Consider the following 56,988-nt stretch of genomic DNA (forward strand, 5'->3'; position numbering starts at 1 on the left):
CCAAAAGACATCGCAGGCCCTCCGTCCCAGACAGGTCGAAAGGCCTTGAATCACATCCATAAACTCCGGGGAATCACTTTCGGGCATCCCATAGCTTACGGGGAGAGGGTTGGGGTGAGGGGCTGCATCCGCAATCACGGTGAGAACTGGACTCGCGGAGAGTCCCCCTCACCCGTACTGCCGCCATTAGACGATCTTGATCGACATATCCGGGAGGCCCTCGAGCTTGCACAACAGCACGTCGCCCTTCACGACCGGCCCGACATTCTCCGGCGTTCCGGAATAGATGATGTCGCCGGCCTTCAACTCGAACGCTTCCGAGAGCTTTGCGATCTGCTCGGCAACGCTCCAGATCATCTTGCTGAGATCCGAGCTCTGCTTCACGGTGCCGTTGATCGCGAGCGAAATGGCGCCCCTCTCGAAATGGCCGGTCTTGCTCGCGGGATGGATCGGACCGAGCACCGCCGCATGGTCAAAGCTCTTGCCGATCTCCCACGGCTTCTTCTCCGCGGCCATGCCGTTCTGGAGATCGCGCCGGGTCATGTCGAGGCCGAGCGCGTAACCATAGACGTGGTCGAGCGCCTTCTCGGCCGGGATGTTGGCGCCGCCGGATTTCAATGCGGCGACCAGCTCGACCTCGTGGTGGTAGTTCTTGGTCAGCGACGGATAGGGATGATCGGCGACCTCACCGATCGCGACGTTCTGGATCGCGTCCGTCGGCTTCTGGAAGAAGAATGGCGGCTCGCGATTCGGATCCGAGCCGCGCTCGATCGCATGCGCGGCGTAGTTGCGACCGATACAATAGATGCGGCGGACCTGGAACACCTGAGTCTCGCCAACGATCGGGATCGCGACCATCGGCACCGGGAAGATCGGCTTGGGTGCGGCCTGCGCTGCGGCCGGCGCCGTATCGGCAAGGCCGGCCGCGGTCATCGCGGCTGCGGCGGTGAGCACGTCACGTCGAGAAGTTTTCGTCATGATTCTGTTCCCTGGCTTATCCGCTGGTTTGCAGCGGCGCTATTCTTGGGGCGAAAGGGTCAATGGGCTAATGGATCAGGCCGCATCTGCACTTTGTAGACCTTAGGTGAAGCCTCCTTGCCGCCTTCCCCATGGAAGCTCGCCCGCGTTCCGGTCGTGCTCCACAGGCCACGACCTTTCCAACCGGTATCGGGGTCGTCGATCCGCCCGTCGACATTCTTGGTAAAGAAGCCGAGCGGGTATGGATTGCGCAGATTCACCAGCTCGCCGTTGACAAGGGCCAGCAGGGACTCGCTGCCATTGGCGCTCGCGATCGGCACGTTCGCGCCGAGGCCGAACGTGTTGTAGCGGTCCACCCAGACATAATAGGCATGATTGGCGCTGCCGCTGGCGTCGAGCCCCCTGAACTGCGGCCCGGGCATGCGCCAGGTCTTCCATCCCTCGGGACACTGCTTGCCCTCCGCCGTGGTCGGGCCGTTCAGCGGGCCCTTGCAGAGCTTGCGATCGAAGCTTGCGAGATGACCACTGGACAAGACCGTCCACACCACACCATCAAGCCCGATGTCGAGACCGCGCGGGCCGAACGTGCCCTCCGGCGGCTGATAGACTTCGGCGAGCGCGGTATTGGCGGGATCTGGTCCCGGCACCACGCGCACGATGTAGCCGGGCTGATCGATGCGGGAGAAGCCTCGATCCATCGCCTGGCCCCAGATCGTGTCGTCGACCGGACTCGGCATGATGCCGTAGAAGGACGCGGCGATGCGCTTGTCCTTGGCCGGATCGACGGGATCCTTGTGCTCGACATAGGCATCGCGCTTGCCGTTGCCGTTGGTGTCGATGATCAGCGGCGTCCAGCCCTGCGATTTTACGTTGTCGAGAGTCTCGCGATACTGCTTGGTGTTGAGCCAGCCGACAATGCCGCCGCCGAGGCCCGGACCACCGGAGCTGGTCCACAGCGTTTGGTTGGCATCGTCGTCGAAGTAGAGATGATGGGTCGTGAAGCAGGTGTTGATCAGGTCCCATTTGCCGGTCGCGGGATCGTAGCGCGACAATTGGCGCAGCGAGGTCGCCTGCGGCGCCACCTTCGCCGACGGCAGATCCGAGCCCTGCTTGCAGTAGTCAGGGTTGGCCGGCGGGCGCAGCCGCGCCGTGAACCAGACCTTGCCCTGCTCGTCCATCATGACGTTGTGGATACTGGTGTGGCCATCCCAGATCGGTTCGTCGCCCCAATAGGCCGACGGTCCGCGCGGCGCGTCGGTCGAGGATGGCGTGTTAGGATCGAGATAGGGATGCTTGATGGTCCCGGCGACATTCCTGACCGGGTCGAGCGTCGGCACGAGATCCGAACTCTCCTCCGACGATCCGTAGATCAGGCCGTTGGCGTTGACCCGCGGGTTACGCTTGTCGGTCGAGATCGCATCGTGCTGATAGTGCGTCGGCGTCGCCCAATCCCACATCGTGAAGACGACGTTGCGCTCGATGCCCTTGGGCCGCTCGGGCTTGGCGAACGGTAACTCGCCGGCTGCGATACGATCGGTCCATTTCGAGAACAGGTCATAGACCTTTTCCGGACCCATGCTGGCCAGCACCGTCGCCATGTATTCCTGGGCCTGTCCGGCCTGGGTGCGGACGGCCCATGCCGTGTGGGAATCGTACCCATCGGTGAACACCTTCGGGATCTCGCGGATGCCGCGCGTGCCGAGCGCGTGGCAGGACTGGCACATGTTCTTGACCGTATCGACCCACTGGGCCTGCGACTTCATGGTATCCGGCATCTTGTTGCCCTTGTCGCCGGTGCCGGGAAACTCCTCAGGTCTGGGGACGTCGAGCATCGAATACCAATACATGCCCGGATAGTTCTGAGCGTCCTCCTTCGGTGAGGCGGCAGCGGCCTTGAAATCCAGCACCTTGCCTGGACGTGCATCCTGTTGCGCGGTGTCCTGCAAGCCATAGCCGCGCACCCAGACCTTGTAGCTGGCTGCGGGAAGATTCGGGATGACGAAACGGCCCTGATCGTCGGTCACCACCACCTTGGCGTATTTGGTCGGGAGATCCCGCGTCTCGGCGATCACCCAGACGCCCGCCTCGACGCCGTTCTCGCTGGTCACCTGCCCACCGATATCGTTGGCGGAGATCTCGACAATTGCCGCCACGGCGGCACCGGCGTGCAGCAGCGCCATCGCGCCGAGACAGCCGGCAAGCATTCGCTTCAAGCCCATCATTCCTCCCATGCGTTATGTTGCGTCGCGACAATTCGGGCGATGATTTCGTTTGAGCCGCCGGCCGGGAACGGCACGATGATCTTGACGCGCTGGAACGGATAATCCTGCGCCGCAGGCCAGCATGGCCACGCTCGCGGACATGAAGGAGCGAAAGATGATCCCGCCCATGTGTTTTTCCCGATGCTTACCTTGTTGTTGGCCTTGCATCACGCGCTGAGCAATGGCCTCAACTTTCCGACGTCGTCAAGCCGTTCGAGATTGCCGATCTGGTCGATCAGCTTCTCGGCCCTGTCACTGCCCAGCACCGGCGCAATCAGATCCCGCGCCTTCGCTGCGACGGCTTCCGTGCTCAGCGGGTTCTCCTTGGTGCCCGGCGGATATCTCGTGAAGTGCTCGACCTTCTTGCCATCGGTCAATGTCACCTCGACGACAGCGCCGCGCGGCGCGACCGGATCCATCAGCGTCTTGTCACCGGCCAGCGTCACCTTGGCACGCTGCTCCAGGATATTCGGATCACGCATCAGCGCGACATCGTGGCTGTCGTTGAACGACACCCCGCCCTTGACCAGCGCGACCGCCACGAGGTGCTGGCAATTGACATCAGGCATCGCGCTTTCGCCCACGATCCCCATCGCATCGGTCGGCAACCTGACCAGGATGCTACGGACGCTATCCGGCGTGAGGCCATACTGCTTGCGCAGCGTCAGCATCGCATCCAGCGGCGACTGGATGGGATAGCCGACCGAGAATGTCTTGATCGCGGTTTCCGTGACATAGAAGAGCTTGCCGAGATCCTTCACCATCTCCTCCGGCTTCGGATCGGTCGAGAGTGCGATGAAGAGATTATGGGTGCCGTCGAGCACGTCGTCGACGCCGGTCAGGCCGCTGAGCACCATGTCAACAGCCATGACGCCATTGCGGGCTCCCATGCCGGCGAAGTCAAAAGCCTTCTCGATGTGATCGTGGTCCTTGACCCAGCTCCATAGGCCGGAGACCTGTTGCGACGAATAGGAGATCGCATAGCGCATCCCCTTCTCGTCAAGCCGCGCCAGTGATGCAGCCGCACCGAGCGCGCCGAAGGTCGATGACGTTCCTTCGGCGCTCCGGTGGGCGCCACGCACGAGATCGGGGCCCAGTGCCATCAGCAGGCGGCAGGTCAAATCGTAGCCCAGCGCGACGGCCCGAATGACATCCTGTCCGCTGCGATGTTCCCGCTCGCCGATAGCGAGCGCGGCCGGCACGACCGAGCATCCCGGATGCGCCTTGGTGACAGGCTCGAAATCGTCGGTCTCGTCGGCATGGGCGCACATCGCATTGGCCAGCGCTGCGTTGACCGCCGTGGAGCGGAAGTCGGAGCCGACCACGGAGGCCTGGGCGTCACCGCCGAGTGTGCGCACATATTTCAACGCCATCTCGCCCGGCTTCATCCGCGAGCCCGAGATCATCGCGCCAAGCGTGTCGAGGATGCGGTGCTTGCATTCGCGCAGCACCTGCTCGGGCAACTCCTGATCGCGTGCGGCGACCATGTAGCGGGCGAGCCGCTCCGTCACGCCTGGGCCGGCTGCGACGGCCATGCGGCCGCCGGTGGCTGCCAGAGCGGCAACCGACCCGGCGGACCGCAGGAAATGGCGGCGCGATGGCATGCTTCCCTCCTTCGCGATCAGACCGCGACCGACATCTTGGCGATCTCCGCTGCACTCGGCAGGTTCTCGATATTCCAGCAGGCGTCCATCACGCGCCGGATCGTCGCAGCGGGAATGATGCCGTCGGCAAGATCGGAGAACTTGGTTTCGAGCTGCTTGTCGGTCATCGGCACCTCGACGCTGCCGATCGCGTGCTCGATGTAGCGGTTCAGCTTGCGGCCCTCCTTGAGCACGATGGTGAGATCGACCTGCTCCGGCTTGATGCCTGATGTTATGATCGGATTGACCTTGCCGCGGAGCGCAACGATGGTCGGGTCGGTCACCGCGCGGTCGCTGAACTGCTTCTCGCCGCCAGCGCCCTCGACAATGGCCACCGCCACCGCATGGTAGATGCTGAACTTGCCTTCGAGGCCCTGGCTTGGCGTCCTCTTGCCGGTCAGCTCCAGTACCAGCGGGTGGACCTTGAGATCGACCCGCTCGATCTGGTCGGCGGTCAGCCTGTTCTCGTTGCGGAGCTGGATCGCCGCATCGATCGCGGGATGAATGACGATACCGCAGGCGAACGGCTTGTAGGTGTTGAGCGCCGCCTCATAACGCTTGCCGAGGTCACCCAGGATCTCGTTGTAGTCCTGCTTGGTGCTGATCGCGTTGGCCCAGCCACGCTTGGCCTCGATCATCGCATCGGACGAGGTGAAGTTCCTCGATGCCAGGATCGCGGCGAAGATGCCGCTGGAAGCCGCGCGGCCCGGATTGAAGCTCTTGTTCATCGAGCCGAAGGATTCGCGCAAGCCCACCGGCTGCGACGCCGCAAGACCCAGCGCCCATCTCATCTGCTGCTCGTTCAATTTCAGCAGCTTGCCGACGGCCGCGGCCGAGCCGAACACGCCGGCCGTGCCGGTGATGTGCCAGCCGACATCGTAATGGTTCGGGTAGACCGAGTTACCGATCCGGCACTCGGTCTCGACGCCGAGCACCAGTGCGTTCAAGAACTCCTTGCCGGAGATCGGCTGCATTTCCGACAGCGCGAGGATCGCCGAGGCTACGGGACCGGCCGGATGGATGATCGTCTTCAGATGCGTGTCGTCGTAGTCGAAGATGTGGCTCGACACGCCGTTGATGAAGGCGGCGTTCATGATGTCGAACCGCTCGCGCCGCCCAAACAGGGAAGCCTGCTGCGGCCCGGAGAACGGGCCGAGCGCGGACACCGCGATATCGACCGTCTCGTGATGCGAGCCGCCGATGGCGACGCCGACCCAGTTCAGGAGCGTGCGGATGCCCTCTTTCCGGACATTGGCCGGCAGGTCGTCATAGCTTGCGGTGACGAGATAATGCGCGAGCGCGCGCGTGACGTCCTTCGGCGGCGCCGCGGCAGGAGCCGCAGGCGAGGCTTGCGCAAAGGCCGTGTTGGTGGCGACAGTTGCGAAGGGCAGCGCGGCTGCCGCCTGGAGCAGGGTTCTGCGATCAGTGTGCATAGGCGGCCTCCTTGACCTTGATCGACACCAGCTTGGCGGCCAGACGTACCGCGCTCTCCAGCGCGCCGGTGTTGGCGACGCCTTGGCCTGCGATATCGAACGCGGTGCCGTGTGACGGCGTGGTGAAGACGGTCTCGAGCCCGGCGGTGACGGTGACGCCGCGGTTGAAACCGCGCAGCTTGGTCGCGATCTGGCCCTGGTCGTGATACATCGCGACCACGCTGTCGAACTCGCCGGCGAAGGCGCGGATATAGACGGTGTCGGCGGGATAAGGTCCGGTGCAGGCGATGCCGGTCTGGGCGGCGGCTTCGACCGTCGGGCGGATCATCTCGATCTCGTCGCGGCCGAACAGGCCGTTCTCACCGGCATGCGGATTGAGCGCCGCAACCGCGATACGCGGCTTGGCGACGCCGGCCCGGCGCATCATGCGGTCGACCAGCTCGATCGCATCGGTGATGCTCTCCGGATTGATGCCGTCGAGCGCCTCACGCAGCGACTGATGCCCGGTGACGCGCGACATCCACTGGCCATCGAGCACGTTCATCTCGGAGAAATAGGTCTTGTGCCCGAGCAGGCTCGCGAACATCTTGTGCTCGTCGGGAAACTTCCAGCCGCCGTCGAACATCGCGCGCTTGTTCAGCGGCGCGAAGGTGATGGCGTCGACCTCGCCGTCCCTGGAGAAATCGATCGCGCGCGACAGCGTCTCGCCGGTCAACCGGCCGGACTCGGCGCTGGCCTTGCCGAGCGGGATTTTGGCAGGATCGGTGTTGCCGAGATCGACAAGCTGCACCGTGCCGCGGCCCCATTTGGCGGCCTTGGGCGAGGCAATCCGCTCGACCTTCAGCTTCATGCCGGCATGATCCATGCCCATGTCGAGCACGCGGGCATCGCCGACCACGACGAGGCGCGCGACGTCGGCGAGGCGGTCGTCGGAGAGGATGCGCGCGACCTGTTCGGGACCGATGCCGGTGCAGTCACCAGGGGTCAGCGCGATGACGGGAAGTTCGTTGGTGCTGGTAGCCATATTGGAGACCTTGGATCCTTACTTCGCTTGCTGGATTTGTGCGGCGGACTGAGCCCAGTCCTCGCGATTGAATTCGCCGTCCCATTTGGCGACCACGATCGCGGCGACCGCGTTGCCGATGGTGTTGGTGATGGCGCGCGCCAGCGACATGAAACGGTCGATGCCGAGCAGCAGTGCCAGTCCTTCCGCCGGCAGCCCTGCGGCGACGACGGTCGCAGCAAGTGCCGCGAACGCGCCGCCGGTGACGCCGGCCGCGCCCTTGCTGGTGAACAGCATCACCACGAACAGGCTGAGCTGCTGCGCGGCCGACAGCTCGACGCCATAGACTTGGGCGACGAAGATGGTCGAGAGCGGCAATGTCAGCGCGACACCGTCGAGATTGAAGGAATAGCCGGAGGGAATGACGAGGCCCGCGACAGCACGCCCTACGCCCGCCTTCGGCAACTTTTCCATCATGCCGGGGATGGCGGTCTCCGACGACGAAGTGCCGAGCACCACGAGCAGCTCGGTGCGCAGCAGGCGCAAGAGGTCCATCAGGCGAATGCCGACCAGGCGGCAGATGGTGCCGAGGATGACGAAGATGAAGAACGCCATCATCGCCCAGGCAGTGCCGACCAGAAGCGCCAGCGCATAGAGCGTCGCGGCACCGAACTTCGCCACCGTGAACGCCATGGCGCCGAACGCACCGATCGGCGCCAGCGCCACCACGACATGGACGACACTGAAGACGAGCTCGGTCACCCGCTCCAGGCCGGTCCGCAACGGACCGGCCTTGTCGCCGAGCAGCAACAGGCCGATGCCGCAGAGCAGCGCCAGCACCAGTACCTGAAGCACGTCGCCGGCCGCGAACGCACCGACAAAGCTCTCCGGCACCATGTGCTGGATGTAGGCCGACAATGATCCGACATGAGCCTGCTGATAGCGCGCGACCGTCTCGGCCTGCTGCGCGGTGGCATGCGCCACGCCGGCACCGGGCTGGATCCAGCGCACCACGACGAAGCTGATCATGAGGCAAATCGTCGTCACCACCTCGAAATAGGCGAAAGCCCTGAGCCCGATGCGGCCGACCGCCTTCATGTCGCCGACCTGCGCGATGCCGGTGACCACGACCAGGAAGATCAGCGGCGCGATCGTCATCTTGATCAAGGATATGAAGACATCGCCGAGCGGCTTGAGCTCCACCGCAAAATTCGGAAACAGAGCGCCGAGCAGAGCGCCGAGCGCAGCACCGGCAACCACCAGGACATACTGCTCGCGCCAGAGCGGCTTGCGGCGGCGGCCGGACGTGGAGCTCGATATGGGTTCAGACAGCGGCGTCGCGGCAATCTGCAATGTATTTTCCTCCAACGTCGTTGGCGCCATGCGTTGAGGGCGCTTCGTTCTTGTCTTTCGATGGCGTTTACATTGGACCAGCGGCGTGTCAGGCGCTAATGCCGTATCGGTATGATTTGAGGACAAAACGTTATTATGGACCTGGTCTGGCTGGAGGACTTCCTTGCCATCGCCGAGGAGGGCGGGTTCTCCCGCGCCGCCGAGCGACGGCACGTGACCCAGCCGGCGCTGAGCCGCCGCATCAAGTCGCTCGAGGACTGGCTGGGGACGCAGCTGTTCGAACGCTCGACCCACACCATCACGCTGACGGCCGCCGGCGAGAGCTTTCGTCCCGTCGCGGAGGACGTGCTGCGCCGGATCCTGGTCGGTCGCGAGGAAGCGCTCGAGGTCGCACGGCTGAAGGCCGAGACCATCACCTTCGTCGCCACGCATTCGCTGTCGCAGACCTTCTTCCCGGAATGGATCCGCAACTCGGACGGCGCGCGCGACGGCTCGGCCGTGCAGCTCGTCGCTTCGAATTTCGCCGGCTGCGAGAAGCTGCTGCTGGACGCGCAGGCCCACTTCATGCTGGCGCATTACCATCCGTCATTGGTGAGCCGGCTCGACATGGACCGCTTCCAGCGCATCGATCTCGCAACCGACGTGCTGATCCCGATCAGCGCGCCGGCGGCAAAGCCGGGCCGCGGCGGACGGCGCAGCAAGAGCACGCAGCCGCGCTACGCCCTGCCCGGCGCATCCGGCGCGCCGCTGGCCTATCTCGCCTATCACCCGGGCTCGGGTGTGGGACGGCTTGTCACATCGTTCCTGGCGGCAAAGGATCCGGTGGCCTGGCTCGTTCCCGGTTTCGCCGCGCCAGTCATGCTGCTGATCGACATGGCGCGCGAGGGACGCGGCGTGACATGGGCGCCGATGAGCCTCGTCCGCGCCGATCTCGACACCGGCCGCCTGCTGCGTGCGGGCGGCGGCGAATGGGACATTCCGATCAACGTGTCGCTGTTTCGCACCCGCGCCCGCATGACCCGGGCGGCCGAGAATTTCTGGAATTCGGTGCGCAAGGGCCGGCCGGGCGTGAAATCCGCCGCATCTGCGTCTCGGGCCAAGTGAGCCCTAGCAGGTGAGCCCTGGCAAGCGAGCCCTGGCAAGTGAGCCCTAGCATGGAACTTGCATAAATTCTGGGCGACAGGGACGCCGCATGAACCTCATCAGTCTCGATATCCGCATGCTCCGGTCGCTGATCTCGGTGGTCGAGACCGGCAGCATCACCGAGACCGCGCGCCGGCTGGGCCGCACCCAGCCGGCGATCACGCTGCAATTGCAGCGGCTGGAGGAGCTCACCGGCAAGCAATTGTTCGAGCATGTGGGCCGGCGGCTGATGCTGACCGACGACGGCACGACGGTTCTCACCTACGCCAAGTCCATCCTGCGGCTGCATGACGAGTTGATTTCGCAGCTGGCGTCACAGGAGATCGAGGGCCAGGTCGTGCTCGGCACGCCCGACCTCTACGCGGCCTTCATGCTGCCGTCGATCCTCAGCGTATTTCGCAAATCGTTTCCGCGCGTCCAGGTCGAGCTCAATTGCGCGCTGTCGACGCCGCTGGTCGGTCTCGTCAAGCGCGGCGACGTCGACATAGCACTCGTCACCCGCATGAACGATTTCACCGGCGGGCAGGTGGTGCGGCGCGAGCAGCTTGTCTGGATGACCGGCGAGCAATCCGCCGCGCATCAGGAGCGCCCGATCCCGCTCGCGCTGCTGCCACCGGGCAACATCTATCGCGACTACGCCATCGATACGCTGGAGCGCGCCAATTTGCGTTGGCGCATCGCCTGCGTCAGCGAAAGCGTCGGCGGCCTGCAGGCTGCAGCCTTTGCCGGCATGGCCGTCACGGTGCTCGGCCGCAGCGCACTGGTGCCCGCGATGCGCGAGATCGGCCCGAACGAGGGCCTGCCCCCGCTGCCGAAGATCGAGCTCCTGCTCTACAAGTCGAGCGGCGCCACCTCGAAGGCGGCGACTGCGCTGCACGACTATCTCGCGCATTATCTGCGCCTCGACGAAGAGCTCAGCGGCCGCGGTGCTCCGATCGAGTTGTCTTGAACCGCCACGCGAAGTTCGCAAGCGCAGCAATATCACGAACGTCTTGACAGCGACTTTCAGCTGCATATTTTTTGCGCCGAGAGATCTAGAGATCTCTCTCTCACCCTCGAAATTCAAGGACCCAATGCGACCGTCGGAGACGATGATGCTCAACGAATCTCTGCCTCAAATTCGCGTGCACAGGAATAACATCCACCGTTATCGGCGACTGCTGAAGACCAGGCTGACAGAGATAGAACGCCAGTACATCGAGAGACGCCTGGCAGAAGAGCAGTCAGCCCTTGATAGCCTCGCCGCCGCCGCCTTTCCGGTTTCCATCTTCGCCTCGAAGGCACCGATCGATACAGGAGCGGCGCAATGAAAGTCGCCCGGGACCTGCTCATTCGAGGCAGCGAGAAGGTGATCGGGCACGACGAACTCCTTCCTGCCAGCGCGAAGACCGAGCATGAGCGCGAACTCTATCGGCAACGGATAGAGCGCGAGCGGCGGTTGATCAGGGATTTCCAGGGCGAGCTCGATCGCCGGACGGCATGAGCTGTCCGGTGGTGAGGCTCCGCCGTCGGCGGTTGCTGAAGGTCAGGTCTCCGGCAATCGACTTAGCGAACGAGGCGGGCATCATGCGCCGTGCCGCTCTGCGGCGGCCCAAGGCCGCCGCAGACGCATCGGGACACCGCCGCCACGCGGCGGGTCGTCGTCGTCATTGTCGCTGTCGAGCCGGCGCAGGGCCGCGAGAATATCGGCGAGCCGGACGGTGTGGCTCATGCCGGGGACTTCGCGCAAGGCGGGACAGGATTCGACCGCGCACATATCGGACGCCCAGGACGACAGGATGATCCGTTTCTCCGGCGCAGATAGCTCTTCTGCGTTCAGGACATCAGCGGGCGAGCCGTAGTGCGCCGCCGGGTGAAACAGTAGGTTGAGATTGTCCGAATTCGTGTTCACGTTGGTCATCGGTTGTGCCTCCCTTTACGCTCCTTTCGAAGGGATGGTGGGTTGATGATGGGATGGCGGCGGGCACCGCCGCCATCTGCGTTCAAGCTAATGCGTGTTGATCGCGATACGCTTGATGCCTTCCCGCGCCTTCTCGGATTTGGGCAACGAGACGGTTAGGACGCCGTTCTTGAACGACGCCTCGGCCTTGTCTTCCTCGACGTCTTCGAGCGGGACTTGCCGCTCGAAGGCGCCGTAGTAACGCTCGGTGAAGTACCTGCCTTCGCCGTTGCGCTCGGCCTTCTTCTCGCCGCGGAGAGTGAGGACGCCGTGGGCGATTTCGACCTCGACGTCCTTCTCCGTCAGTCCCGGAAGTTCGGCCGTGACGGTCAGCATATTGTCGGTCTCGCTGAGTTCGACCTTGGGCCAGCCGAAACGGCCTTCCATAATAGGCGACAGGTTGCTCCCGGCAAAACCGCGAAACACGTCGTCAAACAGACGGTTCATCTCGCGATGAAGCGTCAGGAACGGATCGAAGCTGTCGCGGACCGGCGCAAGCTCCTGGCTCTTTGACCAGGGAATGAGATCACGAAAAGCCATGGTTCTCTCTCCTTCATGCATCCGGAACGCGGCGCAAACATCTGGACGCCGCGTTCCGCCAATCCCTCGATCGGCCGCTCAGGCTGCTTTCTTCTGCTCGATCTGAGATGCGGGAGAGGCCGCGCCCGCGATCTGGATTCGGCGCGGCTTCATTGCTTCCGGGACCTCACGGACCAGGTCGACGATCAAGAGGCCGTCCTGGAACGACGCCTGCTTCACCTGGACATAGTCGGCGAGGTTGAACACGCGCCGGAATGGACGCGCGGCAATGCCGTGATAGAGATATTCGCGCGTAGCATCGTCGGGCTTGCGACCCTCGATTGCGAGCGCGTTCTGTTCGGCCGTCACTGTGATGTCGTTGACGCCGAAGCCGGCCACGGCGAGGCTGATCCGGTAATGGTCTTCGCCGGATCGCTCGATGTTATAAGGGGGGTAATTGTCCTCGGTCGCCTGGCGCAGCGTGCTGTCGACGAGATCGGCCAGGTGATCGAAGCCGATGGTGGAGCGCCACAGCGGCGCGAAGTCGAATGTGGTCCTCATAACCAAGTCCTCCAAAGAGCAAGATGGATACGAAGGAACGCAGGACAGGGTTTTCAGACGGGGTCCGAAGACACCGGCCCAGCGCCCGCGCCGGGCCCTCTCGGGCGCCCGGCACACCGCTCTCGCGGCAAAAAATGACTTAGAAGAAGGGATATCGGTTTCAAGAGGGCGGTCGAAAAAATTTCGAGCGCGCGGGGGGACGTGCTGGCAAGACGACGGCCGGTCAGTTCCAGGCCGGATTTGCCTCAAGCCTTCGCGTGGGCACGGTCCGGTTCGCGCAAGGCCAGCGGGGGCCAGAACTTAGCCCAAGGCTGCGCCGCTTCGAACGCCGCCGCAATGCGGAAGATGGTTGGCTCGTCGAGCCATGGCGCAACGATCTGGAGCCCGATCGGCAAACCGTCGCGATCGAAGCCGCAGGGTAGCGTCGCCGCCGGAAGACCAGCAAGATTGATCGGCCAGGTAAAGGGCGACCAGCCGAGATGCGGATCGACCTTGCTGCCGTCGATCGTGTCGACGCCGATCCGGCCGGCCTCGAATGCGGTCACCGCGACCGTCGGCGTCACCAGCGCATCGACGCGCTCGAACAATTTCAGGAACGCATTGCGGGCCTGGCCGCGCCGGTAGCTGGCTTCGATATAATCCGTGCCGCTGTAGTGGCGGCCGGCGCTGACGACATCGCGATAGTCCGCCTCTGAGCTGGCGAGATCGGCTGTGGTCTTGGTCGCCACCGCGGCCGCCTGCTCGGTGAAGGCGATCGGCTTCAGCGTGTGCTCGAGAATGCCGGGATCGAGGCCCGGACCATCCATGGTGACCTGCGCGCCGCAGGAATCGAGAATGGCGAGCGCCTTGCCGAATGCCGCGCGGACGTCAGCGCTGATCGGGGCGTAGCCGAGATCGGCGCTCGCACCGATGCGGAGGCCGTTCAATGAGGCCGCGTTCGTATCGAAGCAGCGCGGCGACACCGGCAGGCTCGCGGGATCGCGTGGATCGTAAGCAGCGATGATCTCCAGCACTAGCGCGGCATCCGCGACCGTCCGCGTGATCGGGCCGGTGTGCGCGAGCGAGGCCCAGGACGGCGGCGAGAAGCCGGGCGAGCGCGGCACCAGGCCGAAGGTCGGCTTCAGCCCGAACACGCCGCAGAACGATGACGGTACGCGGATCGAGCCGACGCCGTCGGTGCCGATCGCGATCGGGCCGCAACCGGCGGCGACGCCAGCCGCCGCGCCGCCGCTCGACCCACCGCTGGTGCGGCCGGGATTCCAGGGGTTGCGCGTGGTGCCGGTGACGGGGCTGTCCGCCGTCAGCTTGTAGCCGGACTCGCAAGTCGTGGTCTTGCAGGTGATGATCGCGCCGGACGCCTTCAGCGCCGACACCACGGCGGCATCGACATCGGGCACGAACGCCTTGTTCATCGGTGAGCCGGCATAGGCCGGCACGCCCGCGACAAACACGAGATCCTTGATCGTGACAGGCACGCCGGCGAGCGATCCCTTCGCCTCGCCCGCGCGCATCTCCCTGGTGAGACGGTCGGCCTCCGCCCTCGCCTGCTCGTACATCGGTGTCACCACCGCATTGCAGGCTTCATTCGTGGCTTCGAGCGCGGCAATGGTGTCGTCGACGACATCGCGCGGGGTGAACGCCTTGCGGCGGTAGCCGGCCATGATCTCGTTAGCAGAAAGCGCGCCAAGGCCAGTCGGCGCCGGCGGGAAGGCCGCTCGGCCGGAACCATCAGTCATCATCAACCCTAAAGAGTTAGCTGAGCGCCGCGTCGACGGCGCGCTTGGCCATCACCGTGACGAGATGCGCACGGTAATCGGCTTCGGCGTGGATATCGGAGGTGAGACCGTCGTTGTCGATCTTGATCGCCGCAATTGCGGACGGATCAAAATTCTCCGACAGCGCCACCTCCATCGGCGGCACGCGGAACGCGCCGGGACCCGCGCCGGTTACGGCGACGCGGACACCATCGGCGAATTTCGCGACGAATACGCCGACCAGCGCATAACGCGACGCCGGCGCCTTGAACTTCGAGTAACCTGCCTTGAGCGGCACGGGAAAACGGATCGCAGTGATGATCTCGCCTACTTCGAGCGCAGTCTCGAACAGGCCGAGGAAGAACTTGTCGGCTGCGATCTCGCGCGTGCTGGAGACGATGGTGGCGCCGAGACCGAGCACGCCGGCCGGATAATCCGCCGCAGGATCATTGTTGGCGACCGAGCCGCCAATTGTGCCGCGGTTGCGTACGGCGGGATCGCCGATCATCGACGCCAGTGCCGCGAGCCCGGGGATTTTCGTCTGCACGAGCTTCGAGGCAGCCACCACGGCATGCGGCGTCATCGCACCGATGGTGATGCTGGCGCCGTCGTCGGTGATGCCTTTGAGAGATCCGAGCTTCGACAGATCGACCAATGCGACGGGGCTCGCCAGCCGCTGCTTTATCGTCGGAATCAGCGTCATGCCGCCGGCGACGAGCTTGCTGTCTTCGATCGAGATCAAGAGCTTGGCCGCGTCTGGAATTTCGCTCGGCTGGTGATAGGCAAATGGTTTCATTGTTGTCCTCCCTATTCCGCGGCGACCGGCAGCGACGCGTTTTGCAGCAGGCGCCAGATCCGGTTCGGCGTTGCCGGCATGTCGACATGGGTGACGCCGAGATGCGCGAGCGCGTCGACCACCGCGTTGATGACGGCGGCCGGCGAGCCGATGGTGCCGACTTCGCCGCAGCCCTTCACGCCCATTGGTGTGTGCGTGCAGAGCGTGGAATGGGTCGCAACCTTCATCATCGGCATGTGATCGGCGCGTGGCATGCAGTAATCCATCAACGAGCCCGACAGCAGCTGACCCGAGCCTTCGTCGTAGACCGCGTTCTCGAACAGCGCCTGGCCGACGCCCTGCACGATGCCGCCGTGCAACTGGCCCTCGACGATCATCGGATTGATGACCGTGCCGACGTCGTCGACCGCGGTGTAGTTGACCAGCGTCACCGTGCCCGTCTCGGGATCGACCTCGACCTCGGCGATGTGGCAGCCGCCGGGATAGGTGAAGTTGACGGGGTCGTAATAGGCCTGCTCTTCCAGCCCCGGCTCCAGCACCTCGAGCGGATAGTTGTGAGGCACATAAGCGGCGCCCGCGATCTCCTCGAACGACTTGATGCGGTCCGTACCCGCGACTGAGAAGTTTCCGGCCTCGAACTGGATATCGACTTCAGCGGCCTCCAGCAGATGCGCGGCGATCTTCTTGCCCTTGGCGATCACCTTGTCGGTCGCCTTCGACAACGCTGCTCCGCCCACCACGAGGGAACGCGAGCCATAGGTCCCCATGCCGAACTGCACGCGATCGGTATCGCCGAATACGATGTCGACATTCTCGAAGGCAACGCCGAGCTTTTCCGACACGATCTGTGCAAACGTCGTCTCGTGGCCCTGGCCGTGATTGTGGGTGCCGATCATGACCGTGACCTGGCCGGTCGGATGCACGCGCACCGTGGCGCTCTCGTAGAGACCGCCGCGCGCGCCCAACCGCCCTGCGAAGCGCGACGGCGCAAGGCCGCAGGCCTCGACATAGGTGGAATAGCCGAGCCCGCGGAATTTGCCTTTGCTCGCAGAGGCCGCCTTGCGGAGGCCGAAGCCCTTCACATCGGCGGCAACCAGCGCGCCGTCGAGACAGCCCATAGGATCGCCGGAATCGTACTGCACCAGCACCGGTGTCTGATACGGATAGGCCTCCTTCGGGATCATGTTGCGCCGGCGAATCTCGACGCGGTCGATGCCCATCTCGCTGGCTGCGACATCGACGATGCGCTCCAGCACGAAGGTCGCCTCGGGCCGGCCCGCGCCGCGGTAGGCATCGACCGGCACGGTGTTGGTGAAGACCACCTTCACGTTGCAGTAAATTGCGGGCGTGGTGTAGACGCCGCCGAGCAGCGGACCATAGAGATTGGTCGGGATGTTCGGTCCGAAAGTCGAGAGATAACCGCCCATATTGGCGAGCGTATTGACGCGGAACGCCAGGAACTTTCCGTGTTCATCCAGCGCCAGCTCGGCTTCGGTGACGTGATCGCGGCCGTGACGATCGGAGACGTAGCCTTCCGAGCGGCTTGCGACCCATTTGATCGGCCGCATCACGCGCTTGGCGGCCCAGGTGATCACGGCCTCTTCGCCGTAGTGGAATTGCTTGACGCCAAAGCCGCCGCCGACATCGGGTGCGACCACGCGCAGCTTGTGCTGCGGGATGTTCAGCACCAGCGCGCCCATCAGGAAGCGCACGACGTGCGGGAACTGGCTGGTGGTCCACAGCGTGAAGCGATCGGTGCCCGGCTCGTATTCGGCGATTGCCGCACGCGGCTCCATCGGGTTGCCGATCAGGCGGTTGTTGACCAGGCTGAGCTTTGCGACATGCGCAGCCTTGCGGAACGCGGTTTCGACCGCGGCCTTGTCGCCGAGCTCCCAGTCGCAGCAGATGTTGTTCGGCACGTCGTCGAACAGTTGCGGTGCGCCGGGCCTGACAGCTTCGAGCACGCCGACGACCGACGGCAGCACCTCGTAGTCGATCGTCAGCAGCTCGGCCGCCGCATTGGCCTGCTGCGGCGTCTCGGCGATGACGAAGGCCACCATGTCGCCGACGAAGCGCACCTTGCCCTGCGCCAGCATCGGGAATGGCGGCTCCTTCATCGGCACGCCCTTGGCGTCCGAGATGCCCCAGCCGCAGGGCAGAGAGCCGAGGCTGTCGGCCTTGACGTCGTCGCCGGTCAGAACGGCGATGACGCCGGGCGACGCCAGCGCCGCGCTCTTGTCGATGCCCCGCAACACGGCATGGCCATGCGGAGAACGCACGAACACGCCGGCCGTCATGGCCGGACGCTTGATGTCGGAGACATAATTGCCGCGGCCGGTGAGGAAGCGTTGGTCTTCTTTCCGCTTCGGTGAGGCGCCGATCCCGATCACATTGCCCATGGTCACTCTCCCTTGGCGGCGTTCATGGCGGCGGCGCCGGCCAGCACGGAAACCACGATGTTCTGGTAGCCGGTGCAGCGGCAGATATTGCCTTCGAGGCCATGGCGGACATCGGCCTCGGTCAGATCCGGTTTCCCGGTGGCGAGCGCGATCGCCGTCATCAGCATGCCGGGCGTGCAGAAGCCGCATTGCAGGCCGTGATGCTCGCGAAACGCCTCCTGCATCGGATGCATCTGGTTCGAGCCGGGTGCTCCTTGCAGACCTTCGATGGTGAGCAAGGTCGCGCCGTCGAGCGCGGGCGCCAGCAGCGTGCAGCTCTTCACGGGCAGGCCATCGAGATGGACGACGCAGGCGCCGCACTGGCTGGTGTCGCAGCCGATATGGGTGCCGGTGAGATTGAGCTGCTCGCGCAAGAGCTCGGCGACAAGCGTCGCCGGTTCGACGTCCACGGTGGTGGGCCGGCCGTTGAGTGTGAAGGATATCTGCAAGGTCATGCTCCTGCGCGACGGGTCTTTAGGCGAGTGGAAGCGCGCTGCCGGTGGCCCATGTGGCCATGACGACATCGCCGACGGTGAAAGGATCTGCGAAGAAAGTCTTTTCCGGCACATAGGCGACGAACTCGTCGTCCGGCACGGTGTCGAGCATGACCTTGACGAAATAGCCCTGGTATTCGATCGCAAGCACCCGGCTCGGCAGCGAAGTGGTGCAGCCCGGCGGCAGATCCCTGCCCGGCCTGACCAACGCGACGTCGTCGCGGCGCACGGCGATATCGACCTTGTCGCCGACGCTGACGGCCGGGCGCGCCTGAAGCGGCACTTCGATGCCATCGGGCGCGGCCTGCGCCAGCGTGAAGCTTGCACCGTTGACCTTTTCGACCCGGCCGGAGAGCACGTTCTGGCCGCCCATGAACTCGGCGACATAACGATCGTGCGGATGGGCGTAGACGTCGCGCGCGGCACCCGCCTGCTTGATCTTGCCCTGCTCCATCACCACCACAAGGTCGGCAAGCGCGATCGCCTCGAGCTGGGTGTGGGTGACGTGGATGAAGGTGATGCCGAGCTCCTGCTGCATCCGCCGCAATTCCTGGCGCATCTGGACGCGGAGCTGCTCGTCGAGCGCCGACAGCGGCTCGTCGAGCAGCAGCACCCGAGGCTCGGTGATCGCGGCGCGCGCCAACGCCACGCGCTGCTGCTGGCCGCCGGAGAGCTGCGCCGGCAGGCGATCTGCGAATTGCGTCAGCCGCACCTTCTCGATCATGGCGTCGGCGACACGCAGGCGATCGGCTTTGGACTGGCCTCGCACGCGCAACGCAAAAGCGATGTTCTCGCGGACCGTCAAATGCGGGAACAGCGCGTAGGACTGGAACATCATTGCGGTGCGCCGCTGCACCGGGGCGAGGCCGACGACGTTCTGGCCGCCAATCACGATCTCGCCCACGGTCGGGTCCTCGTGGCCCGCGATCATGCGCAGGATCGTGGTCTTGCCGCAGCCGGAGGGACCGATGAAGCAGCAATAGGCGCCGTCTGCGATCCTGAGATTGACGCCGTCGACCACGTTGGTCACGCCGTCAAAGCTCTTGCAGACGCCTGCCAGTTCAATATCGCCGCGATCGTTCTTCATTCCCAAATCAACCCTTTGCACTGCTACCGCGCCTCTTTTGAATCAGCACGATGCTGCCGAGGCTCGCACCGATGACGATAAAGGAGACGATGGTCGTCACCGTGCCCAGCGCATAAAGCGAGGGCGAGGTGACGTTCAATGTCATGCTCCAGATCTCCAATGGCAGCGTGTTGAGCGAGCCCGCGGTCTGGAGGCTGCGCGCGAACTCGTCGTAGGAGAGCGTGAACCCGAACAGCGCGACCGCGACAAGGCCGGGTGCGAGCACCGGGATCATCACCAGCCAGATCGACTGCCAGCGGCTGGCCCCGAGATCGTAAGCCGCCTCCTCCCAGACGTGATCGAAGCGCGACATCACAGCGAACATCACCAGCACGCCGAACGGCAGCGTCCAGGACAGCTGCGCACCGAGCGCCGAGGTGTACCAGCTCGCATTCAGCCCGAGCGCCTGGAACAGCAGACCGGTGCCGAGGCCGAGCACCAGGCCGGGGGCCACCAGGCTGCCGATCATCATGTAGAAGACAAAGGTGTCGCCGCGAAAGCGCTTGCGGAAGCCGAGCCCGGCGAGAAACGAGACCACGACCGTGATGATGGTGACGATGACGGCGAGCTTGATCGAGCGGTCGAACGAGCCCTTGACGTCACCGGTCCGGACCTGAGTGAAGAGGTCGACAAACCAGTGCAGCGAGTGTCCCTTCATCGGGAACACGAGTCCGCCGCGAATGTCCTGGAACGACAGGACATAGATGCAGAACATCGGGCCGTAGAGCGCGATCACGTAGAGCCCGAACAGCGTCGCCAGCACGTAGAACGTCCAGGGACGCCCGCCCTTGCTCGGCGCGATCGCCTTGGTCGTCGCGGGTGCGACCCTCTCGGGCATGTCGGCGAGAACAGCGCTCATCGCGTGATCTCCTGCCTGATATCGACGGTGCGCAGGATCAGCGAGACGATCGCGACCAGCACCAGCGTCAGCAGCACGGCGCTCGCCGCCGCGGTCGGATATTGCAGCACGCCAACATCCTCATAGAAGGCGCTGACCACCGAGGCCGAGCCGCCGCCGGACATCACCTTGACCACGAAGAAGTCGCCCATCACGATTGACACCACGAAGATGGTGCCGAGCGCGATGCCGCTCTTGGACATCGGCACGACGATCAGGCGCATGATGTCGAAACGGCTGGCGCCGGCATCGATCGCAGCCTCGATCAGCTTCTTGTCGATCCGCGCCATCGAATTGAAGATCGGCACGATCATGAAGATCGTGAGCTGGTGGACATAGGCAATGACAACCGCGAGGTCGGAGAACAGCAGCACCTCCAGCGGCTGATGGATCACGCCCAATGCCAGCAGCGCCTGGTTGATCAGGCCTTCCTTGCCGAGCAGCGGGATCCAGGAAATCATCCGGATGATGTTCGAGGTCCAGAATGGCACCGTGCAGAGCAGGAACAGGCCGATCGCCAGCAACTGGTTGCGGACGTGAAACACCAGGAAGTAGGCGACGAAGAAGCCGATGATCAGGGTGAAGACCCAGGTCAGCACGGTGAACTTGATGGTCGCGAGATACAGCTTCAGCGTCAGCGCTGAATGCAGCACCTCGACATAGCTTGCGAGCGTGAAGCCCGGCGTCAGCCCGCCAAAGCCGTCGGTGGCAAAGAAGCTTGCGGCCAGCACGACCAGGATCGGCGCCACGAAGAACGGCACCAGCACCAGGACCAGCGGCGAGACATAGAGCCAGCCGGCAAGATTGGAACGCGATGGAGCTTGAGCTGAGCTCGAACTTGGCTGCATATCAGCAAATGCCTCGAAGTCGGTCTTGTCGCACCGGCGCGTGACGGCGCCGGTGCTTCTTCAGGTCAGGGAAAGCAGGTTTCAGGCCACCTTGAAGTCATTCCAGCGCTTGTTCATGTAGGCCGCCTCGTCCATCAGCGTGTTCCAGCACGAGATGTTCTTGACGCGGTCGAGGAACGAGCCGCCGTCACGCTTGGTGCCGGCCTTCTCCATCGCGACGCCGTAGGGATCGTTGATCACTTCCGGCGCCGGCTTGCCGTCGTACCAGAAGTCCCATTCGGCAGCGGTCAGGAACTTCTTCGCCGTCGACGGCACCGGGCTGTAATAGCCGTAGCGGCCGACGAAGCCGCCCTGCCAGCCCGAGAGATACCAGTTGAGATATTCGTAGGCAGCGTCGAGCTTCTTGCCGGAGAGATGCTTCATCAGACCCATGCCGTTGCACCAGCCGCGATAGCCTTCCTTGCCGTTCTTGACGTTCACAGGCGCGTAGACGCAGGGGATTTCCTTGACGCGCACCGCGGCGACGGCCGGCGACCACATCGACTGGATCACCACTTCGCCTGCGGCCATCAGCTGCACCGACTGGTCGAAAGTGGTCCAGGTCGCGCGGAACTGGCCCTGCTTCTTCAGCTCGATCAGCTTGTTGCAGGTGAAGTCGATCTCCTCCTTGGTCATGTTGCCTTTGTTGCCGTACTTGATCAGTCCGGCACTTTCGAAGCAGAGCGCGGCATCCATGATGCCGATCGCCGGCACGTCGAGGATCGCGGCCTTGCCCTTGAATTTTGGATCGATCAGATCCTTCCATTCGGTCACTTCATGGCCGACGAGATCGGGGCGGTAACCGATGGAGTCGGCGTTGTAGACTTGCGGCAGGAAGGTCGCCCATTCGGTGACGCCGTCGTTCAGATCGGTTGAATCGGGCTTCGCGATGTACATGGCTTCGTAGGGCGAGATGCCCTGGCGCGGGATCTTGTGGCCGTCGATCTCGCCTTTGGTGAAGATCGGCAGGATGTTGTCGAACTCCTTGATCTTCTTGACCTCAATGCCCTGGATCACGCTGCGCTTGGCGGCGAGCTTGGCCTGCCAGCCCTCGAGATCGGCGATATCGACCGTATTAGGCTGGCTTATGAAGCGGTTGATGGCGGCAGAGGTGTCGAGGTTCTGCATCGTCACCTTGAAGCCGAGATCCTTGGCGGCCTGGTCGCCGATCGCCTTCACCACGGAATAGGAGACGCCGACATGGCGCAGCTCGATGTCCTTGATCTCCTGCGCCCAGATGGTCGGGAATCCGCGGATCGCATCCGATCCTGCGGCTGCGCCCGCAACGGCCGCCGCACCCTTCAAGAGTGTGCGCCGGCTCAGCTTTTTCGTCGACTTGACGTCCGTTCTGGCTCCCGTTCCCGCCGGATCGGAAGTGAACGTCCCCTTAGTCCCGTCAGACATGGCAACCCTCGTTGGTTACGGTGAACGCTCGCACCGATCGCCATTGATCGGCTGCGGATGTGATCATTACGCGCAAGGCTAGGGGCAGGATTTCGCGAAGTAAAATTGGAAGTAAAAATTCGGCGTATAAACGCGGCTAATGGATCAGGCTGCTGCATTGGGTTTCGGCAGCGCGCATAAGAAGGCGTCAGAGCGTGCATACAAGGCGATGGCTCCGATCGCGCGGGCTGGTTCGCGCAGCAGGCGCGACAACGATTGCGCTATTGAGTGCCGCAACCTTGTGCGCAGCGCGCGCCGGCGATGTGTCCGTTGCGCCGACGAAACTGAAGTCGATCGGCACGATCGATGCGCGCTTTCAATCCTACAACATCGAGATGACGGAAGTGACCGGCGGACGGTTCTGGAAGCCCTATCCGCCAACAATGCGCGCGCTTGATGCGCGGGATCGTTACGGCACGCGGCCGCCGATCGATCTTGCCAATGCGCGGCTGCGCAAGCTCGCGGCCGCCTTGGCGCCGGCCTATCTGCGCGTCAGCGGCAGCTGGGCCAATGCGACGCTCTTTGCCGACATGGACCCTGCGCCGGCCAAGCCCCCGCCGGGATTCGATTCCGTGCTCGGCCGCAACCGATGGCGCGACGTCATCGACTTTGCGCGCGCGGTCGATGCGGAGATCGTGACATCCTTTGCGATCAGCCCGGGCAGCCGCGATGCCGATGGCGCGTGGAAGACCGACCAGGCGCAGCGCCTGATCGACACGACGCGTTCGCTCGGTGGCCACATCGCGGCGGTGGAATTCATGAACGAGCCAACACTCGCCGCGACGAACGGTGCACCGCCTGGATATGATGCGAAGGCCTATGGCCGCGACTTCAGGATCTTTGGCGAATGGATGCGGCGCGCCGCGCCGGAGACGCTGATCGTCGGTCCGGGCTCGATCGGCGACGCGCCGTCGCCATCCGGATCGGGCCTCACCACCCGCGACCTGCTTGCCGCGTCCGGCCCTGGCCTCGATCGCTTCTCCTATCATCACTACAATACGCTCTCGCCGCGCTGCGGTGGCCGCGACGATCCGGCGCAGGCGCTTTCCGGGCAATGGCTGGCGCGCACCGACGCGACTCTCGCAATCTACAGTGCGCTGCGCGACAGATTCGAGCCGGGCAAGCCGATCTGGCTAACCGAGACCGCGGATGCCGCCTGCGGCGGCAATCGCTGGGACAAGACGTTTCTCGACGCATTCCGCTATCTCGACCAGCTCGGGCGGCTGGCAAGAGCCGGAGTCCAGGTGGTGATGCACAACACGCTGGCCGCCAGCGACTACGGCCTGCTCGACGAAGCGACGTTCCGTCCGCGACCGAACTACTGGGCTGCGCTGCTCTGGCACCGGCTGATGGGAACGATCGTGCTCGACGCGAGCTCGGTCGCAGCGCCGGATCTCCATCTCTATGCGCATTGCCATCCGGGCCTGCGGGGCGCGGTGTCCGTGCTCGCGATCAACGCATCGCGGCATGCATCATTCGCCCTGACGCTGTCGCATCCGGCCGAGCGTTACACGTTGCATGCGACACAGCTGCAAGGCGCGACCGTGCAGCTGAACGGCAAGACGCTCGCGCTGAGTGCCGATGATGAACTGCCCGGGCTTGAGCCGCGCGCAGCATCGGCGGGCGCGATCCGGCTTGCGCCGGCGACCATCACCTTCCTGGTATTTCCAGCAGCCGCGAATCCCGCCTGCCGTTAGGCGCTCTCAGGATCTCAGCGAGTTGCGCGCGGTCTCCGGCGCCATCAAGGTCGCGACGATCGTGATGATCGACAGGGCGATGATGTAGAGCGACACCGGCCAGTACGATCCGGCCCAGGCAAGCAGCGCGGCCGCGATCAGAGGGGAAAAGCCGCCGCTGATCGCAGCCGCAACGTTGGCACCCAGCGAAGCACCGCTGTAGCGCACCTGGGTGCGAAACAGCTCCGGCATGAATGCCGCCTTGGGTCCAAACAGCAGCGCATGCGTCAGCGTCATCGTGACCACGAGCGCGAGCGTGATCAGCACCGGCTCTTTGGTGTCGAGGAACCAGAACAGCGGAAACGCCAGCGCCACCGAGAACACGCCGCCGGCCAGATACAATGCCTTGCGGCCGAAGATATCGGATAGCCAGCCGGCGAGCGGCAGCGTCGCGAATTCAACGATCGCAGCATAGACCACCGCATTCAGGATCACGTGACGCGGCAGGCCGAGCTTGGTCGTGGCATAGACCACGGTGAAAACGGTGAGGAGATAAGCGAGCCCGACCTCCGACACCGTGATCCCGACCGCCAGCAGAAAGCTGCGCCAGTCGCGCCGGATCACGTCCCACACCGGCTGCGCCAGCACCTCCTTGCGCTCGACCACCTCCTTGAAGTGCGGCGTCTCCGCGAGCTTGAGCCGCACGATGAAGCCGACCCCGACCAGCAAAATGCTGATCAGGAACGGCACGCGCCAGCCCCAGCTCAAGAAGTCCGCTTCGGGCAGTTGCGTCATCAGCCCGAAGATGCCGGTGGACGCGGCGACGCCGACGGGAAAACCGATCTGCACCAGGCTGCCGTAGAAGCCGCGCCGGTTGCCGGCATGCTCCGCCACCATGACGACCGCGCCGCTCCACTCGCCGCCGAGACCGATGCCCTGGATGAAACGGAGGATCACCAGGAAGATCGGCGCCCAGACGCCGATCTGGCTGTAGGTCGGCAGGCATCCGATCAGGAACGTGCCGAGCCCCATCGCGATCATGGTCGCGACCAGCATTGTCTTGCGTCCGAGCCGGTCGCCATAATGCCCGATGATCGCGCCGCCGATCGGCCGCGCCACGAAGCCGACCGCGTAGGTCGAGAACGCCGCCAGCGTGCCGACAAAGGGATCGAAGCTCGGGAAGAACAGCTTGTTGAGCACGAGGGCTGCGGCGGTGCCGTAGATCAGGAAGTCGTACCATTCGATCGCAGTGCCGAGCGCGCTCGCCCACACCACATGCGCCGTCGTCGACCTCTCCGCCGCGCCGGAGACCCCAGTTGCTGCCGTCATTGCCATCCGCCCCAAAAGATTCCGGATGCATCATGGCCAATCGCGGTGAGGCTTGCAACTTGGAGAGGCGTTGCCTTTGACCGATGTCGCAGCGCCAGGTTTTGCACGTCACTGCTTCAACGGCCGTCATTGCGAGGAGCTCGCGACAAAATTGCGCAGCAATTTTGCGCTGATGCGACGAAGCAATCCAGACTGTCTCCGCGGAAAGATTCTGGATTGCTTCGCTGCGCTCGCAATGACGGCTGTTGAGGCAGTTGCGCAGACGTCTCCGCAATCTCTCCCCGGCGACGTGGAACCCATCGACCGGCCAAGTTCGCCATTGACAAATTCGTTAGCTAATATCTAATTTATCGCCCTGGCCGCGCCAAGCGGCCCATAAAAGAGAGGGAACGACGATGAGAGGGCTTTTGGCCTGCGCCATGCTCGCGGCCATGACTTCGGCTGCGATGACTTCGGCGGCCACCGCGCAAGTCTCCGACGATGTGGTGCGGATCGGCGTGCTGACGGATCTGTCGAGCTGGGGCCGCGACAACAGCGGCCCGGGCTCGGTCGAGGCGGCCAAGATGGCGGTGGAGGAGTTCGGGCCGACCGTGCTCGGCAAGCCGATCGAGATCATCAGCGCCGACCACCAGATGAAGACCGACGTCGGCGTCAATATCGTGCGCGGCTGGTTCGACAACGGCAAGGTCGATGCCGTCGTCGACATTCCGAATTCCGGCATCGCGATCGCCGTGCACAACATGGTGCGCGAGCGCAACAAGATCGCCCTGCTCTCCGGTCCCGGCGCGAGCTCGCTCACCGACGAGCTGTGCAGCCCGAACACGGTGCACTTCACCTACGACACCTACGCGCTGTCGAAGGTGACGGCCTCCGCCGTGATCAAGGAAGGCGGCAAATCCTGGTACTTCATCACCGCCGACTACGCGTTCGGCCAGCAGCTCGAGAAGGACGCCACCCGCTTCATCAACGAGATGGGCGGCAAGGTGCTGGGCGGCGTCAAGCATCCGACCAACACGGCAGACTTCTCCTCCTTCGCGCTGCAGGCACAGAGCTCGAAAGCCGACGTCGTCGCCTTCGCCAATGCCGGCCAGGACACCGATAACGCCATCAAGCAATCCGGCGAGTTCGGCCTGGTCCAGGGCGGCCAGAAGCTGGTCGGCCTGTTGATGTTCGACACCGACGTGCACGCGATCGGGCTGAAGTCCGCGCAGGGCACCTACATGACGACGGCCTCCTACTGGAACATGGACGAGCAGACCCGCGCCTGGTCGAAAAAATTCTTCGCGCGCACCAATGTGATGCCGACCATGATCCACACCGGTGTCTACGGCTCGGTGCTGCACTACCTGAAAGGCATCAAGGCCGCCGGCAGCGACGATCCGGCCAAGGTGATGGCCAAGATGCGCGAGCTGCCGATCGAGGACACCTTCGTCCATGGCGGCAAGTTGCGCGAGGACGGCCGCGTCATCCGCGACATGTATCTGGCCAGGGTGAAGACGCCCGAGCAGTCCAGGGAGCCCTGGGATTATCTGGAGATCGTCAAGACCGTGAAGGGCGAGGACGCCTATCGCCCGGTCTCCGAATCCAAATGTCCGCTGCTGAAGAAGTGAGGTGAGACATGACCGGCAACGAGCGCAACGCCATTGAGATTTACGAGTGCGATGTGCTCGTGGCCGGATCGGGCTGCTCCGGCATGTCGGCGGCGGTCACCGCGCGCTACCGCGGCCTCGACGTGCTGATCGTCGAAAAGGAGCCGCGCTTCGGCGGCACCACCGCCCGTTCCGGCGGCTGGCTGTGGATTCCCGGCACATCGCTGGCGAAGGCCTACGGCATCGAGGAGACGCCGGAGCAGGCCCGCACCTATCTGCGGCACGAGGCCGGCAACAATTTTGACGCCGCACGTGTTGATGCATTTCTGAGCGCGGGCCCTGAAGCCGTCGACTTCTTCACCACCAGGACCGCGCTGCGCTTCGACATGCCGCTGGTGTTTCCGGACTACCATGCCGAAGCGCCCGGCGGCACGCAAGGGGGCCGCTCCATGGTGACACGGCCATTCGACGGCCGCGAGCTCGGCGAGCAGATCAAGACGCTCGGCATGCCCTTGCCCGAGCTCACCGTGTTCGGCATGATGCTCGGAAGCGGCAAGGAGATCATTCATTTCATGCGGGTGACACAGTCGCTGAATTCGGCGGTCTATGTCGCAAAACGCCTGTCGCGGCACTTGATGGACGTGCTGCGCTACGGCCGCGGCATGACGTTGACCAACGGCAATGCGCTCGCAGGCCGCCTGGCAAAATCCGCGCAAGACCTCAAAATTCCGATGTGGCTGTCCTCGCCGGTGCGTGAGCTGACGGTCGAGAACGGCACCGTTACCGGTGCGATCGTTTCGCGCGAGGGACGCGAGATGCGCGTTCGCGCGCGACAAGGCGTCGTGCTCGCCTGCGGCGGCTTCCCGCACGACGTCGAACGGCGCAAGAAGATGTTTCCGCATGCGCCGACCGGCCATGAGCATTATTCGCCCGGCCCCACCGGCAATACCGGCGACGGCCTGCGTCTCGCCGAGAGCGCCGGCGGACATGTCGAGGGCCGGCTGCCGAACGCGGCGGCCTGGGTGCCGGTCTCGCTCACCACGCGCAAGGACGGCTCGAAGGGTGTGATGCCGCACTTCATCGACCGCGCCAAGCCCGGCGTGATCGCGGTGATGCGCGACGGCAAGCGGTTTGCCAATGAAGGCAATTCCTACCACGACTTCGTCCAGGCCATGGCGAAGGCAGCAAAACCCGGCGAGGAGATCGCGGCGTTCCTTGTCTGCGATCATAAGACGCTGCGGAAGTACGGCCTCGGCTGTGTGCCACCCTTCCCGATGCCGCTCGGTCATCATCTCAACACCGGCTATCTCATGCGCGGCGAGACACTCGACGCGCTTGCAGCGAAGGCTGGCATCGACGCCAAGGCCTTCACAGCGACCGTCAAGGAATTCAACACGACCGCGCCGCAAGGCCACGATGCCGCCTTCGGCAAGGGCTCAAAAGCCTATAACCGCTACCAGGGCGACGCCATGCACGGCCCCAATCCCTGCATCGCGCCGATCGCGAACGGCCCGTTCTACGCCATCAAGATGGTGATCGGCGATCTCGGCACCTATGCCGGCATCGTCACCGACGAGAACGCGCGCGCGCTCGACGCCGAGGGTCGGGTGATTCCCGGGCTCTATGCCGCCGGCAACGACATGGCGAGCATCATGGGCGGCAATTATCCCGGCGCCGGCATCACGCTTGGGCCGGCGCTGACCTTCGGCTACATTGCCGGCCGTCATCTCGCCGACAGCGCCGCCAAGCGCGACGCGGCGTAACCACAGCGCATCGGAGGCGCATGAAGAGAGAAAGCCGCGGCATCCAGTCGATCGAGGTCGGCGGAGAATTGCTCCGTGCGCTCGCGAGATGCGGCGAGCCGATGATGCTGCGCGATCTCGCGCGCGAGGCCGGCATGACGCCGGCCAAGGCGCATCCTTATCTGGCCAGCTTTTCGCGCATTGGCTTGATCGAGCAGGATGAAACCACCGGCCGCTACGAGATCGGCGCGCTCGCGCTCGAGCTCGGCCTGATCAGCCTGCGACGTCTGTCCGGTGTGCGCATCGCCCAGCCGAAGATCGCGGCGCTCGCGAGCCAGATCGGGCACGCAGTCTCGCTCGCGGTCTGGGGTACACACGGCCCGACCGTGGTGCAGCTGGAGGAGCCCGGCCAGCCCGTGCACATCGTGATGCGCGCCGGCTCGGTGATGGCGCTGCTGGAAACCGCCACGGGCCGGGCCTTCGCGGCCTACCTCCCGGAGAAGACGATCAACGCTGCGCTCGAAAGCGGGCTCGATCGCCAGGGCGTCGGCTACAATCCGAAGCGGCCGGTGAAAGGCGCCAAGCTCACCGAGATGCTTGCCGAGGTCCGCAAGCACGGGCTTGCCCGCGCGCTCGGCGATCCTCTGCCCGGCGTAAACGCGTTCTCCGCGCCTGTGTTCGACCATGCCGGCCATGTCGCGCTGGTGATCACCGCGATGGGGCCGGAAGGCACCTTCGATGTCCGCTGGGACAGCCCGATCGCCTGTGCCTTACGCGACTGCGCCGGCCACATCTCGAAGCGGCTCGGCTACGGCATGACGATCGCGGCGGAGTAAGGCCTCGCGTTGTCCGCGCTGCTGCACACGACCACCGCTGTCATGCTCCGCGAAAGCGGGGCATCCAGTACGCCGCGGCGTTTCGGTTTGACCACCGGCGTCACGGAATACTGGATCGCCCGGTCAAGCCGGACGATGACACCGAGTATGAGGAGCGCACGTGCCACGGCATCGTCATTGCGAGCGCAGCGAGGCAATCCAGACTGCCTCAGCGGATCACTTCTCTTTCACCGGCACCGTGTAGTTCAGGACCAATCGCCCGCCATCCGGATAGATCGTCTGTCCCGTAATGTAGGACGCATCGTCGCTGGCGAGGAACGCAACGACCGAGGCGACCTCGCTCGGCTCGCCGCCGCGGCCGGCCGGCGTGCGTGACATCACGGTCTTGCGCGCATCCTCTGATGTGTAGATGGAGGACGCCACCATGTCGGTCAGGATCGTGCCGGGCCCGACCGCGACGACGCGGATGTTATGCGGAGCCAACGCCACCGCGGCAACCGACGTGAGCTGCTTCATGCCACCCTTGGACATCGCGTAGGTCGCAAGCGTCGGAATCGCCAGCAGCGCGTTCACCGAGGACATGTTGATGATGACCCCGCCGCCGCCTTGCGCGATCATCTGCTTCGCCGCGGCCTGCACGCCGAAGAACGCGCCCTTCAGGTTGATGCCGATGATTTCGTCGAATTCTTCTTCGGTGATCTCCAGGATGTCCCGGTTGCGGGCGACGCCGGCATTGTTGACCATGATGTCGAGCCGGCCGAATTCTTTCACGGCGGTCGCGACGAGCTGATCGACGTCGGCGCGCCTGGCGACGTTGCCGACCACACTGCGCAAGGCGTCCGGCCGCCCGAGCTCGGCAGCCGTTGCAGCCAGACCGTCGGCATCGACATCCGAGATGACGACCTTGACGCCGTCATCGAGGAATCGCTTTGCGCAGGCCTTGCCGATGCCACGTGCCGCGCCGGTGATGGCGGCGACCTTGCCGGATAGTTTCATGGGTCTCACTCCAGAATAGCTGCTTACACAGCGAGCTATCCCGGAGAGGACTCCCGTTCAAGCCGCCGCGAAACCGAGATGAGCACGGAACCGGTTCTTGATAAAGACGGCATCGCGCGAGGGCAGCGAGCGCGGCGGATTTTCCGCCAGAACCTTGATGACAAAAAGTCGCGGGCCCTCGGCCGGCTCGGTGATCTTGGCCGCGAGGCGTTGCACCTCTTCGATCGTCCGCACGGTTCCGGTCACGGCAAAGCCGCAGGCCGTGGCGATCGCCGTGAGATCGACGCCGCGCCCGGTGTGGCTCGCCTGCATTCCGGTCTCGCCGAAATGCTGGTTGTCGATCACGACGATGTCGAGATTGTGCGGGCGGGCGACCCCGATGGTGGCGATGCCGCCGAGGCCCATCAGCTGTTCGCCGTCGCCGGTCAAGGCGAGAACGCGCTTGCCCGGCTGCGCCTGCGCCAATCCAAGCGCGATGAGCGCGGCGCCGCCCATGGCGCCCCAGAGATAGAAATTGCCGTCGTGGTCGCCGACGGAATGCAGGTCATAGGTGGGCGAGCCAAGGCCGGACACAACCAGCGTGTCCTTGCGGCTGTTGAGAAGAGCCGCGACGGCGGCACGGCGATCGAGCTGAGAGCGAACGGACATCGACATCACCACTTCTTCTTGCCGATCAGGCGCTGCCCGATCAGAACCGCGATCTGCTGGTCGGCCTCGTAGGCCAGCGAAGCGGCCGACTCGACCGTCTCGACCAGATCCTCCGCCGTCTCCGCCCGCATCACCTTCAGCCCGATCGCTTCCAGCGAGGGCTGCGTCGCCCGGCTCATCGGCACCTGCCACGGATTGAACTCGGCCCATTCGCCGCGCATCGTCACCAGCATCAGCAGCGGAAAGCGGCCGATCGCCGACAGCGACAGCATGTTGATGCAATTGCCGACGCCGCTCGACTGCATCAGCAGCACGCTGCGCTGGCCGCCAAGCCAGGCGCCTGCGGCAATGGCGATGCCCTCCTCTTCCGTGGTCAGCACGTTGGTGGTGACGTCCGTGTCGGCCGAGAACAGGCGGATCAGCTGGCTGTGGCCGGCATCGGGGACGTAGGACATCTGCCTGACGTCGGCGGCTTTCAGGACGCGATAGAGCTCGGACGGCCAGTCGTCGCTGCTGTGCGAGTCGGGATTCGGTTGAGGGCTGTGCACCGCGTGTCTCCCTAGATTTCGAGCGGCATGCTAGCGATATTCGGGCGCGAAAGCTCTGACCGTCTGGCATGAGCAGGTATCGACGGATTGTATAGCTGGCGCTTCGCGCCACCTTCTCCCACAAGAGGAGAAGGGAGGGCACCGTCACTGCGGCTCGAAAGCTAATTCGCCGCGGACCTTGCCGCGGCCGGCATGTAGATCTGCGCGTAGCCTTCCTTGATCGCCGACGTGATGCGATCCAATCGGCGGTCGATGTGCTTTTCCAGCACCGAGACGCAGGCCTCTTCGTTACGCGCCTTCAACCCTTCGACGACCGCGCGGTGCTCGGCCTGGGTGTTGGAGCGGTTGATGCTGTCCATGTCGATCCAGCGCACGAAGCGGATGCGGGCGTTGACGTTGCGGAGCACGCGCAGCATCTCGGTATTGTTCGACATCGCCATCAGCCGCTCGTGAAAGGTCTCGTCGAGCTCGACGAGCTCCACCGAGGAGCGCTCCCCGGGATCGGGGCCGGTGGCCTCGAGAAATTTCTGCAGCGCGTCGATGTCCTCGTCCCTGGCGCGCTTGATGGCGAGGCGGACCGAAGCAACCTCGATCGACTTGCGCAGCTCGTAGAGATCGAAGATCTCGTGGGCGTCGAGCTCGCGGCAGAAGAAGCCCTTGCCCGGCGTGAAGCGCAGGAAGCCCTCGGTGTTGAGACGGTTGAGTGCTTCGCGCAGCGGCGTGCGGCTGACCCCGAGGCGCTTGGCCAGCTCTCCTTCGTTGAGCCGTTCGCCCGGCTTGAACTCATAGCTCACGGCCATCGCCTTGAGCTGCTCATAGACGCGATCGACGATGCTGTCGGAAGTGAGTTCCAGGTGCTTGTTCATGGGCAGCTTCTCGACCTTTAACCAAACCGACGCGGCCGCAGTCCAGCATGAAACCACGTAATCATGGAATAGATATCATAAACCGGCAACCCGACCTCGGCCTGCAGCGCGGCCGCGTAAGGCGGCATGTTGGTGCATTCGAGCACGATGGCGCCGACATCAGGATTTTTGGCGACCAGCTGCTTGCCGGCCTCGACCACGTCACGCTCGGCCAGGCCGATGTCCATGTCGTCCTTCTCGGCCTTGATCAGGACGCGGAAGAACTCCTTGCCGTGCTCGGTGCCGACCAGTGGCGTATCGAGCGGCACGCCGGCGCCTTCGAGATGGGCCGGCGTCAGGGTCGAGCCCGACACCGTGACGAGACCGACGCGCTTGCCGGGCGGCAAGGTCGCCTGCACCCACGGCACCTGCATCAGCGCCGAGGTCGCGACGGGAACGCCGACGGCGGCCGCGATCTCCTTCTGGAACAGCGAGAGAAAGCCGCAATTGGTGGTGATGGCCTCGGCTCCGAGCCGCACCAGATCCTTGGCCGCATCGATGAAGTCAGGCAACAGGCCGGCCGCGCCCTTCAGCACCACCTTCTCCGGTGAAGCGCCGCTCACCACGCGATAGAGCACGGGAAACGGCCAGGTCGTGCCGTTGCCCATGTCGCCGGGAATGCGGGGAAAGCGCGCCTCCAGCATCAGAATGCCGAGCGGCGCGCCGTAGATGGCCTTGCCGCCACGGGCAATACGAGAAGGCGAGCTGGCTGCAGTGGTCATGATGCGGCCTCAGAGGAAGCGGGTGGGCGCGAACGGCGCGAGCGGAATTTCCGGCTGCTTGCCGCTCAGGAGCTGCGCGACGAGGCGGCCGGTGCGGGCCGAGCCAACCAGACCGATATGGCCGTGGCCGAAGGCATAGACGATGTCGCGCGACGCGCGTGAATAGCCGATGCAGGGAATGCCGTCCGGCATGCTCGGCCGATGCCCGAACCACGTCTTGATGCGCGAGGCCGGAATATCGTTCGGCAGCTTTGGGAACATGCCGAGGAGGTGGTTGCGCAAAATCTCGGCGCGCTTCCAGTTCGGCGCGGCCTCTAAGCCGGCGATCTCGACCGTGCCGGCGGCGCGCAGGCCCTTGTCGGTCCAGTTCACCACCATTTTTGCGTCGGACGCCATCATCGAGCTGCGCGGACCCGATTCCGGATTCTCGATCATGACGTGATAGCCGCGCTCGGTCTCGAGCGGCAGGGGATCGCCGACCGATGCCGTCAGTCGTTTTGAATGCGCGCCGGCCGCGACCACTGCGGCATCGCAGGGAATCTCGCCGGTCTCGGTGAGGACGGCGACGAGCTTGTTGCCGGAGAGCTTGAGGCCCGTCGCCTTCGCGCGGACGAGCTTGGCGCCGCTCGCCAGTGCATGCTGGGCGAGGGCTGCAACGTAGGCACCGGGATCGCGGCAGCGGCCGGCCTCCTCCACCACCACGCCAAAGGTGTAGCGCGGATGCAGATCCGGTTCGCGCTGGCGCATCTCGTCGGCATTCAGCTCCAGCCATTCGACGCCGACCTTCTTGCGCAAGCGCCAGCCGAGATCGTTGTCAAAGTTACCGCGCGACGGGAACACGTGCATCACGCCGTTGCGCTCGACCAATTCAGGGACGCCCGCCTCTTCCGCGAGCTTCCGGTGCAAGAGCGGCGCATCCTTCAGGAGGTCGCGCAGCGCAAAGGCGGTCTTCTCGACGCGCGCCTCGGTCCAGCCCGACAGCAGGTACTTGATCAGCCACGGCAGCGCCTTCGGCAGATATGACCAGCGAATCGCGAGCGGGCCGAGCGGATCCAGGAGATAGCCAGGCACCTTTTTCCAGACGCCGGGCTCCGCCGGCGGGATCACCGAATGCGAGGAGAGCCAGCCGGCATTGCCATAGCTCGCCGCCTGTTCGCCACCGGGCTCGCCCGGATCGATCAGCGTGACGCGATGGCCGTCGCGCAGCGCCTCAATGGCGCTGATCACACCGACCGCGCCGGCTCCGATGATGGTGACGTGGCGGGCTTGCGGCATCGCTTACGCCTTCACCGCCGGCGTAAAATCCTTGCCGACCGACATCGCGCGCGGATCGATGATGCAGTGGAGGATCGACGGCTTGCCCGAGGCAAGCGCCCGCTCGAACGCCGGCGCGAACTCCTCGGTGCGCTCGACCCGCTCGCCATGGCCGCCGAACGCCTTCGCGTACATCGCGAAGTCGGGGTTCTTGAGCTGGGTGCCGACGATGCGACCGGGATAGTCGCGCTCCTGGTGCATGCGGATGGTGCCGTATTGCGAATTGTCGACGACGATGACGATCAACGGCGCGTCGTACTGCACGGCGGTCGCGAACTCCTGGCCGTTCATCAGGAAGCAGCCGTCGCCGGCAAAGGCGACGACGACGCGGTCCGGAAACTGCCGTTTGGCGAGAACCGCCGCCGGCACGCCATAGCCCATCGAGCCCGAGGTCGGCGCGAGTTGCGACGCAAAGCTGTGGAAGCGGTGATGACGATGGATCCAGCCGGCATAATTGCCGGCGCCGTTGCAGACGATCGCGTCCTTCGGCAAGCGGTCGCGCAGCCAGGTCATGACCTGACCGTACTGGAACGTGCCCGGCAGCTCGCGCGCCTTGTCGGTCCAGGCGAGGTAATCGGCATGGGCCTTGGCGGCCTCGCCCTTCCAGGCAACTGAGCCTGCGGGCTTCAGCGTCTCGACGGCGGCAGCGAACGCGGCCGGCGTCGCCTGGATCGCAAGCTCCGGCTGATAGATGCGGCCGAGCTCCTCGGAGCCCGGATGCACGTGGATCAGCTTCTGCTGCGGCGTCGGAATGTCGAGCAGCGTGTAGGACGAGGACGGCATCTCCGACATGCGGCCGCCGATGAGCAGAACAACATCGGCGTTGTCGATGCGCGCCTTCAGGCCCGGGCTCGGTCCGATGCCGAGATCGCCGGCATAGTGAGAATGATCGGCGTCGATCAGCGACGCCCGGCGGAACGAGGTCGCGACCGGCAGGTCGAACCGTTCGGCAAAGCGCGCGATGCTTTTGGTGGCTTCATCGGTCCAGCGCGAGCCGCCGAGGATGACCAGCGGCGCCTTGGCGCTCGCAAGCATCGCACCGACCTGCTCGATGTCGGCGGGCGCGGGCCAGCTCACCGCCGGCTCGATGCGCATGGCATCGGCAACAGCGGCGGTCTCGGTCAGCATGTTCTCCGGCAGCGCGATCACCACCGGACCCGGACGGCCCTGCATGGCGACACGAAAGGCGCGCGCGACCAGCTCGGGAATGCGGTCGGGACGATCGATCTCGACCGCCCATTTCGCCATGGAGCCGAACACCGCCTTGTAATCGAGCTCCTGAAACGCCTCGCGCTCGCGCATGCCGGTGTCGACCTGGCCGACGAACAGGATCATCGGCGTCGAATCCTGCATCGCGATGTGGACGCCGTGGCTGGCATTGGTCGCACCGGGGCCGCGGGTGACGAAGCAGACGCCTGGCCGTCCCGTGAGCTTGCCATAGGCTTCCGCCATCATCGCGGCACCACCTTCGGCGCGGCAGATCACGACGTCGATCGGGCTGTCATGCAGCGCGTCGAGTGCCGCAAGGTAGCTCTCGCCCGGCACGCAGGTGACGCGATCGACGCCTTGGGCGACCAGCTGATCGATCAGGATCTGGCCCCCGGTGCGGGTGTTGCGAATGGTCATGACAGCTCCTCACGCAAGTTTTGTTCGAGGTGGCGTAGGACAGGGGGACGGAGCGCGCAAGTTCGAAAGGCTGCTCGGACCCTGCGCAGGCATCATGCCCGTCCCTGATGTTTGCACTACCCGCCACTCGCGATGATGCGGCGGCAATGATCGAGCGCTGCGCCGATGAGATTGTCGCTCGCCTCGGGCGTGCGGAACGCCGAGTGCGCCGACAGCGTCACGTTCGGCAGTTTTGTCAGCGCATGACCCGATGGCAGCGGCTCGACGGTGAAGACGTCGAGGCCGGCGTGCGCAATGTGGCCTGAGCGCAGCGCCTCTAGCATCGCGTCCTCGTCGACCACGGCGCCGCGCGCGGTGTTGATCAGAATGCTGCCGGGACGCATCTGCGCGATGCGCTCGCGTGACAGAAAACCCTTGGTCTCGTCGTTGAGCAACAGATGCAGCGAGATGACATGGCTCTCGGCGAGCAGCTTCTCCAGCGGCACGAACGCGACACCCGGATGCGTCTTCGGCGTCCTGTTCCAGGCCATCACCTTCATGCCGCAGCCCGCCGCCATGCGCGCGGCTTCGGCGGCGATGCCGCCGAACCCGATCAGGCCGAGCGTCTTGCCGGTGAGCTGCACCGCGTCGCGACGCAGCCAGTTGCCCTCGCGCATGCCGCGATCCATCTCGCCAAAACCCTTGGCGGACGCCCACATCAACGCGATCGCGCATTCGGCCACCGCCGTGTCGCCATACCCCTTGATGGTGTGCACGGAGATGCCGTGCTGGCCAAGCTCTTCCGGGTTCATGTAGCTGCGCGCGCCGGTGCCGAGGAAGACGACATGCTTCAGCGCCTTGCACGTCGCGGCAATCGGCGTCGGCACCGCGGTGTGGTCGACGATCATGATCTCGGCATCGCCAAGCAGGCCGGGCAGATCGTCGGGCTTGATCGAAGGATTGCGGTTGATGCCAACCGGCAGCTTCTGCGAGGCCAGCAGCTTGTCGGTCACCGCCGCCAGGGTCTCGTTCGCATCAACGAAAACAGCACGCACTGACGTTCTCCCCTCAATCCCGACACCCGCGGACCGGCCCTCATCCAGCGCGGCACCACGAAGTTTTCTCTTGTTTTGCCAACGGATTAGACTCAGGTCTGCCTCATCGATCAAAACGCCGGCAGGGCTGCAATACCATATTGCATTATGCTCTGAATACAGAAATAGTCGACGGGTCGGAGTTGATGATCCCCATTCCCCAGGAGCACTGCCCATGAACCGCAGGGACGCACTCACCACCGTCGCGCTGGCGGGCGCCGCAATGGCCGCGACCGCTTCGGCCAAGGCGGACACGGCACCGACCTCCACGCTCGACCGCATCAAGAAGAGCGGCGTGCTGCGCATCGCGGTCATCGCCGGCCAGGATCCCTATTTCCACAAGGACCTCGCGACCAATCAGTGGTCGGGCGCCTGCATTGACATGGCGACCGACATCGCTGGCAAGTTAGGGGCCAAGGTCGAGATGCTGGAATCGACCTGGGGCAACCAGATCCTCGACCTGCAGGCCGACAAGGTCGACCTCGCCTTCGCCGTGAACCCGACGCCGGAGCGTTCGCTCGTCATCGACTTCTCGACCCCGATCCTGGTGCACTCCTTCACCGTCATCACCAAGAAGGGGTTTGCCAAGCCGCAGACCTGGGCCGATCTCAACAAGCCCGAGGTCAAGATCGCCGTCGACATCGGCTCGACGCACGAGACCATCGCGCGCCGCTACTGCCCGAAGGCGAACATTCTCGGCTTCAAGACGCGCGACGAGGCGATCCTCGCGGTATCGACCGGCCGCGCCGACTGCAACGTCTCGCTGGCGGTGCTATCGATCTTCACGCTGAAGAAGAATCCGACGCTTGGCGAGCTCGCGATCCCGCGGCCGATCCTGACGCTGCCGACCAATCTCGGCATCCGCGCCGAAGCCGATCGCCGCTACAAGGATTTCCTCAGCGCCTGGGCCGACTACAACCGTTCGCTTGGCCAGACCCGCGAATGGCTGCTGAAGGCCTATGAAACCGTCGGCCTCAGCGCTGACGACATTCCGGGCGAAGTGCAGTTCTGATCGATCATGATGCAAGGGACGTCTTCAGCCGCGCAGTGAACGCCTGAAGGGGTCTTGAGCCGGTTTCACGAGGCACATTAACGCGGATGCCCTGAGCAAACCGGGACGCTGATATGCGCCCTGCCTTACGTGGCGCTTCCGGAGTTGACGCGGACCGATGCTGGTTTAAGTACAACAGATAAAGACTGCAGGGGTGGCGACGTTTGCCGGGCTGGTTCCCCTCGACGCCACCATTGCAGGACACATGACGACCTCGCCCCACGCGACCTCGCCAAGCACGACATCGAACCCGGCTTCCGCGCCCCCTCATCTCGCCATCGTCCTATTCTCGCTCGCGATGGGCGGCTTTGCGATCGGGACCACCGAATTCGCATCGATGAGCCTGTTGCCGTTTTTCGCGGCTGACCTTCATATCGACGAGCCGGCCGCCGGACACGCGATCAGCGCCTACGCCCTCGGCGTGGTGCTGGGTGCGCCGCTGATTGCCGTACTCGGCGCGCGGTTCGCCCGGCGCACGCAATTGCTGGCGCTGATGGCCGTGTTCGCGCTCGGCAACGCCCTCACCGCGCTTGCACCGGGCTTCGGCTGGATGGTCGCAGCCCGCTTTCTCTCAGGCCTGCCCCACGGCGCCTATTTCGGCATCGCCGCGCTGGTTGCGGCCTCGCTCGTACCGCAACATCGCCGCTCGCGGGCGGTCGGCCAGGTGATGCTCGGCCTGACCGTCGCCACCATCGTCGGCGTGCCCCTGGCCAACCTGATCGGCCAGGCGGTCGGCTGGCGCGCGAGTTTTGGCCTCGTGTCGGTGCTGGCGCTGCTCACGATGCTGCTCTGCGCACTGTTCGCGCCGCGCGACCGGGCTGGCCGGTCGGATCCGCTGCGCGAGCTCGGCGCGCTCAGAAGCGGCCGTGTCTGGATCACGCTGGCGATCAGCGCCATCGGCTTTGGCGGCATGTTCGCCGTCTACACCTATCTGGCGACGACCTTGATCGAGGTCACCAAGGTCAGCACCGAGGTCATTCCGTTCTTTCTCGCGATCTTCGGTATCGGCGCCACGCTCGGCAATCTGTTCGTGCCGCGCTTCGCCGACCGCGCGCTGATGCCCACCGCGGGCGTCATCCTGCTGTTCGCAGCCGTCGCGCTGCTGGCGTTTCCGCTCGCGGCCGGCAATCCCTGGCTGCTTGCGATCGACATTTTCGCGATCGGCGCCAGCGTCGCGCTCGGTGCGGTGCTGCAGACGCGACTGATGGACGTCGCGGGAGACGCACAGGCGCTCGCCGCCGCGCTCAACCATTCGGCGTTCAACACCGCCAATGCGCTCGGCCCATTCCTCGGCGGCCTCGCCATTCGCCAGGGGCTCGGCTGGACCTCCACCGGCCCCGTCGGCGCCGCGCTGGCGCTTCTCGGCTTTCTGATCTGGATCGTCGCGTATCGTGACAAGGGGCCCGCTCTCGTCGCGCATGGCAGTGGCGCTGCGCGCGACGATGCTCCCGTGAGACCAGCACCGCCGCTGGCGCCGGATCTCCGCAGCCGCTCTGATGCTCCCAAGGACCCGGTGGCTTGACGGATCGCAACGCGCTCAGAACAGAGCCGCGTTGAAAGCCTGTCCGTAGATCATCGCCGCCACGAGCGAGACCAGCAGGCCCGCGCCCGAGAAGATCACCAGGATCTTCAGAGTCTCGACGTCAAGATTAGTTCCCGTCGCGCGGGATATTGCCTTTGCCAGTGCAGCCATCATCGCCAGCTCCGAAGCCGGCCCTGCGGTCGCGGGGCCTGACTTCATCTAGCGCAGATCGGCGCATCCGCCTGTGAAGCAGATTACAGGGGCGGCCCGGCTGTCAGCCCGCGCTAGTCGCGCGAGACTCGCGGCCCCGACGCTGGGTCAGGCGTCTCGAGTGGCTGTGGGAAGGTCAGCCATGTCGCCTAAAGATTCCCGACTTCGCGGCCGAGGTTCAGCTCAAAGTCGCCAGCGGTTCCAATGCCTCGCGCGCGCAGCTTCGGCATGCGCTCTGCCGCGCCTGGCCAGCCGAACGTCGTGAAGAAAGTGTCCTGTGTCGCCTGCAGCTGAGCGGGATCCGGCAGCCCGTGCTGGTTGATCGTCGCTTTGCAGGTGCTCAGCGCCTGTTTGTCGAACGACAGGATGCGCCGCACGAAATTCGCAACGAACTCATCAAGGTGGGCTTCGGGGATGGCGCGGTTGATCCAGCCGTATCGTTCGGCGGTCTCGGCATCGAAATCGTCGGCACCGAGGATGATCTCCATGGCGCGAGAGCGGCCCACCAGGATAGGCAGGCGTTGAAGCGCCCCGCCGCCTGGGATGAGGCCGCATCCGACCTCTGGTTGGCCAAAGATCGCCTTTTCCTTGCTGGCGAAGCGAATGTCGCAAGCCAGGGTAAACTCGCTTCCACCGCCGCGCGCCCGGCCGCGGATCACTGCAATGCTGAGGACGTTACTATGAGCCAGCTTGGTGGCCGGTTCGATCCAGCGTGGCGCGCCGAACCGGCTGCGAGGCTCGGCCGTGCTGTAGTGAGCGATGAAGAAGTCGGGGTTGGCGCTCTCGAGGGTCACGACCTTCAGCGCATCGTCCGCGTCGATCTCCTCCACCAGGTCATAGAACTCGTCGTAGGTGCGATCGTCGATCGCGTTGATCGGCGGGTTGTTGAAAGTCACGCGCCAATACCCCGGCGTGGACTTGTCGATGCTGATCCTGGTGGGGATGTCGCTCATGGTTGCCTCTGTTCCGTGGACTTGTTGAACGAGCCTGAGCCTTGCCTCAGGGAACGATGACGAGCTTCCCGCGCGTATGTCTGCCGGCTAGAATCTCGTAGGCGGCAGCGAGCTGATCGAGGCCATAGGCCGCGCTCACGGAGGCGCGGATGGCGCCGGTGTCGATCAGGGCCGCGATCTCCGCCAGTTGAGCGCCGTCCGGCCGGGTGAGGGGGCCATGGAACTCCGCCTTGCGGGCGGCGGCGCGCTCGATGAACGGTCGAATGGCCGCCGAAGCTTGCTCGGCCACGGGAGGCGGGAAGCCCATTTCGCGATAGCTCTGGGCGTCGGCGGTGCGCACGAGGCCGACATAGCGGCCGCCTTCGCGCAGGGTGTCGATGCCACGCTCGGTCAGCGGACCGCACACACCGTCATAGACCACGTCGAACGGGCCGGCAGCCTCGAAGGTTTCGGTTGTGTAGTCGATCGTGCGGTCCGCTCCGAGTCCAGCCATGAACGTCTGGCTGTCCGGTCCGCCCGTCGCAACGACGTAGGCCCCCAGGTGCTTAGCGAGCTGGATGGCGAAGGCGCCGACGCCGCCCGCCCCTGCCTGGATCAAGATCCTTTCGCCGGCCTTGAGCCGCGCGCGCTCTACAAATGCCTGCCAGGTGGTCAAGGCGACCGTCGGTAGGCTCGCCGCCTCCTCGAAGGAAAGGGTGCGCGGCTTGTGGGCCAGGAGACTGAGTGGAACGGCTGCGCGCTCGGCATAGGCGCCGGGACGCCGGTTAGGCAGGCGGGCGTAAACCTCGTCACCTGCCTTGAACGCCCCACCAGGGGGCGCGGAGACGACAACGCCCGCGACGCCGTAGCCCATCACCTGCGGAAACGTGAATGGAAAGGCGGCATGGAACAGGCCCTGGCGCATGGCGACCTCGACGGGATTCGCACCGGCGGCCCGGACCTCGAGCAGCGCCTCGTCGGCGCCCGGGACGGGGTCGCTGACCTCTCCGTAGGTGACCACGGAGTTGTCGCCATAGCCGGTGATATACGCTGCCCGCATTTCATTCTCCTCGCGCTAGGTCGTCCGACCTGTTAGTCTCATTATTGAACTTTTACGCGCATGAAGGAATGTTGACAAGCCCCGTCGCGGCGCCGGCGTGAACTAGAGGTTGTCGGCCCGAGCCTTCTGCTTGCCCGCGGCGCGCCGGCGCAAGCGAAAATCCGCAAGCTTGATCTCGCGCCCACGGGAGGAGCGGACCTTTATCGGCTCCAGTTCGCTGCCGTCGATGCCGTCAAGCATTCGAATAGGGGGCGGATCGGGCCGGAACAGCCATCGGTCGCCCCATTGGCGGAGTGCGATGATAGTCGCAAAGAGATCCTCGCCCATTTCGGTCAGAACGTACTCGTGCCGCCGCGCTTCCTCGGCGATCGGCCGGCGTTCGAGAATGCCGCAGACGACGAGTTTCTTCAGTCGCGCGGTCAGCAGGTTCCGCGAGATCTCCAGCTCCTTCTGGAAATCGTCGAATCGGGTCGTGCCCCCAAAGGCTTGGCGCAGGATCATCAAACTGCCCCAGTCGCCAATGACGTCAACGGAGCGGGCCATGGGGCACTCTTCCGAGGCCCAACTTTTCCGCTGCATGGACTGATCTCCTTCGCCGGTGTCGCCTGGGGAGGAATTAAAGCCCGATGCGATAACCGACAAGCTTGCCACAAACTCCTGCAGGCGTCTCTCCACAGGGAGGATGCCCGCGAAGATGTGGCGATCCGAATACGAGGTCATCTGGTCAGGCCGGGGGTCCAGTTCAACGCCGATTGACAGTTTGAGTACGGCACCTAGTCCCGCGAGACCCGCGGCGTCGAGGGCGTGACGTTGGCGGGCGTGTGGAAATCGAGCCGCGCCCGGTTCTCCTCGCGCACACTGGTTTCGTCGCCGAACTCGACATAGCTCTGCGCGTCCTGCTTCCATTGCGGCCATGTCGTTGCCGGCGTGGCGGGATTGCCGGTTCGCGCGAAGGCGACAAGCGTGTCCATCATGCGTTCGGACAGCGCGCGGTCGAACTCGGTCCAGTTGCGCGTGGTGCGGAATTTGTTGAAGGCGTCCTGCGTTCCGAACCAGTAAGGCACATCAGAGGTGTGATAGGCGCCGATCTTCTGCGGATTGTCGAAGAATTCGACGTTCGCCGCGAACGGATGCACCCGCGAGAACATGTACATGTAGAACGGCGCCTTTCCGGTCTTCGCCTGGGCTTCGGCCCAGTTGCGCGTGCCGATCTCGACCAGCCCCTCGCGCGCGGCGGTCAACCCCATGGCTTTCGCCTCCTCGTCGGTCTTCGCGGGATAGAGCGCAAGGAAACGATCGGCCTGGTCGCCATAGAGCTTTCGTGCCGCGGCGACATAGGCCTCCAACGTGCCGGCGGTGCGCAGATCGTTCGAACTCTCATCGCGCGTGAAGCCGGCGACGGTGGCGACATCGTTCTGCTTGCCCGCCGCAAAGATGTTCGGGACCGTGTCGGGCAGCACGTAGCCGTCGATATCGGGCGTGACGGAGATCGTGCCGGCGCAGCCGAGCTGGCAGTCCTTCTGAATTGCAAGAATCTTGTCGGCCTGGATCTGCCGCATCTCGGCGAGCGAGGACGCACCGAGCGCCGATTGCACCTCGAGGCCGATCTTCTCGGCGGCGGGGAGCGCCGGAAATTTGAAGCGGTTGTCGAACATGCTCAGGCTCATCGCGAAACCGCGATTGAACAGGCCCTTCGCGAGCGGGCTCGCCTCCAGCGCCGACACCGACATCGCGCCGGCCGACTGCCCGGTGATGGTGACGTTATCAGGATCGCCGCCGAATTGCGCGATGTTGCGCTTGACCCATTGCAGCGCCGCAACCTGGTCCATCAGGCCGTAATTGCCGGAGGCGTGATTTTGCGATTCCGCGGTCAGCTCGGGATGGGCGAGATTGCCCAGAATGCCGACGCGGTAGTTGAAGCTGACGAAGATCGTGCCTTTCTTCGCGACGTTCTCGCCGTCATACATCGCCATGCCGCTGGAGCCGAGCGTGAAGCCGCCGCCATAGATCCAGACCACGACCGGCAGCTTCGCGCCCGGCTTGGCATCGGCGCTCGCCCAGATGTTCAGATAGAGGCAGTTCTCGCTGGTCGCCTCCTCGCCGAAATAATGATTGAGATTGTGCCGCCGCAGCACCTGGATGCATTCGGGCGCCAGCCGGTCGGCGTGATAAACGCCCTTCCATGCTTCGACCTTTTGCGGCGCGCGCCAACGGAGATCACCGAGCGGCGGCGCGGCAAAGGGAATGCCGAAATAGGCTCTCACGTTCGACGGCAGGACCTTGCCGGAGACGGCGCCGCTATCGATGCTGACGGGGTCTCCGGGAACAGGCGTCGCGACGATCTGCGCCGATGCGGACGAAGCCGCCTGCAGCACAAGGAGCACAGCGATCCGCATCGCGGGCCACGTAGCATTCCTGTTCAAGATGCTCATACGGCCTCCCTCATGTCGTTTTTGTCGTTGGTGCCATTGCTCAGCTCCGCCCAGAGGCGGGAGCGCGCGCTTTCGTTGAGAGGCACAATATGAAACGGCTGGCCGAAGATTGCGAGTGGCTCCCTGGCCGGCTCGAACCGCGGCCAGGCTTCCACAACATCGGGCGCGCCTGACGTCACGAAGCGCAGCAGGCTCATCTGAAACCGCGCCGCGACGTCGATATCGGCCGGGGTCATCGGGCCGCCCTTTCGCTGCAGGATCGGACGATCGATGAAGGCGGGCAGATGCGCCCAGAGGCAGGCATTGTCCGCCCCGTGGGTCGGCCCTTGCGACAGGAACGGTTGCAGCGCCGGACGATGATCGAACCGGCTCAGCCACACCGCGCCGCCTGCGGCTGCGTGCTGCCGCGCGAGATCAGTCATCGGGCGATGCCAGAACGCATCCGACAGCAGCGCCTCGTACGGATCCTCGTCGAGGCGCGCCGAGCCGCGATAACAGGCCAGCAGGCGCTCCCAGCCGGCATCGCCGAAGGCAACGCGGACATTGCGCTCGGTGCTGCGGATCATCGCGGCCGGCGCCGTGCTTTTCAAAAACATCACCATCTCGTCGCGGCAGGAGCCGAGCCAGAGCGGAATGTCGCGCAAGCCTCCCTCGGCGAAGACCTCACGCGGCTCGCGCGGGATCACGGTGCCGTCGAGCACCGGGCCGAACACGGTGCCTGAGGTGGTTTCGTCGGCGATCCTGCGGCCGACGCGTTCCACCGCGGCGAAGAGTTTTGGCAGCGGCACGGAGGCAATCGCGGCAGGATCGCTCGCAAGCTCGAGCTCTTCGATGACGCGGCGTGCGACCTGATCGGCATGGTCGGCGTTCATGATGTTGCGCCCCGGCGCACTCAGCGCGAGCGCGCGGGCAAACTTGCCCTTTGCCTGCGGCAGCGTTGCAAGCGCAACTACCATCGATGCGCCGGCCGACTGGCCCGACAGCGTCAGCCGGTTCGGATCGCCGCCGAAATTGGCGATATTGGCATGGACCCAGTCGAGCGCGGCGAGCGAATCCGAGATCGCGAGATTGTTGGCTTCGCCCAATCCGTGGCCATGCAGCTGCAGGAAGCCAAGCGCGCCGAGCCGATAGTTGATGGTGACGATGACGGCCGGACCGTGCGCAGCGAGGAATGCGCCGTCATAGTCGGCGCCGCCGCCGGTGACGAAGGCGCCGCCATGGATGAAGAACAGCACCGGCAGCGGGCGATCGATCCCTGTCGGCGTCCAGATATTCAGGCTGAGACAGGACACCTCCGCCTGATCGAGATGCCCGGGCTGCGGCGCGTAAGGGCCGTAATCCGTGCATTTTCGCGGCTCCATCCACGCAAGCGGTGGCCTCGCTTTGGCGAAGCGCCGTGCAGTCGCGAACGGCACGCCCTTGAAGGCGCGGACGGCGCCCTGCTCGGCCCCGATGATCGGGCCGAGCGTGGTCGGAACTGTGTTGGTCAGCATACGATCGTGTCCCTGTTTTCGCTTACGCGCGCCGCTTGCCGAGATCGGCGATGTCGACCTTATGGGTTTCGCGCGCGGTCGATGCGGCCGAGGCGACGCAGCAACCGGCGACGAAGATCGCAACCGGAATCCAGCCGTTCGGTCCTTCGCCGACGAGGCTCGCGCTCACCAGCGGCGTGAAGCCGGCGGCAAGGAAGCCGAGCTGGGTGCCGATCGCGGTGCCCGAATAGCGCACGCGCGCCTCGAACATCTCCGCATAGAACGACGGCCAGATCGCGTTGGGCGCGGAGTAGATGATGTACAGGCCAATCGCGGCGGCGAAGATCGCGGGCGTGCTGCCCGACGTCACCAGCATGAAATAGGGGAATAGCAGCACGGCGCAGCCAAGCACGCCGCCGATGAACACCGGCTTGCGGCCGATCTTGTCGGCGAGCAAGGCCCAGAGCGGCTGGGCGAACAGCGCCACGACGTTGCCAAGCACGCCGGCCCACAGCATGGTCGGACGCGCGACGCCGAACTTGCTGGTGGCATAGCCGAGCGCAAACACCGCGGTCATGGTGCTGACCGTCGCGATCAGCGCGCAGGCGATGACGCGCAGCACGTCCGGCCAGTAGTCACGCAGCAGCGCGACCACGGGAAAGCGCGCCACTTGCGCCTTGTCCTTGATGTCCTCGAACACGGGCGTTTCCGGCATGGTCCGCCGCACCAGGTAGGCGACAAGCAGCACCAGCGCGGAGAGCAGGAACGGAATGCGCCAGCCCCAGCTCAGCAGCTGCTCTTCCGGCATGCTGGCTATGGGAATGAACACCAGCGTCGCCAGGATCGCGCCGGCCTGGGTGCCGCTCAGGGTCCAGCTCGTGAAGAAGGCGCGGTTGGAATTGGCGGAATGCTCCAGCGTCAGCGAGTTCGCCCCGCTCTGCTCGCCGGCCGCCGACAGGCCCTGCAGCAGGCGCAGCAGCGTCAGGATGATGGGCGCGGCGTTGCCGATCGTCTTGGCATCCGGCAACAGGCCGATCGCCAACGTTGAGCAACCCATCACCACCAGCGTGAACAGCAGCACCGTCTTGCGGCCGATGCGGTCGCCGAAATGGCCGAGGATGACGGCGCCGACGGGACGCGCGATATAACCGATGCCGAACGACAGCAGCGCGAGCAGCGTCCCGGTCGCGGGATCGACATTGGCGAAGAACACTTTTGGAAAGATCAGCGCCGCCGCGGTGCCGTAGATGAAGAAGTCGTAGTATTCGAGCATGCTGCCGACGAAGCTGACGAGTGCGGCGCGCTTCGGCAGCTTGTTTTGCGTGGTTGCCGCGCTGGATGGCGCGTGCAGCGATGCGATTGAGGTCGAGCTCATCAAAATTCCTCCCCGTGTGCGATGGCGGTCGCGGCTCGCGTCATGCCCGTCCCGGCGGTGCGCGAGTTTTTGCTTTTGGTTGCCGCAATCTTGGTTTCCATCCATAATGTACGAACTAGTACGTTTGTGCAAGTCCGCCACGAAAGACGTCGGATTGGGCGAAATTTGCCTTCACCTTCAAGGTGATCCATAGAAACGGTCGGGAGAAACAGTGATGCTCGAGCGCATGCCACCCCCATCGAAGCGCACCAACGACCCCGAGCGCACCAAGCGCGACATCCTCGAAGTGGCGATGGCCGAATTCGCCTCCGAGGGCTATTCCGGCGCCCGCGTCGACGCCATCGCGGCGCGGACCCGCACCTCGAAGCGGATGATCTATTATTATTTCGGCGGCAAGGAGCAGCTCTATCTCGCTGTGCTCGAGGAAGCCTATCGCAGCATCCGCGCGCTGGAGGACCAGCTCGACATCGCCAGCTGCGACGCGCGCGAGGGCCTGCGCCGGCTGATCGAGGCCACCTTCGACCACGACGAGCGCAATCCGAACTTCATCCGCCTCGTCTCAATCGAGAACATCCACCACGGCAAGCACCTGAAGCAGAATCAGCAGCTGCGCCAGCTCAACGCCAGCGTGATCGCAACGCTGGACGGCATCCTCAAGCGCGGCCGTACCGAGGGCGCGTTCCGCGACGACGTCGACGCCATCGATTTGCATCTGGCCATCTCCTCCTACTGCTTCTTCCGCGTCGCCAACCGCCACACCTTTGGCGCGCTGTTCGACCGCGACCTCAGCGAGCCCAGGGTGCTGGCGAAGAGCAGGACCCAGATCGTGGAGATGATCCTGGCCTGGCTGGCGGCAGGGGCTTAGCGACCGCCCTCACCCGCTCCGCTTCTGCCGCGTGCTCGCCAATAGCAACAGCATGAACGACGCCGCCGTCATCAGCGTCGAGATCGCTGCGATGGTCGGATCGATCTCATCGCGGAGCGCGGTGAACATGCGCTTGGTCAGCGGCTGATACTGGCCGCCGGAGATGAACAGCGCGACGATAGTCTCGTCCATCGCCGAGATGAAAGCGAAGATGCCGCCGGCGACCACGCTGGACTTGATCTGCGGCAGCGTCACCGCAAAGAAGCTGCGCAGGCGGTTCATGCCGAGGCTGCGGGCCACCATCTCCTGCGCGGGGTCGAAGCTTTGCAAGCCTGCGAGCACCGAGATAACGACGTAAGGCAGGCCGAGCATCACATTCGCCAGCACGAGGCCCGGCAAGGTCGCCACCAGGCCGACCTTGGCATAGACGAAGAAGATGCCGACCGCGGTGATGATGATCGGCACCACCAGCGGCAGCAGCAGCGTCATGTGGATGACGCGCATGATGCGCAGCTTCGACTGGCTGATGGCATAGGCGGCGGCGACGCCACACGGCGTTGCGATCACCACCGTGAGCAGCGCAACCGTCAGCGTCACCCGCGTCGCCTGCATCCAGGCCGGATTGGCGAAATATTGCTGATACCAGCGCAGCGAGAACGACGGCGGCGGGAAGGTCAGGAAGCGCGCGCTGGAGAATGAGATCGGAGCGATGATCAGCACCGGCAGGATCAGATAGACCAGCACCAGCGTGCTGATCACGTAGAGGGCGATCCGTGCGGGCGAGATGCGCGTCATTTCTGCCCCAGCACGCGATCGAGCGAGATGAAGCGGCTGACGACGAAGAAGATCAAGAGCACGCTGAGCAGCAGCACCACGGCGACCGCGCTGGCCGCACCGAACTGGTTATAGAGCTCGACATTGCGGCTCACCAGCATCGACACCATCACCGTGCGGCCGCCGCCGAGCAATTCCGGCGTGATGTAGAAGCCGAGGCAGAGCACGAACACCATGGTGCAGCCGGCGAGCACGCCCGGCAGCGACAGCGGCAGGAACACGCGGACAAACGTCAGCGACGGGCTCGCACCGAGGCTGGCGCCGGCCTGCATCAGATCGCCGGGGATTTTTTGCATGGTGGCGTAGAGCGGCAGCACCATGAAGGGCAGCAGGATGTGCACGGTAGCGACCACCGTGCCGAACGTATTGTGCGCCAGCGCCAGCGACTCGGAGATGACGTCGAGATAACGCAACAACTGGTTGATCACGCCGGTGCGCTGGAGCAGCGCAAGCCAGGCATAGGCGCGCACCAGCACGGACGTCCAGAACGGCAGCACCACCAGCGACAGGATCAGGATGCTCCATCCCTTCGGCACGGAATTGGCGAGATAGGCCACGGGATAGCCGAGCAGCAGCGCGATGATGGTGACCGCGAGGCTGATCTCGAAGGTCAGCGCGAAGCTCCGCCAGTAGATGTCTTCGGTGAAGACGCGGCGATAATTCTCCAGCGTGAAGCCGTCATGGTAGATCGACTGCCAGGCGAGCCAGCCGACCGGCAGCACGATCAGCAACAGAATCACCAGTAGCGCCGGCGACACCAGCGCCAGCATCAGGCCGTGCTCACGGCGCTGATGCTTTTGCGATGGATCTGGCACGGATGTCACCAAGGCTGCCTCACTTCTGCATGAAGGACGCCCAGCGCTTCTCGGCGGCTTCGCCGGCCGGCGAGGACCACCAGGCGTAGGACATCAGCGCCTGCTTGGCCGCATTGGCCGGCTCGCTCGGCAATTGCGCGGCGCGCTCGGGCTTGATCACGCTGGTCTCGAACGCCTTGGGATTGCCCGGGCCGTAATCGATGTTGAGCGGCAGATTGGCCTGGTGCACGGGATCGACGGCCTCGTTGAGGAACTTCACCGCGGTGTCGAGGTTCGGCGCGCCCTTGAGGATGCAGAGCGAGGTGCTCTGCAGGATGCCCTGGTTGTAGGTGAAGGCGACCTTGGCGCCCTCCTTCGCGACCGCGCTGACGCGGCCGTTCCAGGCCATCTCCATGTCGACCTCGCCGTCATTGAGGAGCTGCGCCGACTGCGCGCCTGACGTCCACCACACCGTAATGTTCGGCTTGATCTCCTCGAGCTTCTTGAAGGCGCGATCGACGTCGAGCGGATAAAGCTTGTCAGGCGCGACACCGTCGGCCATCAGCGCCGCTTCCAGCGTGGCGATCGGATGGTTGCGCAGCGCGCGCCGGCCGGGGAATTTCTTGACGTCCCAGAAATCGGCCCAGCTGTTCGGCGCATCCTTCGGGAACGTCTTCTGGCTAAAGGCCAGCACGCTGGAATAGAACTCGTAAGACACCGAGTATGGGCTGCGATAGGCCTCCGGCATCGCCGCAGCGTTCGGGATCTTCGAGAAGTCGAGCTTCTCGATCAGCCCCTGCTCGCCGCCGCGCAGGCAATAGCCGGTCGGCGTGTCCACCACGTCCCAGATCGGCTTGCCGCTGCCGACCTGGGTCTTGATCGCGGGCCAGGCGTCGGGGATGGAATCCTGGTTGATGGTGATGCCGAGCTTCTTGGCGGAGGGATCGAGGATCGCCACCGTCTGCGCCTGCTGATAGGCGCCGCCCTGCGAGACGAAGGTGATCTGCTCGGCGGCGCTCGCAGCGGTAGCCAATCCCATCGCGCCCAGCAGCGCGCAGCCCAATCCCAAATTCCGTTTCGTCTTCATTCTCGCCTCCTCCATCGTCAAAAAAGATCTCACCGACCGATCGCATCGAGAAACTGGTACCAGCCGGCGACCATGCGCACGGCGGGCTCGCGCAGCGGATAGAACGGAATGGCCTTCATGCGGCTGACGTCGAGCAGCCCGACATCGGGCGTCTCGCCGCGCACGAAGGCGGCGAGATAGCGGCCCATCAGGCTCGACATCGCGACGCCCGCACCGTTGTAGCCCATCGAGACCAGCGTGCGGTCGTCGATCCGGCCGATATGCGGCACCGAGTCCAAGGTCATGCCGACCAGGCCCGACCATTTGTAGGCAAGCGGGACATCGGCCAGATCGGGGAAGATGCCGATCATCGCCTTGCGCAACGCGTCGAAGGCGGCTTGCGAGTCCTGCTTGCCGAAGGCGCCGCGACCGCCGAAGATCACGCGGTTGTCGACCATGCGGAACCAGCGCATCATGCGCTTGGTCTCGGTGTAGGTGCGCCCCGTCGGCATCAGCCGCCCGGCGAGATTGCGCGGCAGTTGTTCGGTCGCGATGATCGCGCTGCGGAACGGGATCAGCGTGCGCTGCATGCGCGCGGTCGCGCCGGTCACGTCGGAATAGCTGTTGGTGGCGATGATCGCCTGCCTGGCGCGCACCGCGCCCTGCGGCGTCTCGGCGACGATGCCGCCGTTCTCGCGCCGGAGTTTGATCACCGGCGATTGCTGGAAGATCGGAACGCCTTGGCGCGCCACGCCATCGGCGAGGCCGCGCAGATAGTTCAGCGGATGAATGCCGCCCGAGCCGGGATTGAGCACGCCGCCGACAAAGATGTCGGAGCCGGTCTCGTCGCGCACTTGCCGCTTGTCGAGGATCCGAACCTCGGCCGAGCCCATCTCGCGCGTCATCCAGTTGGCTTCGTCTATCGCGGCCCTCAGCGTGGTCTCGTTATGCGCGGCCTTGACCTGACCGGTGCGGGTCAGGTTTGCGCTGGTGATACCGAACTCGGAGACCAGCTCCTCGACGATGTCAGTGGATTCATGCGCGATCTCATACATGCGCTTTGCCATGGCGCGGCCATGGCTGGCGTCGATCTCACGAAACGAGAGCCGAAACTTTGCGGTGATCACGCCGCCATTGCGCCCGCTCGCGCCCCAACCGGGACGATTGGCTTCCAGCACGACCGGCGCGAGACCGCTCTTGGCAATGTGGTGCGCGGCGGAGATGCCGGTATAGCCGGCACCGATGATCACCACATCCGCCTGTTGCTCCCCCGAGAGGACCGGAAACGCGCGCGCCGGCTCCGCCGTGGCTTCCCACAGCGAATTGGCCGATGGCAGCGCGTTCCAGTCCGGTGTCATGCCGCCGGCCCGACCGCGGCATCCGCGAGCGCCTTCAGCGTCGGGAAATGAAAGTCCGGCTTGGTCAGCGTCTCCACGGCCGGCGTGCCGCCAAACCCGGCGATGCCCTGGCGGCGCTCGATCCAACACACCTTGTAGCCGAGTTTCCGCGCGATCCCGATGTCGTGGTACTGACTCTGCGCGACATGCAGGATATCGGACTGCTTGTAGCCGAACGCGGACTGACGCCCCTTGTTGTAGGCGAAGAATTCCGGATTGGGTTTTGCAACGCCGGTCTCGTCGGCGCAGACGGTGTCGTCGAAGGGATTGCCGAGCGAGTGCGCGTAACAGGACAGCGCGACGCGGTCGGCATTGGTCATCGCGACCAGCCGGAATTTCGTGCGCAGGCGCTTCAGAGCCTCGACCGAGTCCGGGAAGGGCCCCCAGCGCAGCACCGAAAGCTGGAACATGTCGCAGGACGCGTCGTCAGACGACAGCCCGAGCTCCTTGGCGAGATGGCGATAGACGTGGAACATGACCTCGCTGGAGCGCTCGTAGTGCTGATCGCGGCCGCGCTTGTAGGATTCGAAGATCTTGTCGTCGCTGAGCTCGGCCGGCGTCTTGCCCGAGATCTTGCGCACCGCGGCGAGCACGCCGGTTTCGAAATCGATCAAGGTGCCGACGACGTCGAAGGTGAGGACCTTGAAATTGCTGAACGCGGCTTGGGTCGACATATCGGTTTCTTCTCTCGGTTGGACAAGGCTGAAGTTCAGTCCGCTCTGGGCACGACGATGGTGTCCTCGGGGTGAAGGGTGACGGTGAGGCTGCCGCCGAGCGGTGGGATGCGGCCGTAGGCCTGGTGGTAGCTCGGCTGGCGCAGGCTGAGCGCGATGCCGCCGGTGAGCGAAAGAAAAATGCGCAGGCTCTCGCCCTGGTAGACGATGTCGGTGACCGTCCCGGTCAGGCGGTTGCAGGCGGCGTCCTGCGCGCCGTCGTCGATCAGGAGCTTTTCGCTGTGCACGGCGAGCATCAGGGCGTCGCCGTCGGGAATGGCGCGGGCGCTGCGCAGCAGCGCATTGCCGAGCGCGACGCTGGAGCCATCGACACGGCGGACCGGCAGCATGGTCGCCTCGCCGATAAAGCTGGCAACAAAGGAATCGGCGGGATGATCATGCAGCCGCGCAGGTTCGTCGATCTGGATCAAGCGGCCGTCCTTCATCACGGCGACGCGGTCGCTCATGGTCAGCGCCTCGCGCTGGTCGTGGGTGACATAGATGATGGTCGCGCCGATACGCCGGTGCAGCGCGCGCAGCTCGATCTGCATGGATTCGCGGAGCTGCTTGTCGAGCGCGGAGAGCGGCTCGTCCATCAGGATCAGACGCGGCTCGAAGATCATGGCGCGTGCGAGCGCGACGCGCTGGCGCTGGCCGCCGGAAAGCTGCGCAATGCCGCGCTCGTCGTAGCCGGCAAGGCCCACCATCGATAGCGCCGCGCGTACCTTGTCGGGCCAGCTCGCTTTCGGCAGGCGCCGCGCGCGCAGCGGAAAGGCGACGTTCTCGCCGACGCTCATATGCGGGAACAGCGCGTAGTTCTGGAACACGACGCCGATGTCGCGCTTGTGCGGCGGCATCCAGGTGACGTCGCGGCCGCCGAAGAGAACTGTGCCTGATGTCGGCAGGATGAAGCCGCCCAGAATTCCGAGCAGCGTGGTCTTGCCGGAGCCGGAGGGACCGAGCAGCGAGACGAACTCGCCGGCGCCGACATTGAGGGAAACGTCGTCGAGGGCGCGAACGGCACCGTACGCCTTGCTGGCGGACCTGATCTCGACGCTTTCCGCTCGTTTGTTCAACGATCGACCTCGCCTCGTTCCCTGCGATGGCGTGCCTCACTGCGCGCCATAAGCCTGCATTATAGACAGCGTTTTGGAGCATTCGCGGATGCAGCGTGCGCCGCACCAAAGCTTGTTCCGAACACCCTGTCTTTAGGCTGCGGTGCCAATGACACCAGACTTGGCAAAACTCGGCAATTGCCAAATTCTCACCGCGCTCATAACATGACGTTATGCCCGAACTGCGCCGGATGCTGCCCTCCAGTAACGCCCTGTTCGTCTTCGACGCAGCAGCGCGCAACGGCAGCTTCACGGCGGCCGCCGCCGAATTGAACGTCACGCAGCCCGCGGTGAGCCGCATGCTCGGCCAGCTCGAGGAGCATCTCGGCGTCCGCTTGTTCGACCGCAAGGCGGGGCGCGCGGTGCTCACCGAGGAAGGCGAGCTGTTGTATCGCCGCGTGCTCGAGGGCTTTCGCAGCATCGAGACCGGCCTCACCGAGATCGAGCGGCGCCGCAAGGGCACCGAGACGGTGACGCTGTCGGTCTCCTCCGCCTTCACCACGCATTGGCTGATGCCGCGCATCGACAAGCTGCAGCGGCAGTTTCCCCAGGCCGATCTGCGCTTCCAGCTGATCTCCGGCGCGCTGCGCGGGCCGGTCGAGAATGTCGACCTCGGCATGCGTTTTCGCGATCGCGAGGAGCCGTCGTCCGGCGGCACGCTGGTAATGAAGGAAGTGATGCTGCCGATGTGCAGCCCCGGCTATCTCGGCGAGACCGATCCCACTGAGGGCAACACCATCATCCGCCTCGCCGAGACGCCGGGCGACTGGGCCGCGGATTATTCGTCGCTGCTCACCGGCCGGCGTGGCGCCGCCAAGGGGCTGAGCTTCACCGATTATGCCGTCGTGATGCAGGCGGCCCTGCTTGGCCAGGGCATCGCGCTCGGCTGGCTGACGGTCGCCTCGCACTGGTTGCTGACCGGCGCGCTGGTACCGGCTTCCGACCGGCTCACCACCACGCGCCGCATCTGCGAATTCCTGCCGCCGCGCAACCGGCCAATGCGCCCCATCGCTGTGGAGATCCGCGACTGGATCCTCGCCCAGATGCAAAGCGAGATCGCCGCGATCGACAAGCTGTATCCGACGCTCGGCGCGATGGCCGCCTGCTACTGAGTGGCCAGCGAACATTCACGGGAGGTCGTCATGCCCGGACCTGTCCCGGGCATCCACGTTCTTTGTGCCGCGGGGCAAAACGTGGATGGCTGGGACAAGGCCCGGGCCATCCACGTTGTGGAAGCTTCGGCGCCTCTCTCGCTCCACGTCATTGCGGGCGCAGCGAAGCAATCCAGAGTCTTTCCACGGAGGGATTCTGGATTGCTTGGCTGCGCTCGCAATGTCGGTTCTTCAACGATGCTCGATCGCGCGGATCGCGCCGCGGAGCTCGGCGAGGCCGCGGAGGCGGCCGATGGCAGTATAGCCGGGATTTGTGCGCTTGGTCGCGGCGAGATCATCGAGCATGCGGTGGCCGTGGTCAGGGCGGAATACGATTTGCCTGTCCGGTGACCGCCGCGCGTTCTCCTTCAACAGCGCCTTGAGCACCGCGACCATGTCGACGTCGCCGTCGAGATGATCGGACTCGTGGAACGTCAGACCATCGGCCTCGCGCTTGGTCGCGCGCAGATGGGCAAAGGCGATACGCGGGCCGAAACGTTCGGCCATCGCAGGCAGATTGTTCTCGGCGCGCACGCCGAGCGAGCCGGTGCACAGGCAGATGCCGTTGGCCTTGGACGGCACGGCGTCGAACAGCGCTTGATAATCCTCTGCCGTGGACGCAACGCGCGGCAGGCCGAACAGCGGGCGCGGCGGATCATCCGGGTGCAGCGTCAGCGACACGCCGAGCTGCTCGGCGACCGGCGCGACACGCGCGAGGAATTCGGCGAGATGCTGCCGCAGGATCTTCGGCGTGATGTCACGATAGGTCTCTAACCGGTCGCGGAATTGCGGGATCGTCATCGGCTCGGTGGTCGAGCCCGGCAGCGCGCTGGCGATCGCCATGATGAGATAGTCGATGTCGGCTTGGCTCATCTTGTCGAACAGCGCTTTCGCGCGCGCCTGCTGCGCCGTCGAATATTCCTGCACGGCCGCAGGGCGCTTGAGGATATGCAGCTCGAACGCCGCAAAGCGGTCCTGGTCGAAGCGCATGGCGCGGGCGCCGTTTGGCAGCTCCCATTCCAGATCGGTCCGGCACCAGTCGACGACGGGCATGAAATTGTAGCAGATGATCTTGATGCCGGACGCCGCCACCGCCTCCAGGCTCGCGATCCAGGCTTCGATCGACTTCGTCGCCTTGGCCCCGAGGCGCTTGACGTCGTCGGGGATCGGAATCGATTCCACCACCGACCAGGTCAATCGCGAGCGGCCCGGCTGGCCGTTCTCGATGAAATTCTTGCGCTCCTCGACCGCCTTGCGTGTCCAGGCCTCGCCAATCGGCACCTGATGCAGCGCCGAGACGATATCGCTCGCCCCGGCCTGCCTGAC

Annotated in this window: 52 protein-coding genes (1 of these 52 only partly in view); 12 read left to right on the forward strand and 40 right to left on the reverse strand. The window is 64.7% G+C overall.

Annotation, left to right across the window (positions count from 1 at the left end):
• Nucleotides 1–186: 186 nt before the first annotated feature.
• The 6 genes from ABID58_RS13890 to ABID58_RS13915 all read right to left on the reverse strand — a co-directional run bounded on the left by ABID58_RS13890 (nt 187) and on the right by ABID58_RS13915 (nt 8,671).
• Nucleotides 187–978 carry a fumarylacetoacetate hydrolase family protein gene (locus ABID58_RS13890; RefSeq protein WP_354033045.1) on the reverse strand — a complete coding sequence of 264 codons (792 nt, stop codon included), beginning with the start codon at nt 976–978 and terminating at the stop codon, nt 187–189.
• Nucleotides 979–1,037: 59 nt separating this feature from the next.
• Complete coding sequence (locus ABID58_RS13895) at nt 1,038–3,197, reverse strand: carboxypeptidase-like regulatory domain-containing protein (protein ID WP_354033212.1); 2,160 nt, start codon at nt 3,195–3,197, stop codon at nt 1,038–1,040.
• A 209-nt stretch (nt 3,198–3,406) separates the two neighbouring features.
• Nucleotides 3,407–4,843: an MmgE/PrpD family protein gene (locus tag ABID58_RS13900; RefSeq protein ID WP_354033046.1), complete on the reverse strand. Its 1,437-nt coding sequence runs from the start codon at nt 4,841–4,843 to the stop codon at nt 3,407–3,409.
• Between the two features lie 17 nt (nt 4,844–4,860).
• Nucleotides 4,861–6,315, reverse strand: a complete 1,455-nt coding sequence (locus ABID58_RS13905) for an MmgE/PrpD family protein (protein WP_354033047.1) — start codon at nt 6,313–6,315, stop codon at nt 4,861–4,863.
• A complete protein-coding gene (locus ABID58_RS13910) occupies nt 6,305–7,339 on the reverse strand; it encodes a PdxA family dehydrogenase (RefSeq protein WP_354033048.1) in 1,035 nt (344 codons plus the stop codon). Before ABID58_RS13910 ends, ABID58_RS13905 begins: the two co-directional genes overlap by 11 nt.
• A gap of 18 nt (nt 7,340–7,357) precedes the next feature.
• A complete protein-coding gene (locus ABID58_RS13915) occupies nt 7,358–8,671 on the reverse strand; it encodes a cation:dicarboxylate symporter family transporter (protein WP_354033049.1) in 1,314 nt (437 codons plus the stop codon).
• A 135-nt stretch (nt 8,672–8,806) separates the two neighbouring features.
• On the opposite strand from ABID58_RS13915, the gene ABID58_RS13920 reads away from it, so the two are divergent.
• The 4 genes from ABID58_RS13920 (at nt 8,807) to ABID58_RS13935 (ending at nt 11,297) form a co-directional block, all read left to right on the forward strand.
• Nucleotides 8,807–9,775, forward strand: a complete 969-nt coding sequence (locus ABID58_RS13920) for a LysR family transcriptional regulator (RefSeq protein WP_354033050.1) — start codon at nt 8,807–8,809, stop codon at nt 9,773–9,775.
• A gap of 88 nt (nt 9,776–9,863) precedes the next feature.
• Nucleotides 9,864–10,763 carry a LysR substrate-binding domain-containing protein gene (locus ABID58_RS13925; protein WP_148754809.1) on the forward strand — a complete coding sequence of 300 codons (900 nt, stop codon included), beginning with the start codon at nt 9,864–9,866 and terminating at the stop codon, nt 10,761–10,763.
• A 142-nt stretch (nt 10,764–10,905) separates the two neighbouring features.
• The gene (locus tag ABID58_RS13930) at nt 10,906–11,124 is read left to right on the forward strand and encodes a hypothetical protein (protein ID WP_354033051.1); all 219 of its coding nucleotides are present in this window, start codon (nt 10,906–10,908) and stop codon (nt 11,122–11,124) included.
• Entirely contained in the window at nt 11,121–11,297 is a 177-nt protein-coding gene (locus ABID58_RS13935; protein WP_354033052.1) for a hypothetical protein, read from the forward strand. Before ABID58_RS13930 ends, ABID58_RS13935 begins: the two co-directional genes overlap by 4 nt.
• An 81-nt stretch (nt 11,298–11,378) precedes the next feature.
• Here ABID58_RS13935 and ABID58_RS13940 read toward each other — a convergent pair whose 3' ends face one another.
• From ABID58_RS13940 to ABID58_RS13990, 11 genes are all read right to left on the reverse strand, one after another.
• Complete coding sequence (locus ABID58_RS13940; protein WP_354033053.1) at nt 11,379–11,714, reverse strand: hypothetical protein; 336 nt, start codon at nt 11,712–11,714, stop codon at nt 11,379–11,381.
• An 87-nt stretch (nt 11,715–11,801) separates the two neighbouring features.
• Entirely contained in the window at nt 11,802–12,293 is a 492-nt protein-coding gene (locus ABID58_RS13945) for an Hsp20/alpha crystallin family protein (protein WP_148754811.1), read from the reverse strand.
• A gap of 78 nt (nt 12,294–12,371) precedes the next feature.
• Nucleotides 12,372–12,833 (reverse strand): Hsp20 family protein, encoded by a 462-nt coding sequence (locus ABID58_RS13950; protein ID WP_354033054.1) that lies wholly within the window; start codon nt 12,831–12,833, stop codon nt 12,372–12,374.
• Between the two features lie 245 nt (nt 12,834–13,078).
• Nucleotides 13,079–14,569, reverse strand: coding sequence for an amidase (locus tag ABID58_RS13955; RefSeq protein ID WP_354033055.1), 1,491 nt, complete (start codon nt 14,567–14,569; stop codon nt 13,079–13,081).
• 16 nt (nt 14,570–14,585) lie between these two features.
• Nucleotides 14,586–15,383 (reverse strand): FAD binding domain-containing protein, encoded by a 798-nt coding sequence (locus ABID58_RS13960; RefSeq protein ID WP_354033056.1) that lies wholly within the window; start codon nt 15,381–15,383, stop codon nt 14,586–14,588.
• 11 nt (nt 15,384–15,394) lie between these two features.
• On the reverse strand, nt 15,395–17,782 hold the full coding sequence (locus ABID58_RS13965; RefSeq protein ID WP_354033057.1) for a xanthine dehydrogenase family protein molybdopterin-binding subunit: 2,388 nt from the start codon (nt 17,780–17,782) through the stop codon (nt 15,395–15,397).
• Between the two features lie 2 nt (nt 17,783–17,784).
• Nucleotides 17,785–18,276, reverse strand: a complete 492-nt coding sequence (locus ABID58_RS13970; RefSeq protein WP_187435275.1) for a (2Fe-2S)-binding protein — start codon at nt 18,274–18,276, stop codon at nt 17,785–17,787.
• Between the two features lie 19 nt (nt 18,277–18,295).
• Nucleotides 18,296–19,402, reverse strand: coding sequence for an ABC transporter ATP-binding protein (locus tag ABID58_RS13975; protein WP_354033058.1), 1,107 nt, complete (start codon nt 19,400–19,402; stop codon nt 18,296–18,298).
• Between the two features lie 7 nt (nt 19,403–19,409).
• Nucleotides 19,410–20,300 (reverse strand): ABC transporter permease, encoded by an 891-nt coding sequence (locus tag ABID58_RS13980; protein WP_354033059.1) that lies wholly within the window; start codon nt 20,298–20,300, stop codon nt 19,410–19,412.
• The gene (locus ABID58_RS13985) at nt 20,297–21,187 is read right to left on the reverse strand and encodes an ABC transporter permease (protein ID WP_354033060.1); all 891 of its coding nucleotides are present in this window, start codon (nt 21,185–21,187) and stop codon (nt 20,297–20,299) included. The genes ABID58_RS13980 and ABID58_RS13985 overlap by 4 nt, the downstream gene beginning before the upstream one ends.
• 81 nt (nt 21,188–21,268) lie before the next feature.
• The gene (locus tag ABID58_RS13990; RefSeq protein WP_148754820.1) at nt 21,269–22,630 is read right to left on the reverse strand and encodes an ABC transporter substrate-binding protein; all 1,362 of its coding nucleotides are present in this window, start codon (nt 22,628–22,630) and stop codon (nt 21,269–21,271) included.
• A gap of 263 nt (nt 22,631–22,893) precedes the next feature.
• Here ABID58_RS13990 and ABID58_RS13995 point away from each other — a divergent pair, with 263 nt between their 5' ends.
• On the forward strand, nt 22,894–24,366 hold the full coding sequence (locus ABID58_RS13995; RefSeq protein WP_354033061.1) for a glycosyl hydrolase family 79 N-terminal domain-containing protein: 1,473 nt from the start codon (nt 22,894–22,896) through the stop codon (nt 24,364–24,366).
• 6 nt (nt 24,367–24,372) lie between these two features.
• On the opposite strand, the gene ABID58_RS14000 is transcribed toward ABID58_RS13995, so the two are convergent.
• Entirely contained in the window at nt 24,373–25,674 is a 1,302-nt protein-coding gene (locus ABID58_RS14000) for an MFS transporter (RefSeq protein ID WP_354033062.1), read from the reverse strand.
• A gap of 395 nt (nt 25,675–26,069) precedes the next feature.
• Here ABID58_RS14000 and ABID58_RS14005 point away from each other — a divergent pair, with 395 nt between their 5' ends.
• The 3 genes from ABID58_RS14005 to ABID58_RS14015 are packed head-to-tail and all read left to right on the forward strand — an operon-like array spanning nt 26,070 to nt 29,841.
• Complete coding sequence (locus ABID58_RS14005) at nt 26,070–27,284, forward strand: ABC transporter substrate-binding protein (RefSeq protein WP_354033063.1); 1,215 nt, start codon at nt 26,070–26,072, stop codon at nt 27,282–27,284.
• Nucleotides 27,285–27,292: 8 nt separating this feature from the next.
• Complete coding sequence (locus tag ABID58_RS14010; protein WP_354033064.1) at nt 27,293–29,026, forward strand: FAD-dependent oxidoreductase; 1,734 nt, start codon at nt 27,293–27,295, stop codon at nt 29,024–29,026.
• 20 nt (nt 29,027–29,046) lie between these two features.
• Nucleotides 29,047–29,841: an IclR family transcriptional regulator gene (locus tag ABID58_RS14015; RefSeq protein ID WP_354033065.1), complete on the forward strand. Its 795-nt coding sequence runs from the start codon at nt 29,047–29,049 to the stop codon at nt 29,839–29,841.
• Between the two features lie 216 nt (nt 29,842–30,057).
• Here the strand turns inward: ABID58_RS14015 and ABID58_RS14020 are convergent, their stop codons facing one another.
• The 8 genes from ABID58_RS14020 to ABID58_RS14055 form a co-directional block, all read right to left on the reverse strand.
• On the reverse strand, nt 30,058–30,837 hold the full coding sequence (locus ABID58_RS14020; RefSeq protein WP_354033066.1) for an SDR family NAD(P)-dependent oxidoreductase: 780 nt from the start codon (nt 30,835–30,837) through the stop codon (nt 30,058–30,060).
• Nucleotides 30,838–30,894: 57 nt separating this feature from the next.
• Nucleotides 30,895–31,485, reverse strand: coding sequence for a thiamine pyrophosphate-dependent enzyme (locus ABID58_RS14025; RefSeq protein ID WP_148749486.1), 591 nt, complete (start codon nt 31,483–31,485; stop codon nt 30,895–30,897).
• A gap of 5 nt (nt 31,486–31,490) precedes the next feature.
• Complete coding sequence (locus ABID58_RS14030; protein WP_354033067.1) at nt 31,491–32,033, reverse strand: thiamine pyrophosphate-binding protein; 543 nt, start codon at nt 32,031–32,033, stop codon at nt 31,491–31,493.
• Between the two features lie 161 nt (nt 32,034–32,194).
• Nucleotides 32,195–32,899 carry a GntR family transcriptional regulator gene (locus tag ABID58_RS14035; RefSeq protein WP_354033068.1) on the reverse strand — a complete coding sequence of 235 codons (705 nt, stop codon included), beginning with the start codon at nt 32,897–32,899 and terminating at the stop codon, nt 32,195–32,197.
• A gap of 17 nt (nt 32,900–32,916) precedes the next feature.
• On the reverse strand, nt 32,917–33,660 hold the full coding sequence (locus ABID58_RS14040) for an aspartate/glutamate racemase family protein (RefSeq protein ID WP_354033069.1): 744 nt from the start codon (nt 33,658–33,660) through the stop codon (nt 32,917–32,919).
• A gap of 9 nt (nt 33,661–33,669) precedes the next feature.
• Complete coding sequence (locus ABID58_RS14045; protein ID WP_354033070.1) at nt 33,670–34,935, reverse strand: NAD(P)/FAD-dependent oxidoreductase; 1,266 nt, start codon at nt 34,933–34,935, stop codon at nt 33,670–33,672.
• 3 nt (nt 34,936–34,938) lie between these two features.
• Nucleotides 34,939–36,600, reverse strand: coding sequence for a thiamine pyrophosphate-binding protein (locus ABID58_RS14050; RefSeq protein WP_354033071.1), 1,662 nt, complete (start codon nt 36,598–36,600; stop codon nt 34,939–34,941).
• A gap of 116 nt (nt 36,601–36,716) precedes the next feature.
• Nucleotides 36,717–37,634 (reverse strand): NAD(P)-dependent oxidoreductase, encoded by a 918-nt coding sequence (locus ABID58_RS14055; RefSeq protein ID WP_354033072.1) that lies wholly within the window; start codon nt 37,632–37,634, stop codon nt 36,717–36,719.
• 214 nt (nt 37,635–37,848) lie between these two features.
• Here ABID58_RS14055 and ABID58_RS14060 point away from each other — a divergent pair, with 214 nt between their 5' ends.
• Together ABID58_RS14060 and ABID58_RS14065 are read left to right on the forward strand one after the other, a co-directional pair.
• On the forward strand, nt 37,849–38,685 hold the full coding sequence (locus ABID58_RS14060) for a transporter substrate-binding domain-containing protein (RefSeq protein ID WP_148749493.1): 837 nt from the start codon (nt 37,849–37,851) through the stop codon (nt 38,683–38,685).
• A gap of 244 nt (nt 38,686–38,929) precedes the next feature.
• Nucleotides 38,930–40,246: an MFS transporter gene (locus ABID58_RS14065; protein WP_354033213.1), complete on the forward strand. Its 1,317-nt coding sequence runs from the start codon at nt 38,930–38,932 to the stop codon at nt 40,244–40,246.
• Nucleotides 40,247–40,261: 15 nt separating this feature from the next.
• On the opposite strand, the gene ABID58_RS14070 is transcribed toward ABID58_RS14065, so the two are convergent.
• The 7 genes from ABID58_RS14070 to ABID58_RS14100 form a co-directional block, all read right to left on the reverse strand.
• On the reverse strand, nt 40,262–40,465 hold the full coding sequence (locus tag ABID58_RS14070; RefSeq protein ID WP_354033073.1) for a hypothetical protein: 204 nt from the start codon (nt 40,463–40,465) through the stop codon (nt 40,262–40,264).
• Nucleotides 40,466–40,605: 140 nt separating this feature from the next.
• Nucleotides 40,606–41,409 carry an enoyl-CoA hydratase/isomerase family protein gene (locus ABID58_RS14075; protein ID WP_354033074.1) on the reverse strand — a complete coding sequence of 268 codons (804 nt, stop codon included), beginning with the start codon at nt 41,407–41,409 and terminating at the stop codon, nt 40,606–40,608.
• 46 nt (nt 41,410–41,455) lie between these two features.
• Complete coding sequence (locus ABID58_RS14080; RefSeq protein ID WP_354033075.1) at nt 41,456–42,448, reverse strand: NADP-dependent oxidoreductase; 993 nt, start codon at nt 42,446–42,448, stop codon at nt 41,456–41,458.
• Between the two features lie 102 nt (nt 42,449–42,550).
• The gene (locus ABID58_RS14085; RefSeq protein ID WP_354033076.1) at nt 42,551–43,168 is read right to left on the reverse strand and encodes a winged helix-turn-helix transcriptional regulator; all 618 of its coding nucleotides are present in this window, start codon (nt 43,166–43,168) and stop codon (nt 42,551–42,553) included.
• Between the two features lie 53 nt (nt 43,169–43,221).
• Complete coding sequence (locus ABID58_RS14090; protein WP_354033077.1) at nt 43,222–44,880, reverse strand: carboxylesterase/lipase family protein; 1,659 nt, start codon at nt 44,878–44,880, stop codon at nt 43,222–43,224.
• Nucleotides 44,877–46,373 (reverse strand): carboxylesterase/lipase family protein, encoded by a 1,497-nt coding sequence (locus ABID58_RS14095; protein ID WP_354033078.1) that lies wholly within the window; start codon nt 46,371–46,373, stop codon nt 44,877–44,879. Before ABID58_RS14095 ends, ABID58_RS14090 begins: the two co-directional genes overlap by 4 nt.
• 22 nt (nt 46,374–46,395) lie before the next feature.
• Nucleotides 46,396–47,727 carry an MFS transporter gene (locus ABID58_RS14100; RefSeq protein ID WP_354033079.1) on the reverse strand — a complete coding sequence of 444 codons (1,332 nt, stop codon included), beginning with the start codon at nt 47,725–47,727 and terminating at the stop codon, nt 46,396–46,398.
• Between the two features lie 214 nt (nt 47,728–47,941).
• On the opposite strand from ABID58_RS14100, the gene ABID58_RS14105 reads away from it, so the two are divergent.
• Nucleotides 47,942–48,592: a TetR/AcrR family transcriptional regulator gene (locus ABID58_RS14105; RefSeq protein ID WP_148749500.1), complete on the forward strand. Its 651-nt coding sequence runs from the start codon at nt 47,942–47,944 to the stop codon at nt 48,590–48,592.
• 9 nt (nt 48,593–48,601) lie between these two features.
• Here the strand turns inward: ABID58_RS14105 and ABID58_RS14110 are convergent, their stop codons facing one another.
• From ABID58_RS14110 to ABID58_RS14135, 6 genes are all read right to left on the reverse strand, one after another.
• Nucleotides 48,602–49,387: an ABC transporter permease gene (locus ABID58_RS14110; RefSeq protein ID WP_354033080.1), complete on the reverse strand. Its 786-nt coding sequence runs from the start codon at nt 49,385–49,387 to the stop codon at nt 48,602–48,604.
• Complete coding sequence (locus ABID58_RS14115) at nt 49,384–50,196, reverse strand: ABC transporter permease (RefSeq protein ID WP_354033214.1); 813 nt, start codon at nt 50,194–50,196, stop codon at nt 49,384–49,386. The genes ABID58_RS14110 and ABID58_RS14115 overlap by 4 nt, the downstream gene beginning before the upstream one ends.
• A 64-nt stretch (nt 50,197–50,260) precedes the next feature.
• Entirely contained in the window at nt 50,261–51,307 is a 1,047-nt protein-coding gene (locus ABID58_RS14120) for an ABC transporter substrate-binding protein (RefSeq protein WP_354033081.1), read from the reverse strand.
• 29 nt (nt 51,308–51,336) lie between these two features.
• The gene (locus ABID58_RS14125) at nt 51,337–52,644 is read right to left on the reverse strand and encodes an NAD(P)/FAD-dependent oxidoreductase (RefSeq protein ID WP_354033082.1); all 1,308 of its coding nucleotides are present in this window, start codon (nt 52,642–52,644) and stop codon (nt 51,337–51,339) included.
• Nucleotides 52,641–53,357 (reverse strand): HAD family hydrolase, encoded by a 717-nt coding sequence (locus ABID58_RS14130; RefSeq protein ID WP_354033083.1) that lies wholly within the window; start codon nt 53,355–53,357, stop codon nt 52,641–52,643. The genes ABID58_RS14125 and ABID58_RS14130 overlap by 4 nt, the downstream gene beginning before the upstream one ends.
• Before the next feature lie 35 nt (nt 53,358–53,392).
• Nucleotides 53,393–54,472, reverse strand: coding sequence for an ABC transporter ATP-binding protein (locus tag ABID58_RS14135; RefSeq protein ID WP_354033084.1), 1,080 nt, complete (start codon nt 54,470–54,472; stop codon nt 53,393–53,395).
• 212 nt (nt 54,473–54,684) lie between these two features.
• On the opposite strand from ABID58_RS14135, the gene ABID58_RS14140 reads away from it, so the two are divergent.
• Nucleotides 54,685–55,623, forward strand: a complete 939-nt coding sequence (locus ABID58_RS14140) for a LysR family transcriptional regulator (protein WP_354033085.1) — start codon at nt 54,685–54,687, stop codon at nt 55,621–55,623.
• Nucleotides 55,624–55,854: 231 nt separating this feature from the next.
• Here the strand turns inward: ABID58_RS14140 and uxuA are convergent, their stop codons facing one another.
• Nucleotides 55,855–56,988 carry the 3' portion of a mannonate dehydratase gene (gene uxuA, locus ABID58_RS14145; RefSeq protein ID WP_354033086.1) on the reverse strand. It continues 57 nt past the right edge of the window, so only the last 1,134 of its 1,191 coding nucleotides appear in the window; the start codon falls outside the window, past its right edge — the gene reads right to left on this strand; its stop codon occupies nt 55,855–55,857.

This window comes from Bradyrhizobium sp. S3.2.6 (assembly GCF_040546885.1).
Taxonomy (GTDB): domain Bacteria; phylum Pseudomonadota; class Alphaproteobacteria; order Rhizobiales; family Xanthobacteraceae; genus Bradyrhizobium; species Bradyrhizobium cytisi.

Excerpts from the sequence above, each read along its gene's own strand:
- ABID58_RS13950 (WP_354033054.1), bottom strand. The coding sequence starts at position 12,833 with ATGAGGACCACATTCGACTTCGCGCCGCTGTGGCGCTCCACCATCGGC.
- ABID58_RS13935 (WP_354033052.1), top strand. The coding sequence starts at position 11,121 with ATGAAAGTCGCCCGGGACCTGCTCATTCGAGGCAGCGAGAAGGTGATC.
- ABID58_RS14090 (WP_354033077.1), bottom strand. The coding sequence starts at position 44,880 with ATGAGCATCTTGAACAGGAATGCTACGTGGCCCGCGATGCGGATCGCT.
- ABID58_RS14060 (WP_148749493.1), top strand. The coding sequence starts at position 37,849 with ATGAACCGCAGGGACGCACTCACCACCGTCGCGCTGGCGGGCGCCGCA.
- ABID58_RS14120 (WP_354033081.1), bottom strand. The coding sequence starts at position 51,307 with ATGAAGACGAAACGGAATTTGGGATTGGGCTGCGCGCTGCTGGGCGCG.
- ABID58_RS13890 (WP_354033045.1), bottom strand. The coding sequence starts at position 978 with ATGACGAAAACTTCTCGACGTGACGTGCTCACCGCCGCAGCCGCGATG.
- ABID58_RS14105 (WP_148749500.1), top strand. The coding sequence starts at position 47,942 with ATGCTCGAGCGCATGCCACCCCCATCGAAGCGCACCAACGACCCCGAG.
- ABID58_RS14125 (WP_354033082.1), bottom strand. The coding sequence starts at position 52,644 with ATGACACCGGACTGGAACGCGCTGCCATCGGCCAATTCGCTGTGGGAA.
- ABID58_RS14140 (WP_354033085.1), top strand. The coding sequence starts at position 54,685 with ATGCCCGAACTGCGCCGGATGCTGCCCTCCAGTAACGCCCTGTTCGTC.
- ABID58_RS14010 (WP_354033064.1), top strand. The coding sequence starts at position 27,293 with ATGACCGGCAACGAGCGCAACGCCATTGAGATTTACGAGTGCGATGTG.
- ABID58_RS14015 (WP_354033065.1), top strand. The coding sequence starts at position 29,047 with ATGAAGAGAGAAAGCCGCGGCATCCAGTCGATCGAGGTCGGCGGAGAA.
- ABID58_RS14095 (WP_354033078.1), bottom strand. The coding sequence starts at position 46,373 with ATGCTGACCAACACAGTTCCGACCACGCTCGGCCCGATCATCGGGGCC.
- ABID58_RS13965 (WP_354033057.1), bottom strand. The coding sequence starts at position 17,782 with ATGGGCAATGTGATCGGGATCGGCGCCTCACCGAAGCGGAAAGAAGAC.
- ABID58_RS14050 (WP_354033071.1), bottom strand. The coding sequence starts at position 36,600 with ATGACCATTCGCAACACCCGCACCGGGGGCCAGATCCTGATCGATCAG.
- ABID58_RS14040 (WP_354033069.1), bottom strand. The coding sequence starts at position 33,660 with ATGACCACTGCAGCCAGCTCGCCTTCTCGTATTGCCCGTGGCGGCAAG.
- ABID58_RS13955 (WP_354033055.1), bottom strand. The coding sequence starts at position 14,569 with ATGACTGATGGTTCCGGCCGAGCGGCCTTCCCGCCGGCGCCGACTGGC.
- ABID58_RS14100 (WP_354033079.1), bottom strand. The coding sequence starts at position 47,727 with ATGAGCTCGACCTCAATCGCATCGCTGCACGCGCCATCCAGCGCGGCA.
- ABID58_RS14075 (WP_354033074.1), bottom strand. The coding sequence starts at position 41,409 with ATGAGCGACATCCCCACCAGGATCAGCATCGACAAGTCCACGCCGGGG.
- ABID58_RS14005 (WP_354033063.1), top strand. The coding sequence starts at position 26,070 with ATGAGAGGGCTTTTGGCCTGCGCCATGCTCGCGGCCATGACTTCGGCT.
- ABID58_RS14020 (WP_354033066.1), bottom strand. The coding sequence starts at position 30,837 with ATGAAACTATCCGGCAAGGTCGCCGCCATCACCGGCGCGGCACGTGGC.
- ABID58_RS14070 (WP_354033073.1), bottom strand. The coding sequence starts at position 40,465 with ATGAAGTCAGGCCCCGCGACCGCAGGGCCGGCTTCGGAGCTGGCGATG.
- ABID58_RS14025 (WP_148749486.1), bottom strand. The coding sequence starts at position 31,485 with ATGTCCGTTCGCTCTCAGCTCGATCGCCGTGCCGCCGTCGCGGCTCTT.
- ABID58_RS14035 (WP_354033068.1), bottom strand. The coding sequence starts at position 32,899 with ATGAACAAGCACCTGGAACTCACTTCCGACAGCATCGTCGATCGCGTC.
- ABID58_RS13920 (WP_354033050.1), top strand. The coding sequence starts at position 8,807 with ATGGACCTGGTCTGGCTGGAGGACTTCCTTGCCATCGCCGAGGAGGGC.
- ABID58_RS13910 (WP_354033048.1), bottom strand. The coding sequence starts at position 7,339 with ATGGCTACCAGCACCAACGAACTTCCCGTCATCGCGCTGACCCCTGGT.
- ABID58_RS14000 (WP_354033062.1), bottom strand. The coding sequence starts at position 25,674 with ATGACGGCAGCAACTGGGGTCTCCGGCGCGGCGGAGAGGTCGACGACG.
- ABID58_RS13905 (WP_354033047.1), bottom strand. The coding sequence starts at position 6,315 with ATGCACACTGATCGCAGAACCCTGCTCCAGGCGGCAGCCGCGCTGCCC.
- ABID58_RS14045 (WP_354033070.1), bottom strand. The coding sequence starts at position 34,935 with ATGCCGCAAGCCCGCCACGTCACCATCATCGGAGCCGGCGCGGTCGGT.
- ABID58_RS13925 (WP_148754809.1), top strand. The coding sequence starts at position 9,864 with ATGAACCTCATCAGTCTCGATATCCGCATGCTCCGGTCGCTGATCTCG.
- ABID58_RS13900 (WP_354033046.1), bottom strand. The coding sequence starts at position 4,843 with ATGCCATCGCGCCGCCATTTCCTGCGGTCCGCCGGGTCGGTTGCCGCT.
- ABID58_RS14130 (WP_354033083.1), bottom strand. The coding sequence starts at position 53,357 with ATGTCGACCCAAGCCGCGTTCAGCAATTTCAAGGTCCTCACCTTCGAC.
- ABID58_RS13895 (WP_354033212.1), bottom strand. The coding sequence starts at position 3,197 with ATGGGCTTGAAGCGAATGCTTGCCGGCTGTCTCGGCGCGATGGCGCTG.
- ABID58_RS13940 (WP_354033053.1), bottom strand. The coding sequence starts at position 11,714 with ATGACCAACGTGAACACGAATTCGGACAATCTCAACCTACTGTTTCAC.
- ABID58_RS13975 (WP_354033058.1), bottom strand. The coding sequence starts at position 19,402 with ATGAAGAACGATCGCGGCGATATTGAACTGGCAGGCGTCTGCAAGAGC.
- ABID58_RS13945 (WP_148754811.1), bottom strand. The coding sequence starts at position 12,293 with ATGGCTTTTCGTGATCTCATTCCCTGGTCAAAGAGCCAGGAGCTTGCG.
- ABID58_RS13960 (WP_354033056.1), bottom strand. The coding sequence starts at position 15,383 with ATGAAACCATTTGCCTATCACCAGCCGAGCGAAATTCCAGACGCGGCC.
- ABID58_RS13990 (WP_148754820.1), bottom strand. The coding sequence starts at position 22,630 with ATGTCTGACGGGACTAAGGGGACGTTCACTTCCGATCCGGCGGGAACG.
- ABID58_RS13970 (WP_187435275.1), bottom strand. The coding sequence starts at position 18,276 with ATGACCTTGCAGATATCCTTCACACTCAACGGCCGGCCCACCACCGTG.
- ABID58_RS13985 (WP_354033060.1), bottom strand. The coding sequence starts at position 21,187 with ATGCAGCCAAGTTCGAGCTCAGCTCAAGCTCCATCGCGTTCCAATCTT.
- ABID58_RS14115 (WP_354033214.1), bottom strand. The coding sequence starts at position 50,196 with ATGCTGGCGCTGGTGTCGCCGGCGCTACTGGTGATTCTGTTGCTGATC.
- ABID58_RS14080 (WP_354033075.1), bottom strand. The coding sequence starts at position 42,448 with ATGCGGGCAGCGTATATCACCGGCTATGGCGACAACTCCGTGGTCACC.
- ABID58_RS14085 (WP_354033076.1), bottom strand. The coding sequence starts at position 43,168 with ATGACCTCGTATTCGGATCGCCACATCTTCGCGGGCATCCTCCCTGTG.
- ABID58_RS13930 (WP_354033051.1), top strand. The coding sequence starts at position 10,906 with ATGATGCTCAACGAATCTCTGCCTCAAATTCGCGTGCACAGGAATAAC.
- ABID58_RS14065 (WP_354033213.1), top strand. The coding sequence starts at position 38,930 with ATGACGACCTCGCCCCACGCGACCTCGCCAAGCACGACATCGAACCCG.
- ABID58_RS14110 (WP_354033080.1), bottom strand. The coding sequence starts at position 49,387 with ATGACGCGCATCTCGCCCGCACGGATCGCCCTCTACGTGATCAGCACG.
- ABID58_RS13980 (WP_354033059.1), bottom strand. The coding sequence starts at position 20,300 with ATGAGCGCTGTTCTCGCCGACATGCCCGAGAGGGTCGCACCCGCGACG.